We start from the raw sequence: 57,671 nt of genomic DNA, 5'->3' as shown, positions 1-57,671 counted from the left end.
TTATAGGGCTGCTGCGCCTTGACGAAGAAGCCGACAGAAACGGGCTTTGCCGGATCAGGCGTAAACTCGCGTCGCATGGATTCCGTGTTCAGCGTCATCTTCAACTGATCGACATGGGGCTGAAACGAGCCGTCATGCATTAGTGAAATCCACTGCGGCGGCGCATAGGTGAAGCGGGCGTTCGTCGCATTCGGATCAGCGGGCGCGATGAAGTCCGCAAAGGCCGCGACCAGATACATGAAGATGATGACGACGAGGCTCACAAGCGCGATCTTGTGCTTCTTGAACTTGAGCCAGAACAGACGCCATTGACCGGCAACGGCAATGTCCCTGTTTTTCAGGTCGAGCGAGGGGCCGGTATCCGGCGGAAGATGGGTAATATCTGTCATTGGAGCCGAATCCGCGGGTCAGTTATGGCAAGCAGGATGTCCGAAATCAGGGTGCCGATGATGGTCAGCACCGAGATGAGCAGAATGAGCGAGCCAGCGAGATACATGTCCTGAGCAAGCAGCGCGCGCAGCAGCAGCGGCCCGGTGGTGGGTAGGCTCATGACGACGGAGACGATGATTTCGCCTGAGATAACCGCTGGCAAAATCCAGCCGAGCGTAGAGATCAGGGGGTTGAGCGCAAGCCGCACCGGATAACGCATCAACAGTTCGAATTCCGACATGCCCTTTGCACGGGCGGTCGTGACGTAAGCTTTCGACAACTCATCCAGAAGGTTGGCGCGCATGATGCGAACGAGGGCGGCTAGCGACCCGACGCCGATAACGATGACCGGCAGCCAGACATGCTGGAAGAAGTCTCCAAGCTTTGTCAGGCCCCAGGGCGCATCGACCATTTCAGGCGAGAACAGCCCACCGACGCTCTGCCCGAACCATGCCGACATGATGTACATGGCGGAGAGAGCCAGCAGAAAATCCGGCACGGCCAGAAAGAAGAAGGCGAGGAACGTCGCGGAATAATCCGAAATGGAATACTGGCGCACGGCAGACAGGATGCCGATCGGGATGGCGATGGCCCACACAAAGCAGAGCGTCAGCATCGATAGCAGAAGCGAAAAGCCGAGGCGGTCCCAGATGAGTTCCGTTACCGGGCGTCCCAGTTCGAATGAGATACCGAAGTCGCCCTGGGTCAGGATGCCCCACATCCACTTATAGTACTGGAAGTACATGGGCTGATCGAGACCGTAGCGCTCGCGCATGGCTTCCACGGTTCCGGCTTCCACCGCGCCGCCCTGGCTGGCCCAGTCCGCCATAAGCGTCGTGAGGTAGTCGCCGGGTGGCAATTGGATGATGATGAACGCGATGATGGATACGGCGAACAGGGTCGGTATCGCAAACACCAGCCGTTTGAGAATAAAACGAAGCATGGATCTCGCCATTCGGCATGAAATGGATCGAAGGGACCGGCAGCGGCATTCGCGCCACCGCCGGCAGGGGAGCCTTATTGAGCAGGCTTTTCGAAGTACCACTGCGTCAGGGTCGGCGCCGGGTGCCAGAGGTTGCCGGTGATCGGAATACCGTTCACCACATTCTTCAGATTCTTCGAGGTCATCATGTATTTCGGCATCGGGCGCGAGATGCCGATATTGAGGAAGTTGTCTGCCGAAAGCTCGAGAAACGCCTTCATCTTGTCGCGACGATCGTCGTCGGTCACGGCTGCGTTGACCTTGTCGTAGGCAGCCATCAGCTCCTTGATGTTTGCCGGAGGCTCTTCGCCGGTTTCGTGGTTCGAGTACCACTCGCTCCACCTCATGGCGAAGAAGATGTCCGCCTTCTGGAAGGGCATGTAGCAACGCGGATCGGTATAGACTTCAGACAGGCCACCGACACAGTTCCAGATATAGGCATCCTGCTCGTTTGCCGCCCACATCGTGTTCAGGCGCGCGCGGTCCGTCGTTCTGATCTGGATGTCGATACCGACGTCCTTGGCATACTGTTGAACCATCTGCATGACGTCCGGATAGGAAAGACCGAAGACATCCGCCACCATGAAGTTGATGGTGAGGCGCTTGCCGGTTTCATCCAGACGGAAGCCCTCTGCGTCCTTCTTCGGCAGGATCTTGTCCAGCATTTCGGCGGAAGCTTTCGGATCATACTCCGTATATTGCGTTGCCTCGCGTTCGTTGAACAACTCATGCTCGGGCTGCACGGCAACCTGCGCAGGCGCGCCCTGTCCGACATAAACCAGATCGATGATTTCCTGACGGTTGATGGCGTGGCTGAGCGCGATACGGAAATCCTTGTTCTGGAAAACCTTTCGCTTGACCGGATCGGTCGAGTTCAGGTTCAGCAGAATGACGGCATCGTTCGCTGGCAGGTCCTTTACGTCCACGAACTTGTAATTGCCGGTTTCCTGACCGTCGAACAGGACGGACTTGAAGGTGGAGTTATTGATGTGGCGAAACGCGAAATCGAACTCGCCCGACGTCATCTTCAGCGCCATCAACTGCGGATCGTCCAGCTTTGCCCAGGTGATGTTATCGATATAGGGAAGCTGATTGCCCGCAGTATCGACCTTCCAGTAATAGGGGTTACGGGTCGCAACGACGCGTTCCTGATCTGCATAGGGCACCGTCAGCACCCACGGGTTCATGGTCGGCAGCTCCAGATTCTGCCAGTAGGCAGGCTGGAACGTCATGGAAACCTTGGAGTTGAACAGCGCAACCCAGTCACCAGCGGCTGGATTCGACTTCAGAAGGGCCGGAATGCCGTCCTTGTTGTACTTTTCATGAAACTGGCTGAGGTAATGCTTGGGGTAGATGACCGGCAGATGGCCCTGCCCGTAGGCGAGCTGTTGCAGGAAGAGGCCGTAGGGCGACTCGAACTTGAATTCGACGGTAAGGTCATCGATCTTCGTCACCTTCACCGGCTTGCCGCCCACCGTAAAGGTCGGGTTTTTCGCGGGCGAAAGCGCCGAATTCATGAAGACGTCTTCATACCAGAACATGATGTCGTCGGCGGTAAACGGCTGGCCGTCGCTCCACTTCAAGCCCTTGCGCAGCTTGAAAATATAGGTCGTCGCGTCGTCCGAGGCTTTGAATTCTTCTGCCAGCGACGGCATCACCTTCTTCCATTGCGGGTCCCAGCGGACAAGCAGTTCGTTGGCAATGGTGCGGGTCAGATTATACTGGTCGCCATTGGCGAGGATCGTCGTGCGCAGCGTGCCGCCATATTTGCCGACGCCATCCACCATGGTTTCGACGAAGGGAGCTTCGGGCAAACGTTCGGCCACGGCTGGCAGCTCGCCACCCTTCACCTGCTCATCGAGCATGGGGGCCTGCTTGTAATCCGCAGCCCAGACATTGGCCGTGCTGCAAGCAAGTGCGGTCGCGAGTAGAGCGCCGTACAAACCAAAGCGACGCGGTGAAAACCGGTAATTCATTTCTTCTCCTCCGATTGCCGGCTCCACCACCGGCATCTTCCCAAAAAGCGGCCTCCACGCCGTCTTGCGCACAAAAACTTCCAGATCGTACATTATTTGTCAATATGAATGTATGAAAATGATGTTTTCCTATTGGCAAAGCCGGGGAAAATACTTTAAATGCAACCTTATGAGCACGATCACACAGCTATCCCCTTACGCGAATGACCCTGAGACAGCGGGCGAAGAGACCGAATTTTCGGTCTATGAGCGCCTGCGCGACGACATTATCAGCGGTCGACTTATGGCAAATGAGCGCCTGAAGGTGTCGGAGCTTGCCAGCAGGATGGGCACATCGACCAACCCGATCCGTGAAGCGCTGCAACAATTGCGCGGTGAAGGCTTCGTGCTCATGACGCCCAATCGCGGAGCTCGCGTGCGTCCGATCGATGAGGATTTTATTCGCGATATCTGCGAGATTGAGGTTTTGATCGAGCCCGCTCTAACCAGATGGTTCGTCGGTATAGCGACCGCCGGAGATATCGTCGACTTGGAGCGTGTCCAGGCCGAGATCGAGGCGCTGAATTACACTGATGAGGAAAAACACTCCGATCTTGACCTTCAGTTCCATCGACTGATGTACGATCGACATTACAATCGGCATGCGGTCGATCTCTGGCTGCGTCATCGGCAAATTCTGGGCGCTATCGGTCATGGCTATCCGACATCGTTAAGCCGTCAGACCAATGTGATTGAGGAACACCGGCAATTGATTGACCGAATCAAAGCGCAAGACGCTGATGGCGCAGCGAGCATGATCGCCCTGCATGTCGAAGGATCCGGCAGGAGTATCATCGAGCGGCTGCGATTGAGAAAACGGCAGGGCTGATGCAATAATTCGAGCGCCTGTCGCGGCACGCCGCGCTCAGAACTTGGGATTTTCCGAGGGGCGGCCCGACTAACGCTTTTTCGATCCGACGGGCTCGCGGTAGCGAAGGACGTCCATCAACAGGGCGAGCGCGGGTGACGAATGGCGCCGGCTCGGACAGTAAAGGTGATGGTCTGGAAAGTATGAGCATCAATCATCCAGCACCCGGATCAGGCGACCCTCCGCGATGTATGGAAGTGCTTCGTCCTCCGGGCTTGGTCGGCGAGCCACTGCGTGTCGTACGCGCGAGCAATCCGAAACTCCACACGTTCCTCGAGCCCGGGGACCGTTAGGCCCAACGTCGAGATTCCGAGCTTTGCGGCGGCGCGAGTGGAGCTGCGTTCACGTGCGACCACAACGAACGCCGCAAGGACAATGTAATACTCATTCGCCATTTATTGCTTCTGGCAACAGGACTAAGCAGATTATACCCACTAATGAAATTAAGGCGAAGGCATATACTGCTTTTCAACGGTTTTAGCTGGTATTTTCGTGACTCCTTGCCGATTGCCCAGCAGTGGTTTCGTCACAGCACGACTGTCGACTTCTATCTGATCGCCAGACAGCCTGTGACCAAACGGAGGTTGCAGGGGTGCCCCATTTATTTGAGCGGGAGTTAGTTTCTCGTCGCTTTGCAAAGGAGAATGCCATGCGGCAAATTCACTCTGACCTTGCGGGCGCCTTTGGATGCTATCTCTTTTTTCTTTTCCATGGGTGGCGCTATCGAATTCCATCAGGGTGGACGGACCCTGGTCGGCACCCGAAATGTAGCTCTTGCGGTAGAAACCATCTCGTCTAGGAGGGTTGATATCTCATCAGGCCACTCCGGATCGTCAATTGTGGTCCACCGCACTTCTGTTATAGAATGGCTTGGAGCTCTGCAAATAGGGTTCAGACGCTTCATCGGGTCGTCTATCGCCGCTTATCAACGCCAGGTTCGGCTTGATCGGGCGCGTGAGAATCTTCTGCGAGATCCAACGCGACCCATCGAAGATGTTGCCCTTCAATGAGGTTTAACAAACGCCGGACGCTTCAGCAAATATTTTACGGCAGCCTTTGTGTATCCTCGCTGGAGATTGCGCGCCGGCGCAAGTGTTATGATAGCAACTGAGTTTTCCGATCCTCGTTGCTCCAGGCGTCCTTCTGCCATCTGTCGCTACAAGAGCTGAATACCTAAAAACCCGCGCTTCGCAGTCAGACTTCCGTTGAGGAATCAATCTTGCCCCCTGCGTCGATCTGCTTAGGTGTCAACGCGCCTAATCATCCCCGATTGAAGCGATGCCCAATCATGCTTCAAGCGCGGCCTCAGTCAATATCATTCCTCGCATAAAATTAAGGGAACAAACCTCTTGACCTCAACTATAGTTCAGGTCGTATGGGTGTCCGGACCTCAATTTCAACGGCCCCGTATCGATACGCAGGGTGTTATCCGAATCATAAAAATGGCAAGTCGACTGCTCCAAATCTCATTTTCTATTCCCATATTGGCCCTCCTCGCCGCACGCGAAGATTCCAGTGGAGGCAATCAGGCCGCCTATGCTATCGCTGCAACGCAGCTTCCTGCCGGGGCAACGACTGAACGGACCGATGCACTGCTTGGAAAAGTAGACGACTTTTTCGTCATTCGTTCCGGTGTCGACAAAGTCGTGACGATCCTCGGATTCGGATTCGATGGCAATGGACAGAACGCTGGGATCTCTTTTGCGACCTTCAAGGACTGGTCAGAGAGAGGTCCCGCGGATTCTTCAGATGCAATTGTCGGATCTGCTCTTGGCGCCTTGGCGGGCCTGCCGGAAGGATCGGTCTTCACGTTGACGCCGCCCCCAATAGCAGCCCTTGGCAATGCCAGTGGTTTCAGCTTCCGCCTCCAGAACCGCGGCAATCTGGGAAATGCTGCTTTGGTTGAGGCGGCCAATGGATTGCTGATGAAGGCATGGCAGAGCCCTGTACTTCAATATCCCTATATCGAAGGCTTGCCACCAGCCGCACAGATTGTGCTCGACATCGACCGTCGAAAAGCGAATGCCTATGGCATCACATTTGATGCGATCAACACCGTTCTATCGACCTCAATCGGATCTCGTTATATTGGCGACTTTCCGAATGCTGGCCGTATGCAGCGCGTCATCGTCCAGGCGGAAGCGGCTTAGCGGATGGACGTGTCGAGCCTGCGCAAACTCAATGCTCGCAATTCGAAGGGCGAAATGGTCCCTCTTGAGGCCTTCGCTACAGCCCGGTGGGCTCTCGGTCCAACCCAGGTTGTCGGCTACAACGGACTTCAAGCTGTCAAGATCAGCGGGAGCGCTGCCCCTGGATTTACCAGCGGCGATGCGATGGTTGAAATGGAACGGCTGGCAGGTGAGCTTCCGCCAGGCTTTGGTTTTGCATGGACCGGGCAGTCCTATCAGGAAAAAGCATCGGGCAATGCAGCACCCTTCTTGCTCGGCTTATCTCTTGTCTTCGTTTTTCTGTGCCTGGCGGCCCTTTATGAGAGTTGGTCAATCCCAATCGCGGTAATGCTTGTTGTGCCACTCGGCGCTATAGGAGCAGTCGTAGCGGTTAATCGCTGAGCCCGCGGGAGTTTCACATCTTTAAAAAGAAAAGGAAACGAGGGTGTATTTCAAGCTTCACGCTGACGTTTCAATCACTTGCGCAACGGGTACAATAAGGACGTTGTTCCCGACGAGGGAGGGCAAAGATCTTGCAAAAAAGGCAATTGCGCTCCAGCGAAGATTTCCGTCGGAAATTGCAATCTACGATCTGGTAACGATGCAGATATTGAGCTGCCTTATTGATCTCGAGGCGCTTCCCGATGGCAAAAGTAGCGCGTCCAGGTCGGCCGTCAAAGATGGCATTCTGATGATGGCCCTGACGATTTTTCTAGGCCGTCCTGATCATGTAGATGAGATTTCAAAGGCTCTCGAGTGCGCAAAGGACTTGGTGATCGTCCTGAACGAAGACTGTGCGTACTTGGCGATCAAAGGCCCTTCGTCGACTGCAAAGATTTCCTTCAAGCTTGCCCGTCATGCCCCAAAAGGCCTCTTACATTGATGCTGTCCCATGCCGGCCCGATATGAACAAGCCGCTTCAAATTTTGTCGAACTGTTGTCTCATCACCCGGATAATGGCTGGCATCTTAGATGATGCCTTTCACGGCGAACTTCGACGCGGGAATGATAGCTGAGTGAGTGGCGCAGTTCGATGTAACGTTCCACCTTCTCGCCGAGGAATCGGGCAAAGGCGGTCATGCAGCGCCTCCCGGAAGGGGAGTGCGACCTCGGCGAGCTGCGAGGCCGCAACCTTCACGTACACGGCCGTTGTGTTGATGCTCCGGTGACCAAGAAAATCGGCGACCTCGTTGATTGGCCTTCGCTGCCCGACAAGCTGGGTGGCGAGGCTGTGGCGCGGGAGATGTGCCCCGGCAACCCGCCCAAGTTCGACCCTGCCATGGACAAGAAGGCGGAACGAATATTTGCCGACGAGACGACCCTGCCTACACTGGCGCCTCGGTCCGGGTCGGCGAAAACCGCATGGCTATGGGCCTATGCCAGGGATGACCGAACGTTCTGAGGTAACGGCCCGCCCATTGTGGCCTATCGCTTCGAAGGCAGTCGGGCGACCGATTGCGTCGCACGGCACCTCAGCGGCTATCGCGGGATTCTGCAGGTTGACGGGTACGGGGCCAACAGCAAGCTTGTCCGCAAGGACGGCGGCAACGACGGCGTTATTCTGGCTGGCTGCTAGTCACATAGCCGCCGCAAGTTCTATGAATTGCGGGTCGCGACAAGCTCCAAGGTTGGCAACAGAGACAGTCGAGCGAATGGCAACGTTCTGGGAAATAGAGGATACCGTCCGTGGTCAAAGCCCTGAGGCGGGTGTCGCTGCCCGACAAGACCGCTCGGCGGGGATAGTCCGTGACCTCTTCACTCTCTGGCAGACGACTTTGCCGCGAGTATCAGGCAAATCCAAACTCGCCGAAGCTCTACGGTACTCGATCAAGCGTCGTGACGTCTTCGAACGCTTCCTCACGGACGGCCGTGTCGAGCTCGACTCCAACATCGTCGAGCGAGCGATCAGACCTTAGACGATCACAAGCAAAAACAGTCTCTTTGCCGGCAGCGACGGCGGCGGCAAGACATGGGCGACAATCGCCACGGTGCTGCAGACTGCAAAGATGAATTCTGTCGATCCCCAGGCTTGGCTGACGCAGACGCTCGAGCGCATTGCAAATGGCTGGCCTAGCAGCGAAATCCAAAACCTTATGCCGTGTAGCTACGAGGCCTGAACGGCCTCAGCTTGCCGCTTACCTTCCTTCCGTCTATAGCAGACTAGGCACCGGCTAGTGGCTCGTCAATTGCTCGTGTGATCAAAGTCGTGAAACAACATCGACGGTGTCGCCGTACGGTGACGCTCGTCGGTATAAGCACCTTCTAGTCGATCGATTTTCGCCGCCCGAATACGACCCGTTGATCGAAGATTGGCGAGCATGGACTCGATGTCGTCGCTTCCACCGATCGGGCGTCCGGCGACGGTAGGTAGACCGGAATGCTTCTGAGCCCAGTAACGGATCTCGCGCTCCGCGGGAGGATACGAAGCACCCAGGCGATACAAGCGACTTTCGGTTCTTGCCCAACGAGGCGGAGATGCGGCGTCGATCGCTACAACGACAGAGGTGTTGCCATGGCTACCCTCTTCGATTTCCGGATGACCAAAAAACTAGCCGTGCATCCAGCCGTGCCCGTTATCCGCCAGTACCCAGCCTTGCAGAAGAGGTGCAGCGGACAGCTCGTCCTCCAGCAGAGGCGGAGTTGCGCTGTCGCCTCTGAACGGTTCGTCACTCACCCAATGTCCTCCTTGTCGTGACGCCTATTTTCGACCTCACTCCGGAAGCGTCGGCCGACGAAAAATAAGTAGCGCAGTCCACCTCATGTCAGCCATGCAGGGCGGAGGTCAGCCACGAACAGGCACGGTCTACAGCTATCGTCCTGCGAGCTTTAAGCGGCACGAGAACATTGTACCTACCCTCCACTTCGATACTCGTGTTGCCTACGGCAACCAAGCTTCCATCGTCAAGAAAGGTCTGCACCAACGCGCCCCAGCCCAGAGCGACCCCCTGCCCCGCACGCGCGGCGGATATCGTTTCGGTGTAGTGATTGAACCGCAGCGAAGGCTTGAGCGGAAAGTCGAGACCGAACCTCGACATGCAGTGGCTCCAGGTGAGCCAGGACCGCTCCTCCGCTTCGGTATCAATGAGTTCGTCGGTGATGCTCAACGAACCAGGCACGCGTCGCTCTAGGTATTCAGGCGAACAGACCGGAGTGATCGTGTCTCCCCGTGAAGCGATTACCGTGCCGTCGTTGAAAGGAGGTATTCCGAACCTGATGGCGACGTCCACCTGTCCTTCGTCGAGGTCGATCTTGCTGTCCTGCGATACGACGCGGATCTGGATTCCGGGGTTCTGCGCTCGGAAATCAGGAAGTCTGGGCAGAAGCCAGAACCACGAAAGCGCGACGGTCGCTCCGATGGTGACGACATCCTCCGAGGAGCATTTGATCGAATGGATCACGTCGGAAATGTTGGCAAAGCTTTGAGCCAGCGTCGTGCCGAGCAGTATACAGGCTGGCGTGGGCTCGATCGCTCGATGCTTTCGCACGAACATCATCTCCCCCAGCTCTTCTTCGAGAAGTCCGATCTGGCGGCTGACTGCTGCCTGCGTGACCCCAAGTTCGCCCGCAGCGGCCGTGAAGCTTTTTCGCCTCAATACGGCTTCCAGCATGATCAGCGACGTGAGCGACGGCAGCCGTTTCCGGAACAACATCCCATGACCTTCACATAAGCCTGCGTTATGCGAGCGTGATTTTTTATGCCGTTGAACACCCCGTTTAGCAAGAGCAAATTCGCTCTACCAAAGAAATGGGGAACACTATGCTGAACAGGTTGCCATCCGATATTTCCGCTCTTCTTGCATCACGCACGCCCGGCCATTCGCTGCCGGCCGGCCTCTACACGCGCGAAGACGTCTTCGAAGCCGATATCGACGTCTTCTTCCACAACCACTGGATCTGCATCGGGGTTGAATGCGACGTTCCGGAACCCGGCGATGCGACCGTCGTCGATATCGGCAAGACAAGTCTCATTCTGCTGCGTGACGACGAAGGCGAGATCCGCGTGCTTCACAACGTCTGTCGCCATCGCGGCTCGCGCCTTCTCGACGCCGGTACGACGATCGTATCGAAGCTGGTCTGTCCGTACCATACTTGGACGTACGAGCTTACAGGCGAGCTTTCGCACGCACCGCACATGGGCAAGGACTTCGACAAGGAGTGCCACAGCCTCAAGGCCGTGAACTTCAAGTCCATAGGGGGCCTGATCTACGCCTGCCTGTCCGACAATCCGCCGGAGGATATCGCCAAGCTTGAGGAGACGATGGCCGAACGTCTGGCGCCCTACGACATCCGGAACGCCAAGATCGCCCACCAGGCCGACGTCGTGGAGGAAGGCAACTGGAAGCTGACGATGGAAAACAACCGCGAATGCTACCACTGCTCCGCGAACCATCCGGAGCTCTGCGTCTCGTTCGTCGATCTCGACTTCGGCTTCGACCCAGAGACGCTGAGCCCGGAAGACAGGGAGCAGGCAGAAGAGCATCTCCGCATGTACGAGGAGCGTACCAAGGCTTGGGAAGCTGACGGGTTCTCCTCTGCGGCCGTTGAGCGGTTGACCGACTGCGCGACGAACTTCCGGAGCCAGCGCCTGATCATTTCCGGAGCGGGGGAATCCCAGACCTACGACGCCACCGCCGCCTCCTCGAAGCTCCTGGGGCACATGACCCGCAAGGACTTGGGCGACATGCATCTGTGGGGTCATAATAGCTGGAACCATTTCATGGGAGATCATGCCGTGGTTGCGATCGTGATACCACTATCGGCGGGGAAGACGCTGGTCAGGACAAAGTGGCTGGTCCACAAGGACGCCGTCGAGGGCAAGGACTACGATCTCGACAAGCTGACGGACGTCTGGATCGCCACCACGGACCAGGACGCCGATCTGGTCGCACGCTCACACGCGGGTGCCCTCGATCCCGCATATAGGCCAGGCCCCTACTCGAAATTCTCCGAGACCAACCTAGACAAGTTCGCGACGTGGTACATCGATAGGATGCGGGCACATGGGTATTGATCTGACCTCTGTTCAGCTTGCTCCGGGCTCGCGTCCGTTCTGGGATCCAGAAACGGACGAGACGCTCATCTGCATCGACGTCGCTCAGGAGACGCACGACGTCAAAAGTTTCACGTTCGCCTCGCCGGAGGGGAAGCGGTTCCAGTTCGAGGCCGGGCAGTATTTCCTTTTCGACTTCCCTACCGGCACTGAGGGAGAGGCGCGCTGCTACAGCATTTCCTCGTCGCCTCAGCGCAGCAACGCGTTCACCGTCACAGTGAAACGCGTTCCCGGCGGCAGAATCTCAAACTGGCTACACGACAACATGGCGCCGGGGATGTCGGTCAAGGGTCAGGGGCCGCTCGGAAACTTCACGCGACCGAAGAACGGTGGCAATAAGTTTCTGCTGCTTTCCGGCGGATCGGGAGTGACGCCGGTCATGTCAATCACGAGAGACCTGGCCGACCGCTACGAGACTGCCGACATCGTTTTCCTTCATGCTGCGCGGACGCCAGGAGATATCATCTTCCGTCACGACCTTTCGGGGCTCGCAACGCGCATGAAGTGCCTGCGTCTGCAGTTCCTCCCCGAAAGCACAGTCGGGGAGAAGTCTTGGCCGGGCGTCACCGGCCGCATCTCGCCGGAATTCTTGAAGCTCGCAGTTCCAGACATATCGGAGCGGGTCGTTATGTGCTGCGGCCCGGCGCCTTTCATGTCCTCGGCGCGCTCGATTTGCGGGCAGCTCGGCGTACCTCCGCAAAACTACATCGAGGAAAGCTTCGACGCCGCGGTCATCGACGAGCCGGTGACGATCGTCGAAAGTGGGCCGGCAGCGAAGATCTACCAGGTCGAGTTCTCCAAGCAGAAGAAGACCCTTGAAATCTCGTCGGAACAGAGCGTTCTGGCTGCGGCGAAGAAGGGCAGCGTCAGGCTGCCGTCCTCCTGCTCGAACGGCGTCTGCGGAACCTGCAAGTCGAAGCTTGTGTCGGGATCTGTCGAGATGAATCACAACGGCGGCATCCGCCAGCGCGAGGTTGATGCGGGTTTCTTCCTGCCGTGCTGCTCCAAGCCGCTTAGCGACCTTGTCATAGATCGATAGATTGGAGTTTCTGATGTTGAAGGAACTGGAACCGGCGCGTTCCGGCGGCGCCGATGTGTTCAAGGACGAACGCAAGAAGGCCTATCTCAATCCCGAGGGCGCCGATCGCCCTTTGGTGAGCGCGATACCCGCCTCGACCCTGGATCGTGCGAGACGATACCGTCTAGACAGACTGCGCAAGCAGATGCGCGAGTGGGACTGTCCCGCCCTGCTCCTCTACGATCCGGTCAACATACGGTATGCGTTCGACTGTTCGAACATGAGCATCTGGACGATGCACAACCCTTCAAGATACGCGCTGATCGTAGCGGACGGCCCGGCGATAATGTTCGAGTTCGACGGATGCGAGCATCTCAACGACGGGCTGCCGGGGATAGACGAAATACGCACCTCGAAGTCGTTCCTCTTCTTCACAGCGGGGAACTTGGTCGAGGACCGAATAAAGTCTTGGGCCGACGAGATAGCGGAGATCCTCTCTTCGCACTCGGGCATCGGGCGAATCGCGGTCGACCGTCTGGAGCCTGCTCCCGCTACGGAGCTTCAGCGGCGGGGCTTCACGCTTCTCGACGGCCAGGAGCTCGCCGAACGGGCGCGCTCCATCAAGAGCGCCGAGGAGGTCGAGCTCATGCGGTGGACCATCCGAGTGTGCGAGGCGGGAATGGCCAGAATGTACGAGATCTCGGAGCCCGGTCGCACCGAACGCGAGATCTGGGCCGAACTCCATTTCGAGAACGCGCGCAGCGGCGGCGAATGGCTCGAGACGAAGTTACTGACGGCGGGTGTCCGAACGAACCCCTGGTATCAGGAATGCTCCGACTACGTCGTGCAGCGTGGCGAGATGATCTCCTTCGATACCGACATGATCGGACCATACGGCTACTGTGCCGACCTTTCCCGATCATGGACATGCGGTCATGTGGCGATGACCGGGAAGCAAAAGAACCTCTACGGCGCGGCGCGCGACCAGATCGAGCATAACCTCTCGATAATCAGGCCGGGCATGAGCTTCCGCGAATTCAACGAGAAGAGCTGGCGGATACCCGAAAGGTATCAGCCCTATCGCTACACGCTGGCGGTTCATGGCACTGGGATGGCGGACGAGTGGCCTGGCATTCTACTGCATCCCGACTTCGATCCCGACTTTGAAGGGGTGATCGAGGAAGGCATGGTGCTGAACGTCGAAAGTCTGATCGCGGAAAGCGGCTCTGAGAGCATAAAGCTCGAGACGCAGGCACTCGTCACGACTGGGGGCGCGGAGCGCCTTGATACCTTTCCGTGGGAGGATGACTGAGATACTCAATCGACGCCGACTGAAAGCGGTCTCATAATCGATCTAGAGTCATGGCTGGCGGTGCGTCTGCATCCGCCAGCCATTCTGTTAACTTACGTGGCAAGCGCTCCGCTCTTCTTTGCAGTCCAGGTCGCAATGTAATCCATCAGCCCCGGCGACAGGCAGTCATAGGGTTCCAGACCCGCCTGCTTCAGCGTCGAACGGACCTCCTCCATCTTCGCGGGATCGAAGCCGCTCTCGATGATCGAGGAGACGAAGGCGGCGAAGCCAGGCTTCGCCCATCCTTTTCCGTCGAAAAGCTCGGGGTGGATGAAGGCCAGTCCCTTGAACGGATGGTCGCGCTCGACCGGGCCGTACATGTGGACGCCGCATTCCTTGCAGGCGTAGCGTTGAATGAGCGCGGACGCGTCTACCACTTCCAGCTTCTCGCCATTGTCGAGCACTTCGATCTTGTCGGTCGGAGCAACGGCTACGATAGAAAACGCCGACCCCTCCGGCTTCCAGCACTTTGTGCACCCGCACGCGTGATTATGGGCGATGTCGCCGGACACCTTTACCTTCACCGGCTTGGTGCTGCATCCGCACACCAGCGTTCCGCCCGAGAAGCTGGCTTCTGTCGCCTGGTACCCTGAATCGACGACTGGATGGATATTCAAACTGGGCATGTCGTAGTTCCTTTCCTCCCGAGCCGGAGCGGAATTGCTTCGGCCAAGCTTCTTTCTTCAGTCGCGAAGCCTTTCGGCGTGCCAGCGAAGGTGATCGTCCATAAATGTGGAGATGAACAGGTAGGAGTGGCCGTAGCCATCATGCATTCTGAGGGTCAGCGGAATGCCCGCTTCTCTGCACGCGTCCTTTAGATCTAACGGCCTGAGCCCCTCCTCGAGAAAAGAGTCGCTGGTGCCCTGATCGACGAGCAGGTCCCGAATTCTCCGACCGTCCTCTATCAAGTTGCAGACGTCGTACTCCCGCCACCTCTCCCGGTCCGCTCCAAGATACTTCTCGAAGGCGGAACGCGACCAGTTCGAAATGCTCGGATGGGAGATCGGTGCGAAAGCGGAGCAGCTCGCATATCGGCCCGGGTTCTTCAGGGCTATCGTGATGGCGCCGTGTCCGCCCATCGAATGCCCGAGGATGCCCTGCCGAGACATGTCGGCGGGAAACTCGCTCTCGATCAGCTTGGGGAGCTCGTCGACGATGTAGGTGTACATCCGATAGTGGGAGGCGAAGGGCGCCTGCGTAGCGTCGAGATAGAAGCCCGCCCCCTTTCCGAAGTGCCAGTTGTCCGGCTCGTCGGGAACGCCCTCACCTCTAGGGCTCGTGTCTGGGCACACTATGATCAGGCCGAGTTCGGCGGCCAGTCGCCGATACTCTCCCTTGTCCATCACGTTGGCATGCGTGCACGTGAGACCGGAAAGGTACCACAAAACGGGAAGTTTTTCTTTCGACGCCTGAGGTGGAACGAAGACCGCGAACGTCATTTCGCATCCGCAGACCTCCGATTGATGCGAGTAGACGCCTTGGGTTCCGCCAAAGGACTTGTCAGTGGAGACGGTCTTCATGGTTCAGTACACCACGACGCCGCGAATGCTTTCGCCCTTGTGCATCAGGTCGAAGCCCTTGTTGATGTCTTCGAGCGGCATGGTGTGGGTAATCATCGGGTCGATCTGGATCTTGCCTTCCATGTACCAGTCGACGATCTTCGGCACATCGGTGCGGCCGCGCGCGCCGCCGAAGGCCGTGCCCATCCAGTTGCGACCGGTGACGAGCTGGAACGGACGCGTGGAGATTTCCTGACCGGCGCCGGCAACGCCGATGATGACCGACTTGCCCCAGCCGCGATGCGAGGCTTCCAGCGCCTGACGCATGACCCTGGTATTGCCGGTGCAATCGAACGTGTAATCCGCGCCGCCGATCAGGTCGCCGTTGCGCTTCGTCATGTTGACGAGATAGGGCACGATATCCTCGCCGACTTCCTTCGGGTTGACGAAGTGGGTCATGCCGAACTTCTCGCCCCAGGCCTTGCGGTCATTGTTGATATCGACACCGATGATCATGTCAGCGCCGGCAAGACGCAGGCCTTGCAGAACGTTGAGGCCAATGCCGCCGAGACCGAAGACGATTGCTGTCGAGCCGATCTCCACCTTGGCGGTGTTGATGACCGCGCCGATACCGGTCGTCACGCCGCAGCCGATGTAGCAGACCTTGTCGAAGGGCGCGTCGGGATTGATCTTGGCGAGCGCGATCTCCGGCAGAACCGTATAGTTCGAGAAGGTCGAGCAACCCATATAATGATGGATCTTGTCCTTGCCGATGGAGAAGCGCGAGGTGCCGTCCGGCATCACGCCCTGTCCTTGTGTGGCGCGGATGGAGGTGCACAGATTGGTCTTGCGCGAGGTGCAGGAATAGCATTCGCGGCATTCCGGCGTGTAGAGCGGAATGACATGGTCGCCCTTCTTGACCGAGGTGACGCCCGGTCCGACATCGACGACGACGCCCGCGCCCTCATGACCGAGAATGGCCGGGAACAGACCTTCCGGATCGGCGCCCGACAGGGTGAAATCGTCTGTATGGCAGATGCCGGTCGCCTTGACCTCAACCAGCACTTCGCCGGCGCGCGGGCCTTCGAGTTGAACGGTCATGACCTCAAGCGGCTTGCCTGCCTGAATGGCAACAGCGGCGCGAACGTCCATTGCATGTTCTCCTTTTTTCGTCGTTGTGTGTGGGCGTCGTGGTCCAGGCGCTTTCAATCCACGCCTTCGATCAAAATGAAGGCCGCGTCGGCCGCGTCGTCCCGGAGCTTCTTGGCAGGAGCATACTCGTCGCTCTCCCAAAAGGCCTTCGCTCGATTGAAGCTATCGAACTCGAAGATCGTCGTGCGAGGCCGAGGAGCGCCCTCGACGACCACGGCACTTGCCGGCCGTACGAGAAGCCTGCCCCTGAAGCGCTCGAGAACCTCCGTCGCAGCGGTTCCGTATTCCGAATACTTCGTCGGGTCCGTCATCGTAAGCTGTGCAATGAGATATCCCTTCGCCATCTCAGCTTTCCCTTGGTTCGATACTACATGTTCGCATAGACCGGCCCCTCGCTACCCTGCGGCGGCACCCAGTTGATGTTCTGATTGGGGTCCTTGATGTCGCAGGTCTTGCAGTGGACGCAGTTCTGCGCGTTGATGACGAAGGTCGGCTCCCCGTCTTTCTCCACCCACTCATAAACCTCGGCGGGACAGTAGCGCGTAGAAGGTCCGGCATAGACGTCATGCTCGGAACGCTTCTGCAACTCCATGTACTTTACCTGAAGATGAACCGGCTGGTCTTCCTCATGGTTGGTGGAGGAGAGATAGACAGAGGACAGGCGGTCGAAGGTGAGCACACCGTCAGGCTTGGGGTAGGCGATTGGTTTGTGCTGCGATGCAGGCTCCAGGCTTTCTGCATCCGTCTTGCCGTGCTTCAGCGTGCCGAAAATCGAGAAGCCGAAAAGTTGGTTGGTCCACATGTCGAGACCGCCGAGACCGACGCCAATCGCCGCGCCGAATTTGGACCAGAGCGGCTTTACGTTGCGAACGCGCTTCAGGTCCTTGCCAATATCGGTATCGCGCCATTCGTTCTCGATCTCGATCACTTCGTCATTGGCGCGACCTGCGGCCAGCGCATCGGCAATCCTGTCTGCCGCCAGCATGCCGGAAAGCACGGCATTATGGCTGCCCTTGATGCGCGGCACGTTGACCAGACCGGCGGAACAGCCGATCAGCGCGCCGCCCGGGAATGTCAGCTTCGGCACCGACTGATAGCCGCCTTCGGTAATGGCACGCGCGCCGTAAGACAGGCGTTTTCCGCCCTCAAAAGTGGGCTCGATGGCCGGATGCGTCTTGAAACGCTGGAATTCCTCGAAAGGATAAAGATAGGGGTTCTTGTAGTTCAGGTGCACCACGAAGCCGACGGCAACGAGATTATCTTCCAGATGGTAGAGGAACGAACCGCCGCCCACCTTCATGCCCAGTGGCCAGCCGAAGGAGTGCTGGACGAGACCCTGCTTGTGGTTCTCCGGCTTGACCTGCCAGAGTTCCTTGATGCCGATGCCGAACTTCTGGACATCGCTGTCCCTGGACAGATCGAACTTCTTGATGAGTTGCTTGGCCAGCGATCCGCGCACACCTTCACCGATCAGCACATATTTGCCCATCAGCGCCATGCCGCGGGTATAGGCCGGACCCGGCTCACCATTGCGCTCGATGCCCATGTCGCCGGTCGCAACACCGATCACCGCACCTTCGTCATTATAAATCATCTCGGTGGCGGCAAAACCGGGATAAATCTCGACGCCGAGACCTTCCGCCTTTCCCGCCAGCCATCGACAGACCAGCCCGAGCGAGACGATGTAGTTGCCGTGGTTGTTCATCAATGGCGGCATGAGGAAATTCGGCAGACGGATGGAGCCCGCTGGTCCCAAAAACAGGAACTGGTCGTCCTTGACCTCGGTCTTGAAGGGATGCCCCTCCTCCTCGCGCCAGCCGGGTAGCAGACGATCGATACCGATGGGATCGACAACCGCGCCAGACAGAATATGCGCACCGACTTCGGCGCCCTTTTCCAGCACGACGACGGAAAGATCAGGGTTTACCTGCTTCAGCCGGATGGCAGCGGAAAGACCCGCAGGCCCCGCGCCGACGATGACAACATCAAATTCCATCGATTCGCGTTCAGGAAGGTTCTGATTGCTCATAAGCGAACCCGCTCACTGTCGCTTTGCATTACGGTTGGAGTGCTGGAGGAACGACCCGGCACACCTTCTTCCAAAGACCGAACCTGGTGATAGACGCGCAAGGTATCCTCCTCGAAGTGCCGAAGTTCCAACAGTCGCCGTTCTTCCGACCATCCTGCGGCCTCGGCAGCGATGACCGAAATTTCTTCGGCACGGCTGCGACCGAGGCTTGGATCAAGTCCGTCTTTCAAGCGTCTCCGGATAAGGTCAACGAGGCGCACGACATGTTCGTTGCGAACGATCGCGGCGATATCCTTGTCGACGCCCCGAGGAAGAATGCCCCTCGGGGGCTCTCCCCGCCTTCCAAGCTTATTCTCGACGCACTGAGCGGCAAGACGGCCGGCATGCCGATGCATCATGATGTAGGATCCGGTGACCGTTATCAGACCGGGTAGTTCGGCATCCTCGAACGCTCGAACAGGAAGGCTTACGGTCTCGCCGTCCAGCGTCGACATGGGTCGAACCCCGCACCATGCGTGGAGCACGTCATTCCTGGTGAGATGAAGATTGGGAAAAAGCAGGTTTGCTTCGTTCAGAATATAGTCGATCTCAGACCCAAGGACACGGACGTCGTCCGGATCGTCCTCGACGACGAGCTCGGTCGGCCCGATGAAGTGGTGGTCGCCCCAAGGGAAAACATAAAACGTCTCCCCCTTGCTGGAAAACGCCTCAAGCCCCTGCCCTTTCCAAGCGTCCGGAAGGCGTACCATCACGTTTACGCCCTTTTTGCCGATCACGCGTTTTGTATCGCCCGACCGCGCGCCCGATACACGGTCGACCCAAGGGCCCGCAGCGTTCACGATCGTCCTTGCCAGGACGCGCACTTCCGCGGAGGATCCCGGCGCCTGGTCCTGCAAAGCAATCTCCCAATTGCCTCCGGTCTCCCGTATCGCCGCAACCTTAGCGTAGGTCAGGATAGTGGCGCCTCGAGCCTCGGCGTCCAGCGCGGTATCGACGCAGATACGCTCGGGCCAGTCGTACATGTACTCTTCGAAGACGCCGACACTCGAAAGCGGTCCACCGAGCGACGCGGCGAGATCGCTCTCGCGACTTGCGGTTGCCGTCGGCAAGCGCCGGAAGGCCAACGGGAACCCGCGGCTGCAAAGCGCTTCCATCATTCGAAAGCCGAACTCGACGAGCCAGTGAGGATATCTGTCGCCCTTACGGAAAGGGTAGTGAAACCTGTGCTTGGTGAGACGGCCAGGCATGTCCTTCAATAGCTCTGCCCGGCAGTGCATGATATTGCGGGCGTAGAGGAAGCACTTGAGGACGGCTATCGGCCTGAAAGGTATCTGCCAGAGTGGAAACGAGGGAGCAAGATATCCCACTCCCGAATAGAGCATGCGGCTGGAGCGCGAGGACGTGCCGGAACCGATGTCGGCCCGGTCGACCAGAAGGGTTTCAAACCCGCGGCCCGCGAGTTCGCGCGCGGTTGCGCACCCCACCGCACCAGCACCGACGACGACCGTATCAAAGACACGGCCCCGTAGCGAGGTGATACGACCCCCATCATTGACGGTTCCGGTTTCCATGTCAGCTCCCTATACCGCCTTCTGCAGTTCCGGCAGGGCTTCGAAAAGGTCCGCGACCAGACCGTAATCCGCAACCTGGAAGATCGGGGCCTCTTCGTCCTTGTTGATGGCGACGATGACCTTCGAGTCCTTCATACCCGCCAGATGCTGGATGGCGCCCGAGATGCCCGCAGCGATATAAAGCTGCGGCGCAACCACCTTGCCGGTCTGGCCAACCTGCCAGTCATTCGGCGCGTAACCCGCATCGACGGCAGCGCGCGATGCGCCAACCGCGGCGCCGAGTTTGTCGGCAACCGGCAGAATGACTTCCTTGAACTTTTCCGAAGAACCGAGCGCACGACCGCCCGAGATGATGATCTTTGCCGAAGTCAGTTCCGGGCGGTCGGAAGAGGCCAGCGCATCCGAAACGAACGAAGACACGCCGGGATTTTCAGCGGCCGCAACATTTTCGACGGATGCAGAACCGCCACCTTGAGCGGGCGCAAAGGACGCCGTGCGCACGGTAATGACCTTCTTGGCATCAGTTGCCTGAACGGTCTGGATGGCGTTACCGGCATAGATCGGACGCTTGAAGGTGTCGGCGGATACGACTTCGGTGATTTCCGAAACCTGGGCAACGTCGAGAAGAGCCGCCACACGCGGCAGCACGTTCTTGGCCGATGCCGTCGCAGACGCGATGATCACGTCATAGGATGCGGCAAGCGAGACGATCAGAGCAGCCAGCGGCTCGGCCAGCTGGTTGGCATAGGATGCGTCGTCGGCAAGCAGAACCTTGGATACGCCGGAGAGCTTCGCCGCTTCATCGGCTGCCGCCTTGGCACCCGAACCGGCGACCAGCACATGCACGTCACCACCGATTTGCGTTGCCGCCGTCAGCGTCTTTGCCGTCTGGTCGGAAAGGGTTGCATTGTCGTGTTCTGCCAAAAGAAGAATGGCCATGATTTATCTCCCTTTCGCTTTCCTTAGAGGATGCCGTCAGCCTTGAGCTTGGACACCAGCTCGGCAACGGAACCAACCTTGACGCCAGCCTTGCGACCGGCAGGCTCTTCGGTCTTTAGAACCTTGAGACGCGGCGCGATATCGACGCCGAAATCGGCAGGCAACTTCTTGTCGAGCGGCTTCTTCTTTGCCTTCATGATGTTTGGCAGCGAGGCGTAGCGCGGCTCGTTGAGGCGAAGGTCGGTGGTGACAACGGCCGGAAGTTTCAGTTCGACCGTCTGTAGGCCGCCATCCACTTCGCGGGTCACGGCAACCTTGCCATCGGAAGGCTCTACCTTGGAGGCGAAGGTTCCCTGGCCCCAGCCGAGAAGTGCTGCGAGCATCTGGCCGGTCTGGTTGCTATCGTCATCAATGGCCTGCTTGCCGACGATGACGAGGCCGGGCGCTTCTGCCTCGACGACGCCCTTCAGCAGTTTGGTGACGGCAAGAGGCTCGACGGGTTCATCGGTTTCGATGAGGAGGGCGCGGTCGGCACCCATGGCAAGAGCAGTGCGCAACGTTTCTTCTGCCTTCGCCGGGCCGATGGAAACGACGACCACTTCTTCCGCTTTGCCCGCTTCTTTCAGGCGGAGGGCTTCCTCGACCGAAATTTCATCGAACGGGTTCATCGACATTTTCACGTTGGCAAGTTCAACGCCGGAGCCATCCGCCTTGACGCGGATCTTCACGTTGTAGTCCACCACACGCTTTACTGGGACAAGAACTCTCATGCATTTCCCCTATTGTGTCGGCGTCAGACGAGAAGCGCCCAGAAAGCCAGCAGCGGTTTGCCTTGCGACCGCATGGCGTGTTTGATGTTGGGCGGGTTGTAGAAGGACCCGCCCACTCCCGGTGAAAACCATTCCCCATCTCCCTGACGGAACTCGCCCTCCGACAGGACTAGGTATGTTTCCTCCGGAGCGTGGAAATGGTCAGGATACCTGATGTTCGGCGCCATGAGGGTGGTGCCGATCCAAAGATCCTTGCGCTCTTCCAGTCCGCCTGGCCCCAATACCATCGCGTTCGCGTGACCCTCCGCGAAGTTCGGACCGGCGCTCCCGTCGTGCTTCGTCCGGGTCGTCCAGGTCAGCAGAGGTTCAAGAGTCATGAAGCAGTCAAGCATATTGGAAAGCACAGGGTCTGCGCGCGCCCCAGCCGCCGCTTCTGGCAAGTGGCGGCAGACCGGCAGCCGCGCGCCCGGCCTCAGGCCGGCAGGATCGGGCTTCGTCAGCATCGCAAAGATCCGACGCAACGACTCCCTAGCCTTTGCGTCACAGACGTGCCGACTGTACGCAACCGATGCCGCCAATACAAAACGCTCCAGGTCTTCGTTTCTGACTTCCATGCCAGCCTCCCAAGGATTCAACAGCGGCGTGCTGAAGGATCGGCTTCAAAGATCCTTCGCAAGACGAAGGGCGTCGTAGATCGCAGCATGAGTGTTTCTTGCTGCCACAGCGTCCCCGATGCGGAAGAGCTGGAAACTTCCCCCCTCGTTGCGGACGACGCTTTGGGGCTTTCCACCGAGAAGCTCGCCATGCGAAATCTCCCCGTGGTTCTTCGACATGGGCTTCAGCTCGAAATAGAGTTCGTCCAAGGGCACGGTACCGTGGTTGACCACGATCTGGTCCACGATACGTTCCTTCTGGACGCCGCCATAGTCGCTTCCCACCCGTGCAACGATCTGGTTTCCATTCTTCATGGCCGATTCCAATCTGAACGTGACCGTGAAGGTCACGTCGAGCTTCTGAAGCGATCGCATGTACGGAACGAGGTTCATCGCCATCACTTCAGGCGCGAAAGACCGATCAGGCGTCATCACCTCGACCTTGGCGCCAGTCTTCGCAATGATTTCCGCCGCCTGCAGCCCAGCGTGGTCGCCGGCGTCGTCGAAGATGAGAACGTTGGTGCCGGGCTTCACGTCTCCCGAGATAATATCCCAGGAAGACACCACGAGCTCGTTGCCTTGGGTCAGCACCTCCGTATGTGGGAGTCCGCCAGTGGCGATGATAACGACGTCCGGGTTTTCCGCGGCGATGGTGTCTGCCTCCGCCCAGGTGTTGAAATGGAAGGTAACGCCCAGCTTCTCGCACTGTGACATGCGCCACTCGATGATGCTGATCATCTCCCGGCGCCGCTCGCTCTGAGCAGTCAGACGGATTTGGCCGCCTGCGTCGCTCGCAGCTTCGAAGACCACCACGTCGTGGCCGCGCTCGGCGGAGACTCGGGCTGCCTCGAGCCCGGACGGCCCCGCTCCGACAATCACGATCTTTCTGCGTACGTCCGCCTTTGGGATGGCGTGAGGCATGGTTTCCTCGCGACCCGTCGCCGCGTTGTGGATACAGAACGCCATGCCACCCTGGTAGATGCGGTCGAGACAGTAGTTGGCCCCCACGCAGGGCCGAATGTCTTCTTCGCGTCTTTCCATGATCTTGCGAACGACATGCGGGTCGGCCATGTGCGCACGGGTCATTCCGACCATGTCGACCTTCCCGGAGGCTATGGCATGTCTCGCGGTCGCCACGTCTGGAATCTTCGCGGCATGGAAGGTCGGGAACTTCGTCGCAGCGCGCACTTCTCCTGCGAAATCGAGATGCGGAGAGTTCGCCATGCCCTGGATCGGGATCAGATCAGTGAGACCTGGGTCCGTGTCGATGTGGCCGCGAACGACGTTGAGGTAGTCGACAAGGCCGCTGTCACGAAGGCGCTTCGAAATCTCGATCCCTTCCTCGCCGTCGGTACCGCCGGGGAGACATTCGTCGGCGGTGTAGCGAATGCCGAGAATAAACTCGTCGCCCACTCTTTCACGCATGGCTTTGAACACGTCGAACGTGAACCGCATGCGGTTTTCAAGCGAGCCGCCATAGGGACCGTCGAGTTCGTTCGTCAGAGGCGAGACGAACTGGTCCACCAGGTGGCCGTAGGACATGAGCTCGACGCCATCCATGCCGCCGGCCTTCATGCGTTCCGCGGCGTCGGCGAAGTCCTTGATGATCCGCTCGATATCCCAGTCTTCCATCTTCTTCGGGAATGCACGGTGAGAAGGTTCACGCTTGTGAGACGGCGATACGACAGGTAGCCAGTCGCCCTTGTCCCAGCGCGTGCGTCGCCCGAGATGGGTAAGCTGGATCATTATGGCGGAGCCCTGTTCATGCACCGCGTCCGTCATCTCCTTCACCCACGGAACGATCTCGTCCTTGTAGGCCAGAAGGTTGTTGAACACAGGAGGACTGTCCTTCGATACGGCCGCCGATCCGGCAGTCATCGTCAGCGCTATGCCGCCTTTGGCACGCTCGACGGTGTAGGCACGATACCGCTCCTTGGGTAGGCCGTCTTCCGGATATGCCGGCTCGTGGGACGTGACCATGATGCGATTGCGCAGGGTGAGGTGCTTGAGCTGAAAAGGCTGAAGAAGAGGATCGTTCGACATACGTCGTGCTCCGGTTTAGAAAGAACGGGAGGACGCTAGTCGAGAATGTACATATGTGTCAATCTAGAAAACATGATCGTCTTAAATTTTGACATTCTTGTACATTTCGCTTGTTTGCCAGCATTTGATTTGTTAGGAGATTGGTCATGGACCAGACTGTGATGGAAAACGACAGCGGATGGCGCGGATCCCCGGAAGGGTGGCTTGAGGCAGCCTACTCCTCTCTGATCGAATCCGGCGTCGATTCCGTGAAAATCTTGCCGCTGGCCAAGAAACTGAAGCTTTCCAGAACGAGTTTCTACTGGTTTTTCAAGGACCGGGAGGAGCTGCTTGATGCTTTGGTTCAGAAGTGGAGAGACAAGAATACCGGGAACTTGGTGAAGCAGACGGAGGCCTATGCCGAGTCTCTTGCCGAAGCGATGCTCAACGTCTTCGACTGCTGGCTCAACCGAGATCTTTTCGATTCACAGTTCGAGTTCGCCGTTCGGAGCTGGGCCCTGCAGTCGTCGGAAATACTCGACGAGGTCAGACAGGCCGATCAGGCACGTGTGGAAGCATTGTCGAGAATGTTCATGCGGTTTGGATTGGAACCCGTTCCAGCCGACGTCCGCGCCAGAACCACCTACCTCGTCCAGATCGGCTACATCTCGATGCAGTCCCAGGAAGACATTTCCGTCAGAATGAAGCGAATACCTGAATACATTGCAATCTACACCGGGCAGGTCCCGGAGCAACGCGAACTTGACCGCTTCTTCGCGCGTCACAATTTTAAACCGGGCTGACACTCTATGGCAAGCGGGTCGTACAAGATTGGTATCATTGGAGGCGCCGGATGGCTCGGAAGCGCCATCGCCAAATCCTTGATTTACTCCGGCGTGATCGGGGCGTCCGAAATTGTCATATCCTCCCGTAGCCACAGACCGGCCTCTCCTGATGACATCCGACATACTCCCGACAACCGCGAGCTGGCGCGACTTGCCGAGGTTGTGCTTCTTTCCGTCCGTCCAGAAGATTCCCACCTCGTGGATGTGGACGTAGAAGGGAAGCTTCTGATTTCCGTTATGGCGGGCGTGTCCTCCGAACTTCTATCGGGACGGCATCGCACACAGCGGGTGGTCCGCGCGTTGCCGAACGCGGCCGCCGCGGTCGGGCTCTCCTACACCCCATGGTTTGCGTCGTCCTCCACGTCCGAGGATGACCGCGATCTTGTCAGGGCGATATTCGATGCGTGCGGCACCCAGGACGTGCTCACACGCGAGGCGGACATCGATTTTCTCACCGGCCTCACCGGAACAGGTCCGGCCTATCCCGCTCTTCTTGCTGTCGCGATGTACAGGAGCGCACTGTCGCACGGCCTCAACGAAAACGTCGCGATGCGCGCCGTGAACGGCATGCTGGTGGGCGCTGGAGGACTGCTGCGGGAGAAGCCTGTCCACCCGGAGCTCACGGTCCGTGACTTCGTGGACTACAAAGGCGTGACTGCCGCCGGACTTGAGGCGATGCAGTCCGGCGGTTTCGTAGAGGCCGTTGACCAGGGAATTAAGGCTGCCTTGCAAAAGACGCAGGCGATCGCTCGAACTATCGAACAATGCAGGTGGTCAACCACCGCGACAATGAAGAAACGGGAACGCGACTATGAAAAAGAGGACCTGCCCGCAGAGCGGTGAGCAAAGGCCGGAGATGGCCGGAGAGGACTCTTGTAGTCGTCGCGCCTTCAAGGACTGAAATTCGCCAGCCTGCTGGCATATATGAGCCGAGGCGCTCCGGGCGTCACGCTATAAAAATAAGAAACTATGCGACGGCTTCTTTTAACTAAGGGGATCCGAATGGACTGGTTTTACAAATTTCCGCATATGAACGACGATACGTTGCGCGCCCTGAAGAAGACGATCGACGAGAACTTCAGAGCATTTACTCGGCTCTATGGCGAGGGTATCGAAAGTCTCTTCAAGCCTCTTCAGACATTCCTCATCGCGGCCGAGCGGTTCATGACGCAGACGCCCTGGCCGATCATTATCGCTCTGATACTGATCATCGCCTGGTACGCGAGCAAAAGTATCAAGATTGTCCTGGGCTGTCTTGTGACGCTGATCCTTATCGGCTACTTCGACATGTGGCAGGACACGATGCGGACGATCTCCATGATCTTCGTCTGTACCGTGCTGTCGATAGCAATCGGTCTACCCATCGGAATCCTGATGTCCCGATCGGATCGGCTTCAAAGGATCGTCAGCCCCATGCTCGACGTCATGCAGACCATGCCGAGCTTCGTCTATCTCATCCCGGTCGTCATGCTTCTTGGTATCGGACGTGTTCCTGGTCTGATCGCCGTGGTCATCTATGCCGTTCCGCCCATGATCAGGCTGACCGATCTCGGCATTCGGCTGGTCGACAAGGACGTCCTCGAAGCGGCTGACGCATTTGGTACCAGCGCCAGACAAAAGCTGTTCAAGGTTCAGCTCCCGCTGGCGCTTCCGACCATCATGGCTGGCATCAACCAGACCATCATGATGGCGCTGGCCATGGTCGTCATCGCATCCATGATCGGCGTGCAGGGTCTGGGGCAACCAGTTCTTCAGGCGATCGCCAACCAATATTTCACGCTTGGAATCTTCAACGGACTGGCGATCGTGGGCATCGCCATCATGTTCGACCGCGTCAGCCAGGCTTACGGCAAGAGACTTCAGACCTACCGGGAGACCGTCCATGGCTAACGTTCATTTCGGCGGCATCAAGATCCGCAACCTCTACAAGATTTTCGGCGCGAACGGGTCCAACTATATCGACGCCGTTCAAAAAGGCATGAGCAAGACGGACCTCAACAACCAGCACGGCCATGTCCTTGGTTTGCGCGACATCAATATCGAGATTCCGTCGGGTTGCATCCAGGTGATCATGGGTCTGTCGGGCTCGGGCAAGTCCACGCTGATCCGGCATATCAACAGGCTCATCGACCCGACGGCGGGAGAAGTCCTCGTCGACGGCGTCGACGTGGTCAAGATGAACCAGGACGAGCTCCGCCAATTCCGCCGCCATCAGACCGCGATGGTCTTTCAGAAGTTCGCGCTTCTCCCTCACCGCAAGGTGCTGGACAACACGATGTTCGGGCTCGAGGTTCAGGGCGTGGACCGATCGAGGGCCGTTGAAACAGCGATGAGGTGGATCGAGAGAGTGGGCCTCAAGGGCTTCGAGGACAAGTATCCCAACCAGTTGTCCGGCGGGATGCAGCAGCGCGTGGGACTTGCCAGAGCGCTGTCCAACGACGCGCCGGTCCTTCTCATGGACGAGGCCTACTCCGCGCTTGATCCGCTGATCCGCACCGACATGCAGACCGTCCTCCTGGACATCCAGAAGGAGATCAAGAAGACGATCGTATTCATCACGCACGACCTCGACGAGGCCCTGCGCCTTGGAGACCAGATCGCCATCCTGAGGGACGGCGAAGTCATCCAGCAGGGTACAAGCCAGGATATCGTCCTGCGTCCTGCGGACGACTACGTGTCGAACTTTGTCAAGGAGGTCAATCGAGGCAGGGTCGTACAGGTCTCAGCGGTCATGGGCCCGCTGAAGGCGGGCTCCGTCGCGAGCGGTATCACCATCCCGGCGGACACCACCATCGAGGAAGGATTGAGAACCCTGGCCTCGCTGCCGGACGGCGATGTCACGGTCGTCGGCGCCGCTTCCCAGCCCGTCGGAACCGTGAGCTTTCGGCAACTCGCCAACGCGATGGTGAACTCCCACCACAACGAAAGTCGCGAGAACGCCATCAAGCTGGTACGGCAGTAGGGTGCGGCATGTCTATTGGGATAGAGCATCCGGCGCGAAGAGCTCTTCACAGGGAGCTGCATGCTCGACCGCCGCTGTACTTCGACGGAAAGACCAACGTGTGGCATGCTGCCATCATGCCTGACCTCGATACTCCGTCGTCCGTGACCGATCTTTTCGACATGGACGACGCGTCGCTCGATGGCGATGAAAGAAACGGAACGCCCGATTTGGGGCCGGGTCGGCTGAAATGGGAGCGGCACGCCGAGTTCGTGTCCCTCACCTACGCCGAACCAATCACTCCTGAGGCAGGCCTGAGCGTTCCTCCGCGGTTTCGTCAAGTGTTGGATCGTGTTCCCGGTCGACTTGTCGCGGTGGTGGTCGTGACCGCGCGCGATGGAGCAGCGCCACCATCTTTTGTAAGCGAGGCTGACTTCGTAGCGTCCCTGGTTGGCGGCGGGGATGCCGAAGTGCACTCCACCTTTCGATTAAACGAGGATGGTTTCGTTGGACTCTATTTGTTCAATCGTAACCTCAATGCCTACCGGGCGGGACGTATGGTGAGACGTCTGCTCGAAATAGAAACCTCCAGGATGATGGCCCTTCTCGCGCTACCTGTCGCGCAGTAGACTGTGACGGCACTGCCCGAATACGACCGGCGCCTGGCAAGCCTGAACCAGCATCTGCAGCAAGCCGGCAGCGTGGAGAAGCGACTCTTGTCGGAAGTGACGCATCTCGCCTCGGATATTCTGTCTCGCTCTGTCGCGGCTCGCCAGCGAAGCGGAGCTAGGAGGGCTTATGCGGAGATCCTAGCGAGCAGGCTGCAGGAGTTGCGGGAGGGTCGTGTGGAGCACCGCCAACGGATCTCCACCTTCATCGAGCGGCGCTTCCAGCCATCCGTCCGCTTTATCCAGACGTCCGAACGTCGATTGAAAGAAGTTACGCAAAGGGTGGCGATGGCAAGCGACCTTCTCCGCACCACAGTCCAGGTACAGGTGGAGGAGCAGAACGCCGAGCTATTGCGGTCGATGGAGCGGCGGGCTCGCGTGCAGGTCCACATCCAGCAGGCAGTCGAAGGTTTCTCGGTCATAGCGATCAGTTACTACGCGGTCAGTCTCGCGAAGATCGCACTCGAAAGCCTGACCGAGGTCGGCGTCGAGATGCACGCCGCGAAGCTGCTGCTGGCCATATGCATTCCTGCCCTAGTCGCGTGCGTCTGGCTTGCCGTCCGCCACGCCCGGAGAGGTATCGTGAGCGCCTACCCTGTGCATTGACCCCACCTCGGAGCCTTCGACCCAACGGGAGTTCGTCATGGCGACTATCGCGACAACCGAGCGGGTGTTCGACGTCCAACAAATATTGAGGATTCAAACGGGAGATGATAATGACTGAAGAAGTGGAATTGCCTCTGGCGGAAGCGAGACAACTGGCGACCGACGCGTGCCTGGGCGCTGGTGCCGACGCCGTGTCCGCCCGTTCTCTTGTCGACGCTACCTTGTCGGCTGCTCTCTTTGGCCCGCCGACGTTGGGCTTTCCACACCTTGTGGACTATCTGAACGCGTTCATCGAAGGCCGGATCAACGGACGTCCGGAACCGCGGCTGACACGCGCTCTCCCCTCGTCTCTTGTTTCCGACGCCGACCGCGGAATTGCGCAGCTCGGGTTCGATCTTGCGGTGAATGACCTCGTAGAGGCCGCAGATACCAACGGAATTGCCATCTTCACCCAGACGAACAGCTACACTGCTGGTGAGCTGGGCTACTATGTCCGAATTCTCGCGTTTCGCAATCTCGTCGGGCTTGCCGTGACGAATGCGAATGCAATGGTGGTCTCGAAGCCCGGAGATCCGGCTGTCTATAGCACAAACCCTCTGGCATTCGGATTTCCTCTCGGCCCCGACAGCCCCCCTATGATCATCGACCAGGCATCGAGCGCCACAGCGTTCGTGAACGTCGTCAGAGCCGCGGAGGAAGGACAGCCCATTCCGGAGGGCTGGGCCGTGGACGCCGATGGCAACGCCACTACGGACGCCACGAAGGCTCTCTCCGGAGCGCTTCTACCGTTCGGCGGACGAAAGGGAGGCAATGTAGCACTCCTTGTGGAGATGCTTTCGGCGGGCCTTTCGGGAGGAAACTGGTCACTGGACGTTCCCGACTTTCGCTCCGGATCGACTTCGCCGGCGGTAGGACTGACCGTCATCGCCATCAGGCCGGGGCAGCCTAGCGAAGAACGCATCCGCAGGGCGCACGAGCAGTCCAGGCGTCTTGCGGGGCACGGCGTTTTCGTTCCAGGAGTTACCGGGATCACTCATCTGATGTCCAAGGAGACGCTGAAAATTCCGAAGATCGTTTTCGATCGAATTTCTGCGGTCGCTTCCAAGAAGCCAGCCGTCACAGCCTAGACCTTAAACAATAACGGGAGCATTCAAGTGGCATTCAAGAGAACGATACAAGCGGTAGACACTCAACCTCCGCCACGGCTCCACAATCCTTCCCAATGCGCATCCTCTGCTTTCATTAGCATGAAAGCACACGTCCGCAAGTTTCTAACCTGCCTAGGCGCTGTAGTTTCCGACCGAGGAAGTATATTTTGGCCACTCCCGAACCTCTATTTCGTCGAACGGGAGAGCTGCAAAGTGATGAACTTGGGCTATTGGACCTCAACGCTAGTGAACTGCGGTTCACTAGCGTTGAGGGTTCCGAGAGCAACAGGGCAGACGACAACCAGTCCATTTAGAATTCAATATGTTGTCGCTACTGCTCTTGGTTCTTGTGGTCGAGCGGGTGTTTTCGAGCAATATGGGCCTGAAGATGTGAGCGCGCGAAGAGATCGCGCGCTCGAAGAACTTACAGTGCTGCTTCAACCTTCTTTGCGACGTCGGGCGACACCCACTTCGTCCAAAGATCCTTGTTGTCATTCAGGAACTTCTTCGAACCTTCTTCACCCGCTGCCTGGTTTTCGGTCTGCCAAGCCATGAGCTTACCGACGGTGTCGTTGCTCCATCCGCGAGTGCTGAAATAGGTCTTGACCTCTGCTGGAGCCCGCTCGTCGAACTTCTTCGTCAGAACAGTGAAGACGTTGTCGACTGGCCACGCCGCTGGCTTGGGATCGTTGCACTGCAGATTGGTTAAGCAGCGTTTCCATTCCGCGGGATCTTGTGGCACTTCGAACTTGAGAAGAACCATCTCGTACTTGCCGAGCAAAGCCGTGGGAGCCCAGTAGTAAGTGATGAAGCCCTGCTTACGCTCGTAGGCCTTGGCGATCGCGCCGTCCAAGCCAGCAGCGGAACCCGGATCCAGCAGTGTGAAGCCCTTTTCTTCTGCCTTGTACGCCTTGAAGAGCTGCGCGGTCACGACCGTAGCGCCCCAACCCGCGGCGCCGTTGAAGATCACGCCCTTGCTCGAGTCTTCCGGAGCCGGGAAGAGCTCTGGATGCTTCAGAGCGTCGTCGATCGACTTGATGTCGGGATGCGCGTCGGCAACATATTTGGGTATCCACCAGCCTTGGACGCCGCCATCGGGCAGAGCCCTCGCTGCTTCTACGATTTTGTTTTCCTTGAGGCCGCGTGGAACGATCTCCGGCAGCAAGTCCACCCAGGTTTCCGGCGACACGTCGGGCTGGCCCTTTTCGACCATCGACGTCGTCGAAGGAACCGTATCGCCCGGTATCATCTCCACCGTGCAGCCGAAGCCATTTTCGAGAATGAACTTGTCCACGTAGGCAAGGACTTCAGCACTTTGGACATTGTGGAGTGCGAGGCTGACGGTACCGCATTCGGCGGCGCTTGCGGAATGCGACAGCGCCATGAACCCGGCTACCAGACATGTGGATGCGAGAAGATTCCTCATTTTTGTTCCCTTGTTTTATAGCGGCTGTTTCTGAAGCAGGTCGCCGCGATCCCGGTTTCAGTGAATGCTGAATGACCCGCCGCGGTCTGCGGCATATGCGCATGCTTTTAGAAACGGATTTAATGAACCCGTCCGGGAGGCGCTCTTAAAGACACATTGAAGTCGAATGTGTCCTCTCGTTCATTCCTTCCTCTTTCGTAACAAACCGAAGACCTTCTGCCAAGCGAAATGTACAACTGTGTCATTAAATTATTCTCAGGTGAAAAGTAAAATGACCACTGTGTACATTTTCCTTACGGAGTATTTCGGAGTCCATTGGAAGTACTGCTCAGGCAAGACTTCAGCCCTCGCGGCCAGCTCGTAATTCCTGCAGACGGATCAGGGAGTTTGCGCCGAGCCAGGCAAATGGCTCTGGCGGCAAGCGCGTGGGATCCGGGTGATCCATGTATTCGTCGAGTTGCCTTGACTTCGTGCCGGTCGCCAGCTCAGCGGCCATCATTCCCGCCAAGGTGCTCTTGACGGTTCCTAGGCCGTTTTCGCAGCAGGCGGAGTACAGACCTTCCTCGAGCTCGCCGAAGGCGGGCGCGTGATTGCGGCTTAGGCAGAGGCGTCCAGCCCAGGTGTAGTCGAAATCGAGCCTGTTGAGCTGAGGAAACCGGGCGTCGAATGACCGCCTGTGTTCCCTCGCCATAGCGCTCATGCGCCTGCTGGAAAGTTCTAACTTGGTATCGTAGGTGTAGCGGGTGCGCAGGACGATGCGCGATTGGCCATTCGAAGTGATCTTGCGCACCGTTGCACCCATTGCATCCGCTGGAAGCAGCGCCCATCTGTCCTTGCCCGAATAGTCCGTAAATGGCTTCTCCGCGGGGAAAGCCGCCGTCATTGATGCATAGGCGAAGATATGGATGAGCCGCCTATCGAAGTGTCCGAAGTCGGTGATATGGCCGTTGACACCCAGAATTACCTTTGGTGCGGTTACGCTTCCTTTGTTGGACTGCGCCTTCCAGTTTCCGCCTTCTCGGGCGAGGGACAGAACCGGGGACTTCTCATAGATGTCGATTTTCGTCGAAAGTCCTGCTGCCAAACCACGAACGTAATCGGCAGGCTGGATCAGCACGGCCCCCGGCGTGTAGAGGCCGCCCTTGTAGTAATCCGAACCGCAAATCTTGCGCATCTCGGCGGCGTCGAGAAACACGTGCGGCACACCGGCGCTGCGCAGCGACTGGGCAAAGCTGGCATTGTTGCGCATGCCATGCTCGGTCGCAGCCGCGTTAATCTTGCCCGCTGGATCGAAGGTCTCCGCAGACATGGCGAATTCCTCGGCGATAGCCTTCGAGAATGCAATGGCCTTTCTGTTCTGCGCCATCTCCAGCCGGGTGGCGTCCGCCTCTCCGCTCGAATATTCGCTTGAAGAGAGGTTGTGCGGAACGTCGATCATGAAGCCGGAATTTCGTCCGGCAGGTCCTTTCGCCACTTCGCTGGCGTCGAGAAGAACGATGCGATCCTCTGGTCGAAGTTGCTGAAGGCGACGCGCCGCCGACAATCCGGCAAAACCGGCTCCAACGATGAGCCAGTCCGCCGTTGCATCGGCTTCGAGAACGCGAAGCGGAAAGGTGCGATGGCTGATCGCCTCCCACCCGGAGACGCCATTTTCAAAAGGGAGACGTCTGACGGGCGTGGTGATCATCCGATAGCCTCATCGACCGATCGGTCAGAGACATCGATCCAGATCGTCTTCAGTTCGCAGTAGTTGTCATGCGCGAAGATCGACTTGTCCCGCCCGCCGAAGCCGGATTCCTTGTATCCGCCGAACGGGGTAGATGCGTCCCCCTCACCGAAGCAATTCACGGTCACGATGCCCGCGCGGATTTCACGCGACAGCTTGATCGCGCTGCGCAGACTTCCAGTATAGACGGAGGCTGCGAGGCCATAATTCGTGTCGTTGGCAAGCGCTATGGCTTCCGAAATCGTCTTGAAGGTGGTGACGGACAGGATCGGTCCGAAGATTTCCTCGTTAAACAGCCTGCTGTCTTTGCCGACGCCATCGAAAACGGTCGGCTCGAGATAGCGCCCTTCGAGTTCCTTGCCGCCATGGGAAAGAGCGAGACCTTCCTTCTTTGCGTCGGCGAGGAAGGACGTTACCTTCTCGAAGTGCGTCTTGCTCACCAGCGAGCCGATACGGTTTTCCGGGTCGAGCGGATCTCCGGTCTTCCACTCCTTAAGGTAGTGGCCGATGCGCTTGAGGAGTTCGTCCTTCACGTCGGCGTGGACGATGAGCCTGGACGTGGCGGAGCAGTTCTCGCCCATATTCCAAAACGCGCCGTTGACGACCTGTTCGGCGACAAGGTCAAGGTTCTCGGCGTCGTCCAGAACGACTGCGGGGTTCTTCCCGCCGCATTCGAGAACGACCTTCTTCAGGTTCGAATCCGCAGAATATCGCAAGAAGCGACGTCCGGTCAGCGTAGAACCGGTGAACGCAACCATGTCGACGTCCATGTGCAGACCAAGAGGCTCTCCGACAGCTTTGCCCGTGCCGGTGACGACGTTGAAGACGCCAGTTGGCACTCCGGCTTCGACAGCGAGCTCGGCAACGCGAAGCGTCGTAAGTGTCGTGTCCTCAGCCGGCTTGACGATCACCGAACATCCCGATGCAAGAGCGGGACCGATCTTCCATGCGAGCATCAGCAGCGGAAAATTCCAAGGTAGAACGCAGCCGACGACGCCGATGGGCTCGCGCACGACGAAGGAGAGCGCGTCGGGCCTGACAGGCGCCGTATGATCGTAGAGCTTGTCGACCAGTTCGGCATGCCATCTGATCGTGTGAATCGTATCCGGAATGTCGACCGTCTGGCATTCCCGGATCGGCTTTCCACTGTCCAGGCTTTCGAGAACAGCGAGTTCATGCCGGTTTTCTTCGATGAGCTTGGCAAGTTTCAGCAGTACTTCTTTACGCTCTCCAGGAGCGCGCAGGCGCCAGCGTCCATCGTTGAACGCTTCGCGTGCCTTGCTGACGGCGAAATCGACATCGTCTGCATCGCAGGCTGCGATTTCCGCTAGGACTTCTCCTGTGGCAGGGTTCGTGGAGGTGAAGGTCTTGCCTGAGCGCGCAGGAAGAAAGGCGCCGTCGATGAAGGCGCTTGCGGCAAATGTCAGCCCGTCGGCTATGGCCTTATATTCGGCTGCGGTCAAAGGTTCATGCATGGTTTGCTCCCGATACAATCTGGCCAACGGTGCGCTTGAGGGTCCTCACGACGGTTTCGAGGCCACGCTTTTCTTCACTATTCAGAGGCCGCAGCGGCGCCCTGACCGGGCCGGCCTTAAGACCGACGATCTCGCACCCGTACTTGATGGATTGAACGAATTTTCCAAGTTCGAGGAAGTCCATAAAGGGAAGCATCGCCGTCATGATCGCGCGTCCCTTGTCGAAGTTCTTCTCAATGACGCAGGCCTCGTAGAGCGCGACATGTTCCCGTGGCAGGAAATTGGACCCCGCACAAACCCAGCTTTTGGCGCCCCAGGCAAAGAATTCGAGTGCTTGATCATCCCAGCCGCAGGACAACTCGATATGCGGGAATTTCCGCGCGAGCAGATGAAGGTTTGCCATGTCGCCGGTGCTCTCCTTGATCGCGACGACATTCTTGGACCTGCCGACGCGGGAGAAATACTCCTCACCCATCGCAACGCCCATTCGACCCGGATAATTGTAGAGCATGATCGGCAGATTGGCCGCCCGATCGACCGTGAGCGCATGGATCGCATTCTCTTTTTCGGTCGGAAGCGCATAAGGCGGCGTCGAAACGAGGATTGCATCTGCGCCGATTTCCTTGGCGGCTTTCGCATACTCGACCGAGTCCTCCGTCCGCGTCGCACCCGTTCCGACGATCAGCGGCATACGGGTGCCGAGAACCTCTTTGGCGAAGGCCGCCAGCTCGAAGCGTTCTTGCGCTGACTGCGCATAGTATTCCCCCGTCGACCCGCCGACGATGACGCCATGGACGCGGGACTCGATCAGGTATTCAAGAACGTCGGCGTAGGCTTTGCGGTCGATGTTTCCTTCACGGTCGAGCGGAGTGACGGCCGGTGTATAGATACCCTCGAATTTCACAGTGATTTCTCCAGTGTTTGGCCGGGAGCCCCGAGCTGCGCGTCCGCCTTGATCCCTTGAGGGGCGATGAACATTTCCATGTTTTCGCGCGACAGCTCCCAATGCTCAAAAACCAGATCGACGACCGCGTCCTCGTCATGCACGGCAAGCGCTGCGATGAAGCCATCGTGATGCTCGACGGAAAGCTGAAGCCTGCGGCGCATGTCCTCGGAACGGGGATGAAAGAACGTGTGGCCGATCCGCGCGTGATCGATGAGCAAGCGGTTTAGGCTCGGCTGCAGGTACACATTGGCCGACATCTCGCCGAAGATTTCATGGAAGCGATTGTTCTCCAGCACCATTCCCAGAGTGTCGACTTCCTGGCTCGCTCGGCGAAAGCGCTCCTGGGTATCCTTGAGATCGGCAAGCTGGCTTGGCTTAAAGTTCTGGACAGCTAGACGGCCTATCGCTGCATAGACCATAGGCGCGACGAGAAAGAAGTTTCTCAACGTGCTGTGGTTCATGGGTATAACACGAGCGCCGCGATTTTCACGGATATCGATATATCCCTCGCCAGCAAGCCTCCTGAAGATATCGCGCACCGGCGTTCGCGAGACGCCATATTTCTCGCTGAGCATCACCTCATCCAGATCGGCGTCCGGATCCAACTCCATCGTGAGGATTTGACGCTTTAGATCGTCATATAAGTTGTTCTTGCTGCTCTTGGCCAATGGGCATCTCCGTCAGCGTCGATCGCGATGACCAGAGATTAGCGCAACTTCACCTGTCGTCAATCAAATTGTGTACGCAGAGTACACAATACTTCGAGGAGAACGTTTCGTCAGGAGGATGTCCTTATGCAATTTTAGCGGTCGTGACTGAGGACCTAGACGAGCTGGATGCTCACTCTTCAGTACGAACGGCGGTTTCAATGCTGATTATCCCTCCCTGAGACGCGACGAATTCCTCTCCAGCAGTTGTAGATTTTTACCCGTCGAGTACACTCAGGCGATAACAAGAAAGAATAGCCTCTTTGCCGGAAGTGACGGCGGTGGCCGGACATGGGCAACTATCGCGACACTTTTGCACACTGCAAAAATGAATTCTGTCGATCCGCAAGCCTGGTTGACGCAGACACTTGAGCGTCTGGCCAATGGCTGGCCCAGTAGCGAAATCGGCGATCTCATGCCGTAGAACTACAAGGCCTGAAAGGCCTCAACTTGTCGCGTTCGATTTTTTGAAGCAGTCCAAGTTTTTATCAGCACCCCCACCGGCTCATGTATGGATGCCCCCGTTCATGCAAGCTTTTCTTTGAGCGGCTTGAACGTGTGATTGGATGCGGTTATGTATCAGGCCTTCGATGCACAGCTATATTACTGCTGGCCGGTATGGAGCTAAGCGGGGCTGGCGCAAATCAGTTCTACGAGCTCGAGGCTCACTGAGCCGGCGGCATTCCCCCCCTCTTTCGAATCTCTTGTCCTTACCGTTCGCTTATCTCCTCACACGCCGACGATCCGATCTCACTATATCGTCAGCTTTGCTTACGCGTTTGCGAGACTGTTATCTTTGTAATTCTCATTCTTCGTCATCGTCGCCCAGACGGATCGAGCCATCTTATTAGCAAGCGCAATAGCAACGAGCATACGCGGCTTGCGCATCAACATACGCCCGAGCCATGAGTTTTCGGAGGGGGGCTTTCGGCATGCCCATCGGATCACCGTCGTTGCACCGATAATCAAAAGCCGCCGAATATCGCGCTGTCCCATCTTTGACGTCCGGCCGAGCACCTGCTTTCCTCCGCTCGAATGTTGTTTAGGTACAAGCCCGAGCCAAGCTGCAAAATCACGTCCCTTATGAAACGTCGTCATAATTGGAGCAAACGCCTCTATCGCCATGGCCGTGATTGGCCCGCGCCGGGCATTGACATCTGTCGCGCGGTGTTAATCGTTTGCTGGGCTTTAGCTTTGAGAACCTTCTCCAAGCTGGAGATACGGGAGGTCAGCAGATCAATCTGCTCCAAATAAATCCGCGCAGTTTCAACGACCAGGAGCTCAAGACCGCTATCGTCTTCTACGATCCCCCTCAACGCGTCCGGGCTTGCAATGCCCTGCGGCGCAATGAACCCCTGTTCCGCAAGGTGAGCTCGCAAGGCGTTTATCAGTTGCGTTCGTTGACGCACGAATAGATCGCGCGTCCGAAAGATCATGGCGGTGGCTTGCTGCTTCTCGGTTTTTAGTACGACGAACCTCATCGAGGGGCGGATGGCGGCTTTTGGGGTGGTCGACGAGGTCGGTGACGGCGTCTTCGGTGCGGTAGTCGGAGACGCGGTCGTTGGCATTGGTAGAAACACGGTGGCCCAACGCGCGGTTCCGACGAAATGGGCTAAAAAGCCGAATGACAAGTCGTTCGAGGATGCGGGCGGTCTCACCGTGATCGCCGAAACGGCATCGCGCATCCTGGATCAGGCGGTGTGAAACAGGGTGATACGTTTCTGGTTGCGAACGTCGCCGGCGGGGTCGCCCAGCTGCCACCCAGTTGACGCACCAACGCGGGCTGACAGTCATCGGAACGGCAAGCCCCTAGAAGCATGACTACCTGCTAAAACCTGGCGTCCTTCGAACGATTTACGACCGGGGCTTCCTCTGGCTGTACATCCCGTCGTAGCCAAAGGCTCGGAAAAGCACGATATGGGCATCTTCTTCTTGAGTATAAAAAAGCCCCATCCAGTTCTCTTTGGAGCGAGTATGGGGCCGATATCAACCGATCAAGGTTGATCTGGACTGAAGTGTTTTGTCAATCGAGCTCCGTAGCTTCCATAGTCTTTTTGGAATGACGGCGTTTCTGCTGCGAATGCGGTCACCTTTTGCGGGAATCGCGTCTCGAACATGAACGCGAGCGTCCCTTCTAGCTTATGCGGCTTCAGCTCGGCGTTGCTAGCCTTTTCGAAAGCATCCATATCGGGGCCGTGCGGCAGCATCGTGTTGTGCAGTGAAATACCACCGGGTACGAAGCCGCCACCTGTCTTGGCATCGTAAACGCCGTAAATGAGGCCCATGAATTCACTCATCACATTCATGTGGTACCATGGTGGTCGGAATGTGTTTTCCGCTACAAGCCAACGCTCCGGGAAGATTACGAAGTCGATGTTTGCCGTTCCAGGGGTTTCCGAAGGCGATGTTAGAACTGTGAATATTGACGGATCTGCATGATCGTACAGGATCGGTCCAACGGGCGAGTATTTCCTGAGATCGTACTTGTACGGCGCGTAGTTACCATGCCACGCGACTACGTCGAGTGGCGAATGCTCGATATCGGTAACCCACAAATTGCCTGACCACTTCACATAAAGCTTTGAAGCTACGTCCCGATCTTCATAGGCGGCAACTGGCGTCAAGAAGTCGCGAGGATTGGCTAGGCAGTTGGCGCCAATCGGACCACGTTCTGGCAAACTGAAAGCACCGCCATAGTTCTCGCAGAAGTATCCACGCGCCGGACCATCGACCAACTCGGCACGGAATTTCACCCCTCGGGGGATGATCGCGATCTCACCGGGCTCGATATCAATTACCCCGAATTCGGTGCAGAGGCGCAGATTGCCCAGTTCAGGGACGATAAGCATCTCGCCATCGGCATTGTAGAAGTACTCATCTTCCATTGAACGTGTTGCCAAATAGACGTGTGCGCCCATTCCGGCCTGGCTTCCCGCGTCACCAGCAGTGGTTATCGTCCGGATACCTTCAATGAAACTTAGCTTCTCCTCCGGAAGCGGGATCGGGTCCCAGCGCATTGGAGCTATGGGAGAGTCGACCTCGTGGACAGGCGCAGTCCGCCAGAAACCAATATCCGCTTTCTCAAATTTGCCCCAGTTCGCAACAGTCGGGCGGATACGATATAGCCACGATCGTTCATTTGTTGTCCGTGGGGCGGTAAATGGCGAACCACTCAGTTGTTCGGCATATAGTCCATATGAACACTTCTGCGGCGAGTTACGACCAATTGGGAGTGCACCAGGGAGCGCCTCCGTTTCGAAGCCATTGCCGAAGCCAGACATGTAGCCAGGTTGGATAGCAGATGCAGCCTGTACGCCTGCGGACATGGTTGCGGGATTTTGTATATTCATCGTCGGTCCTCCAAAAAACAGTTGCAAACGTAACGGTCTATTTTGTAACCATCAACAATGACCAAACTGAATCTCGAAAACTTTCTGCCTTATCGTCTCAATAGGATTGCTTCGCTTGTTTCGAAGGAATTCCGCACTGTTTATGGACCAGACTACGACCTAACTATACCCGAATGGCGCGTTCTCGCGACCTTGGGTCAGTTTGAACATATGAGTGCGCGAGAGATCGGCGCTCACTCGGCGATGCACAAAACCAAGGTTAGCCGCGCGGTCCATGCTCTAGAAGATCGCCGCTGGTTACGCCGGGAGGGCAACGAGCATGATCGGCGGGAAGAAATCTTGAGCCTGACCGTCGCGGGAAGGCGATACTACGACAGTATCATCCCCCGCGCTGTTGCATTCGAACAAAGACTCCTTGACGCACTTGGAAAAGATGCCGAGCAACTCCTCCTAGTACTGAGCCGATTGGAAGGCTCGTTTAGCCTATCAGCGGGAGATAGCTAAGCCGCGTTGTGAGCCACGCCAAGGTACGCCGCACGCACCTTGGGATCGTGAAGCAACTGCTGGCCTGTGCCGGTCATGGTAACCCTCCCCGTCTCCAGGACATAGGCGTGGTCCGCAATCGCTAGAGCCATATTTGCCATCTGCTCGACAAGAAGGATGGTGATTCCCGATTTCCGCAGAGAAACGATAATCGCGAAAATTTCCTGAATGATCTTAGGTGCTAGTCCCAGAGAGGGTTCATCCAGAAGCAATAGCTTGGGCTTGCTCATCAAAGCCCGTGCAATCGCCAGCATTTGCTGCTCGCCGCCAGAGAGGGTCACCGATAGCTGATTGCGACGTTCACGCAGGCGAGGAAATAGAGCAAACTGCTCCTCGATTTCTGCATCAAGCGCATTCTTCGATAGACCTCGGAAATAAGCTCCAAGACTGAGATTGTCATAGACGGATTGGTCAGGAAATACCTGTCGCCCCTCAGGCGATAGTGCAAGCCCCCGCGCAACTCGATGGTGCGGTGGCACTCGCGTGATATCTTCGCTGTCGAAGACTATCTTGCCAGACTGCATAGGAATGAGCCCTGCAATCCCCTTGAGCAGAGTGCTTTTGCCCGCACCGTTGCCGCCGACGATGGCGACGACCTCACCGCTCCTAACCTTTATGGAGGCGTCTCGAACTGCCGAGATCGGACCATAATTGAGGTGAACGTTTTGCAGTTCCAACATTTTGCTGCTCCTCAGGCCGCGTCCACGGCTGCGCCTAAATATGCTTCCATCACGCGGGGGTCAGTTTGAACGATGGTCGGCGCCCCTTCCGCGATCTTCTGGCCGTAGTCGAGCACGACGACGTGGTCAGAAATCGCCATCACCAGGTCCATGTGATGTTCGATGAGAAGGATTGTGATGCCCTGCTCGCGAATTCGTACCAGAAGCTCTCCTAGTTCGGCCGTCTCTTGGGGGTTGAGACCAGCCGCTGGTTCGTCAAGCAGAAGCAGTTGCGGTTCAGAGGCAAGGGCTCTGGCAAGCTCGACTCGCCGCTGAATTCCATAGGCGAGACTACCTGCGGGAAGGTCCGCGACGTTAGTGAGGCCTGTGAATGCCAAAACCTCTGCGACCTTGGCGCGAGCCTTTGCTTCTTCGTTCCATGCCTTCGGGAGCCCGAAGAGAGAAGAAAGGACGCCATTCTTCATACGAGAATGCTGGCCAAGCAGGACATTCTCTCGCACCGATAAGTCTTGGAAGAGACGTAGGTTCTGAAAGGTTCTCGCCACACCGAGCTGACAGATCTCGTGGACCTTCTTCCGTGTGATCTCCTTGCCACCTAGTGTGATCGCGCCCCGGTCGGCACGGATCACACCCGTCAGCATGTTGATGAATGTGCTCTTTCCCGCTCCATTTGGGCCAATTAGCGCATGAATATGAGCTTTGGTAAGCTTCACGGAAATGTCCTTGGCAGGGACGATGCCACCGAACGCTTTGTTAAGGGATTCAGCCGCCATAAGCGGATTGCCTGTATCGGTTCCTCCGGCTGTAAAAGATAGCTTTCCTGCGGTTGATGCCCACGGCCGATTGGATGGGTCTGACTTTCCCCGGCCCGGAAGGATCATCTCCAAGACACCAGCCAGTCCCTTCGGCATCACGAACAGCGCAAACAGAAGAAGTGCACCATTCACAAAATGCTCGACCCAGGTCCAACGAGCGAGAACCGCGCCGATGATAACCAGACTAACGGAGCCTAGGAGTGGTCCGTAGAGCGAGCCACTGCCTCCGAAGAGAACAAGCAGGAGAATGAAGACGGACAGGTTGAAGTTGATGAAGTCAGAATTGATGTACTGGTTTTGCTGTGCAACAAGCGCTCCCGCTAATCCGCAGGTAATCGCCGCGATGACGAAGGCTAGCACCTTGTATCGGTAGACCGGGACTCCGACCGCGCCTGAGGCGATCTCGTCAGACTGTAGCGACAGGAACGCTCTTCCAAATCTACCTACAAGCAAATTCCGCAACAGAAGATGCGTGACCAGGCAAAGCAAGATTCCAAACCATACCCACTGCTGGGCGGTGAATGGTACATCGCCTATGGTCAGGGGTTGGATCGCATAAATGCCCATGGCGCCGCCGAATATATCGCCGCCATCAGAGACAAGTTTCTCAATCACGATGCCGAAAGCGAGCGTCACCATGGCAAGGCTAGGGCCCTTGACGCGAAGCGATGGCAAGGCGATCAGAAGGCCGAAGAATGCGGATACTAAGCAAGACAGTAGCAAAGCAGTCCAAGGACCGAAGCCCCAAACAGTGGTCAGCAGGGCGACGGCATACGCCCCGGCGGCGAACAATCCCGCCTGGCCGAGTGATTTTTGCCCAGCGAACCCCAGGAGAACGTTCATCCCGGATGCGCAAAGAAAGTAGACGCAAATCATAAACAGCGTGCGCAAATAGAACTCGTTCTGGACGAATATAACGCCCACCGCGACAAGCGCTGCAAGGCAGATGGCTCCGATCAGATGACGCATTGGATCAGACCTTATCAATTGCAGCTTGGCCGAACAGACCCTGCGGGCGAACCGCAAGGACGAGAATGATCAGACCGAAGACCACGATCTCTCGCCATTGTGCTTCCCAAAGGCCCACTGTCGATTCCAAAACACCGAGGATGAAGCCGCCATAGATGCAGCCGCGTGGGTTAGTTAATCCTCCAATGATCGCTCCCGAAAAAGCCTTGAGCGCAAAGCCCAACCCCATGAACAGAGATGCAGAGGCAATAGGAGCGATCAGAACGCCAGCGAGTCCTGCCAAGCCACTGGAAAGAGCAAATGCTCCAATCATGATGGCGTTTACGTTGATACCCATGAGGCTTGCGGTCTGCGGTGAATGAGCGACCGCCATCATAGCCTTGCCGATCTTCGTTTTGCGCATGACGATGTCGAGAGCGACCATGATCACAATGGCTGACGCAAGCACGAGTAGCTCTTGTGGACGGACCCCCGCCCCTGCAATGCGAATGATGTCATCGCCGAGTGGTGAAGGGACCATAACCGGAGCTGGCCCCCAGACCGTGAGCCCTATACTCTGAAGAATGACACCGAAGCCGATAGTACTCATTACCCAGTTCATTCCTCGCTTGCCCGCGAAAGGCCGTACAGCGATCAAGAAAATCAAGATCCCGACCACCCCCGCTGCCACCGTGGCGGCGGTAGCTGCAACGGGGTATCGCCAGCTGAGAACGGCATCTCCAGGGATTGCCGTCAAATTACCGTGCAGCCCGGAGAAGAATATCAGGGAGGCAACCCCAATAAACGCGCCAAAAGACAAGAACTCTCCCTGTGCAAAGTTCATGGTCTTCGTGGTCGTGAACGTAATGCTAAAGCTCAGGGCGATGAGGGCGTAAACCCCCCCGATCGCCAAGCCACTGACCAGGGTTTGGATGTATGTCGCCAGCATGTCGGCCCCTAAGCTGCTTATAGTGGAGTGGCTACTCGGCGAAGTCCGCGGGCTTGAGCGCCTTGATGGTGTCGTCGGTGAAGGAAACTAGTTTCCCGTCTCGCCACTGGGTCCACCGGTAATCCGCAGCGGTCAGAGCTTCGCGCTGGTCAACGCTGAACGGCTTGTTATACGTCTTCATGACGCCTTCTACCGGGGCTTGGAGATTGTCCAAGGCATCATGAATTTTCGCACCGTCAGCGCTGTTTGCTTGTCTAATGGCTGCCGCAAGCAACAAGGTGGCGTCGTAGCAATGGGCGGAAAAGCTGAATGAGCTCTTAGATGCCAGCTTTGGCGACAATCGATCGTACAGCTTCTGCTGGGCGGGAGTACGTTCCTCAGTGATGGTGCGAATAAAAATCGGCTTTTCAGCCAATTCCTTTCCTGCGGTATCATAGAAGCTGGCGTTATCGGCGGCCCAAGATGCTAGAGTGACGGGCCAATAGTCGATCTTCTGCATGCTTCGAATGACTTGGGCGATGGGCGTGCCCTGAGCCCAGATAATGACGGTATCGACGCCTGCCGACCTTAGCTTTTCAAGCTGAGAGGTCATGTCGGTGTCATTCACGCCGAATTTCTCGACGGCGGCAGGCTCGATGCCTTTCTTAGAAGCAAAGGATTGGAGGTCCTTTAGTGCCCCCTGCCCGTATCCGGTCGTCTCCACCATAAAGCCCACCTTGTTGGTTTGCGAACGGTTCTTAACGTAGGCGATCAGCCCAGCCACTTGCGAACGGTCGACCATCGAAACGCGGTAAATGTAGTTGTCCGCGCCCGTGGACTTGGTGATGTCACTTCCAGAGCCGATGCACTCCATATTCGGGTTCTTGCGCTGGTTCGGAATATGCTTCCAGGCGAGAGCGTTGCCAGAATTCGTCGTGCCAAATGTTGCGGTTACCTTTTCGTTATCGATAAGGTCACTCATGTTCTGGATCGACTTTGGAGGCTGCGACAGATCATCGCGAACGACGAGCTGAAGCTTTTGGCCCAGTAGCCCACCTGCTGCATTGATGTCGTCGATCGCGGCTTGGATTCCCAGGACACCCGCCCGCCCACTCTGAGCGGACGGCGATGCAGAGAGGTCCCCGTTGAACCCCAATTTGATATCTTCTGCTTCGGCTGAGTATGCAACGCCAAGCACGCTCGCCAAGAGCGCGACTTTCAATGCGGACTTCTTAACTGACATGTTCTCCTCCACTTCAAATCAGACGTCTTCGATAGTTGACGACCGACGCCAGTGGCGATTGAAGGACAAATAGCGGTTTGCCATCCGACGCCTGACCTCCCAAACGGCGGTTTTGTCCTCCATCGCCCGTTCCTCCAGGCTATTGCCTTGATCTCGTTCCCTCGTCGAAAGGCGCAGATATACAATAGTCTACAGCAAATTGATTTACAATAGACGAATAGCGTCAATATGCCAAAAATCCCTTTTAGTGAGGTTTTATCGATTATTGGGGGTTTCTTGGGAGGGCAAAATGCAAGAAAAATCATTGCTATTGCTTTCGTTTTAACAAATAGATTCGACTTTGACGATTTCTTGCAGGAGTGAGCCAATCTGAGAAGTGGATAGTTTGGTGGCTTGGTCAGTCGAGAGCAGGGCCAAACTCAGAACCCGGTTCGCTCGCCCCCAAAAACCAGACGTCGCATCCGCCCGATAAAGAATGGCTATTGTCATTCCCGGCATTGCGAAGCCGTGACCACCCCACGAGGCCGACGTGAATTCGTCGTCTATCTGCAGGTGCGAGCTCCTAGTGAAGGAGTGACTGGTTTAGCTACCTCAGTTTCGTGTCCTTTTTCCACAGCGCCCCGTGTTGCCCTCTTCCTCATTGCTGAGGATCAACCCATTCGCCCCCAAATTCATCCATAACAGTCCCGCATGCCCCTCGCCGCGCAGCAATACACATTGTAATTGAGGTCGTCGTAAATGCGCTGGTGGCCACCGGGACTGTCGAGTAGACGGCTCGCCTTGGCATTACGCCGCCTGCCATATATTTTGTTTCCCAAGGGAAAACTCCGCCAACCGGGCGATTTGATCTGGGTACATTCAGTCCACTGCAGACAGCGTGAGTCCGCTTTTACGCTGGTGCATGTATCTTATGTTCTGCGTTCGGGCCATTTTGTCATGAACTGTTGGTTGTCTGAAATTTTCAACAAATCTTTTCGCTAATGATGAATTTCTTGGACTGGTCCAAACTAGCTGCTATCAAGTCCACTATGGGTACCGAGAGGAGGTAAAGGATCGCTATGTTAAAGAGAATGACCCTGTTAGCGAAGAAGGATAATTTGAGCCTTGATGCCTTCAGGAATCATTGGGCGGGAGACCATGCCCAGCTCGCTTTGTCCCTGCCAGGCGTGTGCAAATACACGCAGAATCGGGCCATCGAGGTTCTCATGACTTATCCCCAAAATCGCGGGTTCACCGCTGACGGAATCGTTGAGCTATTTTTCACGGATGAGGATGCGATGATGTCCGCGCAGGCGTCCGAGATCGGAGCCATTAAAATACCGGAGGACGAGCTGCAATTCCTGAGAGGCTGGTCGCTAAATATCGTAGAGACTTCAGATCCACATGACCACTTCGGCTCAAAAGTAATGGTGCCGATTACGCTTCGAGACAGGGACGCCGCGGAAGCTGCCCGAGCCGCACTTGCAAGCGCAGCTAGCGAGGCATCCGCCACCCAGATTTCCATCAACACCGTTACGAGCAGCCATTCGAGGCCCCGGCTATGGTCTGAACCTGTAGCTCCGCACAATATATTGGTGCTTTGGTTTAACAGTGCGGAGCAAGCACGCGCTGCGTTCGAAACTAACAGCGATCTTTACCATGTCATCACCGAAGTTTCCCGGCAGGCCTCGGCCTATCTCTGTGACCCGCTCGTGGTTCGTTGACGGGGGTTAGGGGAACTGAAATGGCAGCAGGCAGTCCAGTTGTCTGCGCCGCCTGTTGGAAAGCTTGATGGACTCTCCCGGGGTTAAACGACTTTTTTGACAACCAGTTGATCGTCACCAGAGCCCGATTGCGAGAATGATCAGTGACAACAGAAACCATCGCGATTGCCGCCAAGGCTCTAATCGCAGCCGCGATTGGAGGCCTTGTATGTCGCGGTAACGTCGACAAAAATAACCTGCCGGCGATAGCAAGGCAGGCGTCACAAGACGCGAGCTATGGCGCGACTACAGTTCCGTTGTCTGCTGCCGCAATCCAACTTTGCAAGTTACCTGATTTCCGTTCCGATGTGATGAAGTCATTCACGTACTGGAGACGCCGGTCGTTGTCGCTCGGGACGACGATAGCCTGAGGCACTCCCGTGATGCTTCCCGGAATGACCCCTAAGCTTTTGTCCTCCTCGCCAATCCGTTTAAGCCGAACAATATTTGCCGCAAAGCCGTCGACTTCGCCCTCCCGCAAAAGCTCGGCTGCCTCTTTAGCGGATGCACCGTTTATGGCAATCAAGGTGACATTCGAATAATTCCACTCCAGATAATTGGCTATGGAGTCACCTTTGGTTACGCCGATTTTTATCCCAGGCTTCTTTAGATCATCGATCGACGCGATTTTCGATGACGGACTGACGACTAAGCTCTGTGGGTTTCGAAGGTAAATCTCGGACAAGCGAACCTTTCCCTCCCTCGTGGGATCTGGCGCCAGAAAGCTGATGTCGGCCTCGCCGCTGGCCACTGCGTCGATCACATCGGGAATGCCCTGTAATCCTTGTAGGTTCACAGGAACATCCGCCGCCTCGCCCATCGCCCGCGCTATGTCAGCTGCGACCCCCTTGACCTCGCCAGTGGACGGATATTTCACCGCCTGCACCGGGTTGCCATCAAGATAAACGGCCCGCAAGGTCCCGGTGGGCGCGAGTACCATATTCTCAGCCACAGCCGTGGTGGCTACAGCAAAAAAAAGCGAACGAAAGCAGAGATTTGACCTTCATGGGAGTTTTCCTGTTGGTGCTGAAATTACAGGAACCTTCATGCTATCTTCGTGGACGTCAAATCACCGATTTGTCATTTCATTGTTAAGTCGTGGTGCTAGGCGGCAAACGGACAAGGACAGGCGGCGTACGCGACCGCATGTCCTCCGAGCAAACCTCACAGCCGTTTACATTGCCCGGCACTCAAAGTTCTCAGCCTTGGCGCTATCACCAGAAGCAACGTAATGTGGGTGTTGTGGTATTCACATAGCGGGCGGCTATCACCCACCTCGAATGTTTTTCGGGTTCAATTCAACGGCAGTCATTTTACCTGGCTCGCGGCCTTGCACCAGCCAATCCTCTAGCGCCTGCAACGCGTCAAATTTTGTTGGCGTGCCAGTTCCATAATGTGAACCACCTGGCACCCGGCAAGTCCTCAGGTCGATTGTTCGAGCACTAGGCTCTATCCCCCTCCTTCGGCGTCAACCCAGAAAGTACACTTTGTGCGGAACGTATCGCTTCCAGTGCGGCGGGAAATCCGCAATAGACCGCCGAATGAGTAATCGCCTCCCGAATCTCTACCTCCGTCAGGCCGTTACTGATGCCGCCGCGAATGTGGACCATCAACTCAGCCTGCCGATTCAGCGCGATCAATATTCCAATGGTTAGCAATGATCGCGACCGGCGATCAAGATGCTCGTCTCTTCCCCAAACTTGGCCCCAGGCAAAGGATGTCATTAGTTCCTGGAGAGGTTTACTGAACTCGTCGGCCTCCATAAGGGACTTCTGCACTCTGGCCTCCCCCACAACCTCTCGGCGCATTTTCAGACCCAACTCGAAATTTTTGTCAGTCATCAGTTTATCTTTCTCGCGCCCTGTTCGACAAAGATCGCAATAATACAATTTATTTGATATTAGCAAACAATGAATAGATGGCGCAATCTGCGCGCAGTCGTGGAGCCGGTCCGGGAAAGAGAATACATGTGCCAATAAAGTGCCGCTGCTAAGTCGCCCTGCGTTAGCGTCCCGAGGATGTTATTGTGAAGCGCGCCCATTGCTGCACAACCGTACGGCCTCGGGTATCATCTGCGTATGGTTATTCGCGCACCAAGTTCACCCATGGCTGCTTGAGACAAGAAGATTTGAATTCGCAAAGATGATAAGAATTCGCTATTGACTAATAGATTTGCGATTGTAGTATCGACTTGTCAGTCGCCAACCTATGCCAACGGGCGGCTAAAAGCTGGCACTTGGAGGAGATGCAGCATGAATACGACCGCTATCCCGCCTTCCAGCGCGGGGGTGGATACACTTGCTCGCCTGGTGGCGATCGAAGATATCCGTCAGTTGAAATCACGTTATTTCTCTGCCGTGGACACAAAGGACTGGCAGGCAATTGCACGGATTTTTACCGAGGACGCGAAGGTCGATTTCAGTGGAGAGTGCCAATATCACGTCGGCCACCATGGTGTAACCGATGAGAGTATCAATCCAGCCGATTGGGTTGTTATTGGCGGAAAAGCAACTGCCGAAGTTATCGAAGGCGCCGTTGGCGGTATCATTGCCGTCCATCAAGGCCACGACCCGCAAATCCAAATCGATACTGTCGAAACGGCGAGTGGCCGATGGACACTCTATGATCGCCTGGATTACGGGCCGGAGGTGATGCATGGCTATGGTCACTACGACGAAAAGTATCGTCTCGTGGACGGCGAATGGAGGATCGCGGCGCTCACGCTGACTCGAATTTGCGTGGCTTGGGAGACCAGATAATTCCGGGGTGGAGGCCCCGTTTACCGTTAAGTCGGGAGGAGAAAGACTTATGGAAAGAAATCGGAAACGCTCAATCGCATTGCAGCTAGGATTTTTAACAACTTCGATGTTGGGGGTGCTGACGGTCACGGGAACAGCACATGCCGAACTGCCTAAATCAGGCGCTATTGTCATGTTCGGTCAGTCTAGGGAGAACCCTTATTTCGGCCAGAACGCCGTTGCGGTTCAAGATATCGCGAAAAAGCAGGGCTGGACGTTCACCTACGTCGAAGCCTCGTCTCAGGAGCAGCAAGACTCCGCTATCCAACAAATGCTCTCGACGGGCGACAAGCCAATCGGCGTTGTGCTAAACCCGGTATCGGGTGCGGCCGCTGTAGCTTCGGAGATGGCCCTGAAAGACGCGGGCATTCCTGTGGTAATCCTCAACCAAGTTCCGGCCCCCGAGCAAGCTGATCTCTTTGTCGCCTATGGTGGCGTTAACGACTACCTGAGCGGCCAGAACGCCGCCCAGCTTTTGATCGCAGGTGCAAAGAAGGCTGGCGTTGAACTTGGCAACGGCTTGATCGTCAACACCGTCGCAGGCCACACGGCCGCCCAGCAACGAGTAGCTGGTTTTAAGGACGAGATGAAGAAGGCGTTCCCATCTAGTTCAGAAGTGCTTGCTGATGTGCACTCGGGTGGCTACCTCGAAAACGAGGGCTACAGTATCGGCTCTCAAATCATTCCCGCAAATAAAGGCAAGTTCAACTGGGTCTACGGTGTAAACGATGCTCTTGCTTATGGTGCTGTGCGAGCGGCTAAGGAAAGCGGCATTCAACCTGGTAAAGACGTGCTGTTCGTCGGCGGGACTTGCATGAACTCCACTACGAACGCGGCAGTGAAGAAAGGTGAGCTTGTCGGGACATCCGTTCAATCCCCGTACATCGAGGGCGCGGCTGCCATGTATGCCCTCGTAGCGTACCTCAACACGGGCAAGGTGACAGACGGCGAACAGAACCTTTCGCCGGATACCCCGTTGTCGATAGATGCACCGCCACACAAGTGGAACTACATGCCGAACACCATGCTGGACGGCTCGGAGAAGTCTTACGCCGAGACCAAGATCTGGGGCAAGACGGCTCAGGAACTCTGCAACTACAACTAGTTGACTGACAAAGTATGGGGTGGAGCAACCGTTTCAGTGCGGGTGCTTCACCTACACAATCCAGGAAAAGACTATGGTTGCGAACAATGTAGCCGAGGACCATCTCGTTCTCGAACTGACAGGTATTGCCAAATCGTTTGGTGCTGTGAAGGCACTGAACGGCGTCGACTTCCAGCTTCGTCGTGGGGAGGTCATGGCCCTTCTTGGCGAGAATGGCGCCGGCAAAAGCACCCTTGTCAAAGTGCTCGGCGGCTTGCATACGCCGGATGCCGGTTCGATAAAGATTGACGGGAAGAGCTTTCCAATCGGGAGTGCTAAACTCTCGCACGCAGCTGGCATCGCAGTTGCAGAGCAGGAGCTTAGCGTCATCGGTCCACTGAGTGCAGCCGAGAACATCTTCCTTGGGGGTGTAAAGGTCGGCGGCCTATGGACGAAAGCACGTCTTGCCGAGCGTGCCAGAAGCTATCTTGAAGCGGTGGGTCTCGACTATCTGGACCCGTCGATCCCCGTCGAAAGGCTTTCGGTCGCGGAACGACAGCTTATCGAAATCGCAAGGCTTCTCGCAACAGATGCCCGTATCCTCATCCTCGATGAGCCGACAGCCGCTCTCAATGACTCTGATATCGAGCGGATAAAGCAAATGGTCCTTCGGCTCGCCAAGTCAGGCCGCAGCATCATCTACGTTACTCATCGTCTGGGTGAAGTTTTCGAGATCGCCGATCGGATTATCACACTTCGAAGCGGCCAAAGCTTCCCGCCAGTGAATGTATCTGACACGACCCTTGAAAAGGTCATTGAAGGGATCGTCGGCCGACCACTTGAGGAGATGTTTCCGCCCCGATCCGCTGGATTTGGTGAAACACTTCTGAAAATGGAGGGCGTCACATCGACCTCCCTTAAGAAGCCACAGTCGTTGAAGGTTCGAGCTGGCGAGATCGTTGGGATCGCTGGTCAGGTCGGCTCAGGATCGGAAGCACTGCTTAGAGCGATAGTTGGGGCAGACGTCGTCGAGACCGGCAAGATCAGCGTTGGCGAAATAACGCTTCCCCCTGCTCACGGTCTTGCCAAGGCGATAAGCGAAGGCATTGGTTACTGTTCAAGCGACCGAAAGCTTGATGGCATCTTCGCGGAGCTTCCGGTTTCTACCAATCTGGCCTCGTGCTCGATGCGGAAAGTTTCGCCAGGCGGCCTGTTTAGCCGCGGTCGCGTGCGCAACATGGCCAATGCGATCTGCCGTCATATGGCGGTTGATGTCAAACGTGCGGAATACAAGGTCGGTGCGCTCAGCGGCGGCAACCAGCAAAAGATCGCTTTAGGCAAGTGGCTAGGCATTCAACCGCGGGTTCTTCTGGTTTCAGAGCCAACCCGAGGTGTCGACGTCGGGGCCAGAGCCGAGATCTATCGTCATCTACGTAAGCTTGCAGATGGAGGCATGGCCATCGTCTTTGCGTCGTCCGACATCGACGAGGTGCAAGGTCTCGCGGACACAGTCATCCCGATGTATCGGGGTCAACAAGTCCGAACAGTCTCTGCCTCGCAGACGAACAGCCAAGAACTAATCCGCGACATCACGCATCCTTTGGAGGAGTTGGCGCAGTGAACACCTCGATCAGTGAAATAGGCATCACCGGCGAGAGCAACCTCCGCCGATTGTTTCGCTATGCCGGGCTCGGTGCAGCATTTGTTGCGCTGATAGCCGCTGGCGGTTTCTATAACCCCGCTTTCCTTAGCCCCCAAAATGGCCTTGTCATTCTACGTGCGGCTGCGATGTCCGGAATGGTAGCCATGGGGGCTACGTTCATAACCCTGTCAGGTCGTTTTTTCTCGCTGGCTCTGGGCCAGTCGGCGATGTTTTCGGGCGTCTGCCTAGCCGTGATGATGTCGTACGGCATTCCCTTCCCGGTCGCGCTGGTTACCACCCTGACCATTGCTGTACTTTTGGGCTTTCTACAAGGCGGTGTTATCTCCATGGGCGCCAACCCTATCATCACGACCCTTGGGGCCGGGGCCCTAATGGCCGGTCTCGCAGGCCTGATTACAGGTGGCAAAAACATACCGATTGAGAGCGCGGCGGTCGAATGGATTGGCAACGGCCGCATTGTAGGAATCCCAACGCAGACCGTGGCATTCCTCCTTTCCGTAGCGGTTGCTTGGTTCGTCGTCAGCAAGACCAGGTTCGGGCGGGAAACAATCCTTCTGGGTGCCAACCAGGCGACGGCGCATTCGTCGGGTATCTCGGTCCCGCGTGTGACGATCTCGGTCTTTATTATCGCGACGGTCGCGGCAGCGGTCATGGGGATATTCGAGGCGGCCCAATTCAGCAAGGCACGCGTAATGGGCTTCAGTTCAGTCGACTTCGACGTTGTTGCTGCCGTGCTGATCGCAGGTACAGCTATTCAGGGCGGACGCGGATCGCCGCTTCAAACCGCCATCGGAGCGATCTTCATTGCGACACTGCAGAATTACATGTTGCTCCTCGCCTTGCCGTCCGGGGTTCGAATGGGCGTCACCGGGGCGTTTATCCTCTTGATCGTCGTTGGCTTTCACATCGCTAGCCGCAGGAAGGGATAGTCGCAATGAGCAAGTTTTTTGCAATGCCCAGCTTTAAGCGTATCGTGTTGATATGCGCCCTCTTTGCCGCCTTCTCGGTCGCGTCTCCGAACTTCGCGTCTGCTGGTAATGTCTACTCACTGTTAGAGGCGTCTGCGATCCTTGGTATCGTAGCAGCGGGACTAGGCGTGACGATGTTAGCTGGCGAGTTCGACCTCTCTATCGGCTCAATTGCAGCATGTGCGGGTCTCATCGCAATCATGATGTCAAATCATGGCATCGTTACAGCCGTAGTTTGCGCGGTGATACCCGCATTGATCTACGGAATTGCTCAAGGCTTCGCCATTGCCCGGCTGCAGATCTCTTCACTCGTATTTACACTCGGAACCTTCATCGGCATGCGGGGCGTTGCGTACATCGTTTCAAATGAGAAAACACTGACGCTCGCAATGACGAACCTCAAGCTCGCATCGATGTTGCGAGAGCGGATTCTCATCTTTTCACCATTCAGCATTCTGATGATTGCTGTCTTGATAGCGGTTGGGTTGTTCCTGCGTTACACCCGTTACGGGCGAGAAATCTACGCCATTGGTGGTGCTCGCAAAGAGTCGCAAGCCGCTGGTGTCCCGCAGACGAGGCCCCTCGCAATTGCCTTTGCGTGCTCGGCTTCTCTCGCAGCGTTGGCCGGTGCCTTGGCAGCTCTGCGCGGAGGCAGTGCAACGCCTGGCAGTCATGAGACACTACTGCTCTCTGCCGTAGCGGCGGCATTGATTGGCGGCGTAAGCGTCTACGGCGGACGTGGAAACATGTTGGGCGTCTTCCTTGGTGTTCTGACGCTTCAAATCCTCTTGAGTGGCCTCCAGATGCTCGGCACCCCCAACTGGACCGCGAATCTTGCTACAGGGATTGTCCTGCTTGCGTTCCTGACAGTCGATTTGACAAACGGGAAGACCCCTATCGCAACCGGCCTGCACCGCCTGAAGATCCGTCGGAATTCACGCATTTCGCCGGCTGGTTCAGCTGAGGCCTGATCGCAACTCGTTCAAATTTAAACTTAGAATTCAGGAGTAAACAATGACCGAAAAGGGTCAGGATCAGGTCGCCTCATCAGGGAAACTGACAGGACGTACCGCCGTCGTCACTGGAGCGGGCTCGGGTATCGGCCGGGCAACGGCCCACCGTTTTGCCAAAGAAGGCGCGAGGGTAGCTGTTTGGGACGTTATCAAAGAGCGTGTCGAACAGACGGTGTCCGAAATTCGCGGGTTCGGCGGAGACGCCCAGGGTTTCGTCGTCGACGTGTCCAATTCCGAAAGCATAGCAGCTGCAACATCGGCAACGATCGCAGCGCTGGGTCCGGTGCGCGTTCTATCGAACAACGCGGCGATCCTAGACGATTACGCTGATGCTCTGAAAACTGATGTGGCGCTTTGGGACCGGGTCATAGGCGTCAATCTCAAAGGAATGTGGTTGGTATCGAGGGCCCTTCTCCCGTCGATGATTGGAGCGGGGGGCGGCGCGATTGTCAACGTCGCCTCTATATCCGCCTTCATCGCTGGCGGAGGCGGTATTGCCTATACGACGGCCAAGCACGGCGTCGTGGGCTTTACACGACAGCTCGCATACGACTTTGCTCATCAAGGTATCCGGGTCAATGCCGTAGCGCCCGGAGCCGTTGAGACAGGGATGACTGCCAATATCCTTAGTAATGAAGACCTGCCGGTTGTTCAGGCGCTCCGCGCTGCACCGGCTGGTCGCCACGCGCAACCTGACGAACTCGCAAACGTAATTCTTTTCCTCGCAAGCGAAGAAGCGAGCTTCGTCCATGGGGCGGTCTACGTAGCCGACGGGGGGTGGACCATAAAGTGAGACTAAGGGCCTGCGGGCTTCTTTCCTGAGGAAGACAGAAGCACGCACAAGCAAGGACGGAGGAGATATTCGTGGACGTGAATGGGAAGGTGGTTTTGATCAGTGGCGCTGGCCAAGGGATGGGTGCAGACGAAGCTGTTGCCTTTGCATCTGCAGGTGCCAAGGTTGTGTTGGCTGACGTCCTTGACGACAAAGTTCGACAGCTTGCGAGAGAAATAGGCGATAGTAATGCACTTGCCATTCATTTGGATGTCCGCAGCACCCACGAATGGAAAGTCGCGGTAGAGGCCGCGACCGAACGCTTCGGCCGCGTTGATGTGTTGATCAACAACGCAGGAATTCTCCGCTTCACCTCGGTCGAAGAATGCTCCGACGAGGAATGGGAGCTTGTAACTTCGATCAATCTCAGCGGCCCATTCAAGGGAATCCGCGCTGTTGTACCGGCTATGAAAGCATCGGGCGGTGGTTCGATTATCAACATTTCCTCGACTGCAGGCCTAAAAGCCTTTGGCACGGTCCCGGCTTACGTTACATCCAAATTCGGCGTGCGAGGGCTCACCAAGGCGGCCGCCCTTGACCTCGCGAAATTCAACATTCGCGTAAATTCGATTCATCCCGGCAACATCCAGACGCCGATGATCGACGGGCTCTACCAAGAGTACAAGCACGTACCCATGAACCGTTGCGGCCGCCCCAGTGAAATCAGCAAGTTGGCTCTGTTCCTTGCCAGCGACGCAAGCTCTTTCAGCACCGGTGCGGAATTTGTCGCTGACGGTGGCGAAACAGCGGGCCTGCCCGCTCTTTTCTGACTTCTTGGCTGCGGCCTGGGTCGAAGCAAGCCAACTGCTTTCGTCTCCGAACGACGAACGGATGGTCGAATTGATGAGAGTAACGAAACGCACGGTCGTTTTGTCGTCTCATGCAACTGGAGTCGCCTCACAAAAACAAGGCGAGCAACTTGGAGGATAAAATGTACGAGAAGCTACTTTCGCCCGCAAAGTTCGGGAAGTGGGAACTATCCAATCACATCGTGATGCCACCTCTAACTCGCAATCGTGCAGAGGCTGACTGGAGCCCGAATGATCGCGCCCCAGAATATTATGGGCAGCGCAACACCGCAGGTCTCGTGATCTGCGAAGCCACTCAAGTAAGTCCGGACGCGACTGGCTATCCCCGCACACCTGGCATCTGGACTGAGAAGCAGACCGCCAAGTGGAAAGAAGTCGTTGATAACATCCACAATGGTGGCGCGAAGGCTGTTATCCAGCTCTGGCACTGCGGTCGGATCGCCCATCCGGACAACCAGCCGCCCGGCTGCTTCCCCATGGGGCCATCCGCTGTGCAACCGAAGCCGCTCATCTATACGGACACCGCCAAGGGGCTCGTTGAGAACCCGATGCCGCGCGAGATGACAGAGGCAGATATTCTTGGCGTAATCGAATCCTATCGTTCTGCTTGCGTGAATGCGAAGGCAGCAGGTTTCGATGGTGTCGAACTCCATGGCGCAAACGGCTATCTCGTCGATCAATTTGCCTCGACAAACAGCAATCAGCGTAACGACGCTTGGGGTGGTACGCTTGAGAAGCGCCTTCGATTTATGGAGGAAGTTCTCAAGGCAATGATCAGCGTTTACGGTAAGGACTACGTTGGCGTACGGCTCTCGCCTTACAGCACCTTCAACGACATTGACGATGAGAATCCGAATGCAAAATACGAGGGCATGCTTGCGGTGGCTCAAAAGCTAGGGATTGGCTACGTCCACGTTATCCGTCCGGTCGTCAGTGGCAATATTGAACTTGAAGCAAGCTCGCGTGATGCAGAGGTCATCGAGACTGCCCGTCGCATCTACAAAGGGCCGCTCATCGGTGCCGCTGGGTTCACGCCTGAGTCAGCTGAAAAGGCTCTGCAAAGAGGCGATGTAGACCTGGTCGCTTTTGGTCGCCCCTATGTTGGTAACCCGGACCTAGTTCGTCGCGTACGGGAAGGCCTTCCGATCGTCAGTAGCAATGAGGCTTCGTGGTATACGCCGGGCTTGGAAGGATACACGGATTACCCACCGGCAGCCTAACTGTGGTGGAGCTGCGTTGGGAAACCGAAGG

Annotated in this window: 48 protein-coding genes and 7 pseudogenes (1 of these 55 running past the window's edge); 25 read left to right on the top strand and 30 right to left on the bottom strand. The window is 57.0% G+C overall.

The features are described from left to right. The 3 genes from I8E17_RS32370 to I8E17_RS32360 form a co-directional block, all read right to left on the bottom strand. Positions 1-389 carry the 5' end (the start) of an ABC transporter permease gene (locus tag I8E17_RS32370; protein WP_209160380.1) on the bottom strand. It extends 766 nt beyond the left edge of the window, so only the first 389 of its 1,155 coding nucleotides appear in the window; the start codon lies at positions 387-389; its stop codon lies beyond the left edge, outside the window. Then, on the bottom strand, positions 386-1,372 hold the full coding sequence (locus I8E17_RS32365; RefSeq protein WP_209160378.1) for an ABC transporter permease: 987 nt from the start codon (positions 1,370-1,372) through the stop codon (positions 386-388). The genes I8E17_RS32370 and I8E17_RS32365 overlap by 4 nt, the downstream gene beginning before the upstream one ends. 74 nt (positions 1,373-1,446) lie before the next feature. Further along, positions 1,447-3,387 carry an ABC transporter substrate-binding protein gene (locus I8E17_RS32360; protein WP_209160376.1) on the bottom strand — a complete coding sequence of 647 codons (1,941 nt, stop codon included), beginning with the start codon at positions 3,385-3,387 and terminating at the stop codon, positions 1,447-1,449. 169 nt (positions 3,388-3,556) lie between these two features. On the opposite strand from I8E17_RS32360, the gene I8E17_RS32355 reads away from it, so the two are divergent. After that, positions 3,557-4,255 (top strand): GntR family transcriptional regulator, encoded by a 699-nt coding sequence (locus I8E17_RS32355; protein ID WP_209160455.1) that lies wholly within the window; start codon positions 3,557-3,559, stop codon positions 4,253-4,255. Between the two features lie 69 nt (positions 4,256-4,324). Here I8E17_RS32355 and I8E17_RS32350 read toward each other — a convergent pair. Both I8E17_RS32350 and I8E17_RS32345 read right to left on the bottom strand, forming a co-directional pair. Beyond that, positions 4,325-4,507: pseudogene (locus I8E17_RS32350) on the bottom strand (LysR family transcriptional regulator); the annotation flags it as partial. Further along, positions 4,497-4,689, bottom strand: a pseudogene (locus I8E17_RS32345) (LysR family transcriptional regulator); the annotation flags it as partial. The pseudogenes I8E17_RS32350 and I8E17_RS32345, both read right to left, overlap by 11 nt. Positions 4,690-5,736: 1,047 nt before the next feature. Here I8E17_RS32345 and I8E17_RS32340 point away from each other — a divergent pair. Together I8E17_RS32340 and I8E17_RS32335 are read left to right on the top strand one after the other, a co-directional pair. Further along, positions 5,737-6,864 (top strand): annotated as a pseudogene (locus tag I8E17_RS32340) (efflux RND transporter permease subunit). 43 nt (positions 6,865-6,907) lie between these two features. Then, positions 6,908-7,345 carry a hypothetical protein gene (locus tag I8E17_RS32335; RefSeq protein ID WP_209160374.1) on the top strand — a complete coding sequence of 146 codons (438 nt, stop codon included), beginning with the start codon at positions 6,908-6,910 and terminating at the stop codon, positions 7,343-7,345. 99 nt (positions 7,346-7,444) lie between these two features. On the opposite strand, the gene I8E17_RS32330 is transcribed toward I8E17_RS32335, so the two are convergent. Continuing rightward, entirely contained in the window at positions 7,445-7,657 is a 213-nt protein-coding gene (locus I8E17_RS32330) for a hypothetical protein (protein WP_229002327.1), read from the bottom strand. 84 nt (positions 7,658-7,741) lie between these two features. Between I8E17_RS32330 and I8E17_RS32325 the strand changes: the two are divergent. Further along, a pseudogene (locus I8E17_RS32325) lies at positions 7,742-8,579 on the top strand (IS66 family transposase); the annotation flags it as partial. Between the two features lie 645 nt (positions 8,580-9,224). On the opposite strand, the gene I8E17_RS32315 reads toward I8E17_RS32325, so the two are convergent. Then, on the bottom strand, positions 9,225-10,112 hold the full coding sequence (locus I8E17_RS32315) for a LysR substrate-binding domain-containing protein (protein ID WP_209160372.1): 888 nt from the start codon (positions 10,110-10,112) through the stop codon (positions 9,225-9,227). A gap of 107 nt (positions 10,113-10,219) precedes the next feature. Between I8E17_RS32315 and I8E17_RS32310 the strand changes: the two genes are divergently transcribed. From I8E17_RS32310 to I8E17_RS32300, 3 genes are read left to right on the top strand one after another with little or no spacing between them, the layout of a single operon-like run. After that, positions 10,220-11,473 (top strand): aromatic ring-hydroxylating dioxygenase subunit alpha, encoded by a 1,254-nt coding sequence (locus I8E17_RS32310; RefSeq protein ID WP_209160370.1) that lies wholly within the window; start codon positions 10,220-10,222, stop codon positions 11,471-11,473. Continuing rightward, the gene (locus I8E17_RS32305; protein WP_209160367.1) at positions 11,463-12,551 is read left to right on the top strand and encodes a hybrid-cluster NAD(P)-dependent oxidoreductase; all 1,089 of its coding nucleotides are present in this window, start codon (positions 11,463-11,465) and stop codon (positions 12,549-12,551) included. Before I8E17_RS32310 ends, I8E17_RS32305 begins: the two co-directional genes overlap by 11 nt. Before the next feature lie 10 nt (positions 12,552-12,561). Continuing rightward, positions 12,562-13,842, top strand: a complete 1,281-nt coding sequence (locus I8E17_RS32300) for a Xaa-Pro peptidase family protein (protein ID WP_209160453.1) — start codon at positions 12,562-12,564, stop codon at positions 13,840-13,842. Between the two features lie 92 nt (positions 13,843-13,934). Here the strand turns inward: I8E17_RS32300 and gfa are convergent, their stop codons facing one another. Genes gfa through I8E17_RS32250 form a run of 10 tightly spaced genes read right to left on the bottom strand, consistent with a single transcriptional unit; the run spans position 13,935 to position 24,537 of the window. Continuing rightward, positions 13,935-14,507 (bottom strand): S-(hydroxymethyl)glutathione synthase, encoded by a 573-nt coding sequence (gfa, locus tag I8E17_RS32295; protein ID WP_209160365.1) that lies wholly within the window; start codon positions 14,505-14,507, stop codon positions 13,935-13,937. A gap of 57 nt (positions 14,508-14,564) precedes the next feature. Further along, a complete protein-coding gene (fghA, locus tag I8E17_RS32290; protein ID WP_209160363.1) occupies positions 14,565-15,401 on the bottom strand; it encodes an S-formylglutathione hydrolase in 837 nt (278 codons plus the stop codon). Between the two features lie 3 nt (positions 15,402-15,404). After that, complete coding sequence (locus I8E17_RS32285; protein WP_209160361.1) at positions 15,405-16,532, bottom strand: S-(hydroxymethyl)glutathione dehydrogenase/class III alcohol dehydrogenase; 1,128 nt, start codon at positions 16,530-16,532, stop codon at positions 15,405-15,407. 53 nt (positions 16,533-16,585) lie between these two features. Then, positions 16,586-16,876 (bottom strand): DUF1330 domain-containing protein, encoded by a 291-nt coding sequence (locus tag I8E17_RS32280; RefSeq protein ID WP_209160359.1) that lies wholly within the window; start codon positions 16,874-16,876, stop codon positions 16,586-16,588. Positions 16,877-16,899: 23 nt separating this feature from the next. Next, a complete protein-coding gene (locus I8E17_RS32275; RefSeq protein WP_209160357.1) occupies positions 16,900-18,561 on the bottom strand; it encodes an electron transfer flavoprotein-ubiquinone oxidoreductase in 1,662 nt (553 codons plus the stop codon). Then, the gene (locus I8E17_RS32270) at positions 18,558-20,132 is read right to left on the bottom strand and encodes an FAD-dependent oxidoreductase (RefSeq protein ID WP_209160355.1); all 1,575 of its coding nucleotides are present in this window, start codon (positions 20,130-20,132) and stop codon (positions 18,558-18,560) included. Before I8E17_RS32270 ends, I8E17_RS32275 begins: the two co-directional genes overlap by 4 nt. A 9-nt stretch (positions 20,133-20,141) precedes the next feature. Further along, entirely contained in the window at positions 20,142-21,071 is a 930-nt protein-coding gene (locus I8E17_RS32265) for an electron transfer flavoprotein subunit alpha/FixB family protein (protein ID WP_209160353.1), read from the bottom strand. Between the two features lie 23 nt (positions 21,072-21,094). Beyond that, positions 21,095-21,841, bottom strand: coding sequence for an electron transfer flavoprotein subunit beta/FixA family protein (locus I8E17_RS32260; protein ID WP_209160351.1), 747 nt, complete (start codon positions 21,839-21,841; stop codon positions 21,095-21,097). Between the two features lie 23 nt (positions 21,842-21,864). Continuing rightward, positions 21,865-22,455 (bottom strand): dimethylsulfoniopropionate lyase, encoded by a 591-nt coding sequence (locus I8E17_RS32255; RefSeq protein WP_209160349.1) that lies wholly within the window; start codon positions 22,453-22,455, stop codon positions 21,865-21,867. A gap of 45 nt (positions 22,456-22,500) precedes the next feature. Then, positions 22,501-24,537: an NADH:flavin oxidoreductase gene (locus I8E17_RS32250; RefSeq protein ID WP_209160347.1), complete on the bottom strand. Its 2,037-nt coding sequence runs from the start codon at positions 24,535-24,537 to the stop codon at positions 22,501-22,503. A gap of 146 nt (positions 24,538-24,683) precedes the next feature. Between I8E17_RS32250 and I8E17_RS32245 the strand changes: the two genes are divergently transcribed. From I8E17_RS32245 to I8E17_RS32220, 6 genes and pseudogenes are all read left to right on the top strand, one after another. After that, on the top strand, positions 24,684-25,319 hold the full coding sequence (locus tag I8E17_RS32245) for a TetR/AcrR family transcriptional regulator (RefSeq protein ID WP_209160345.1): 636 nt from the start codon (positions 24,684-24,686) through the stop codon (positions 25,317-25,319). Positions 25,320-25,325: 6 nt separating this feature from the next. Further along, positions 25,326-26,204, top strand: coding sequence for a pyrroline-5-carboxylate reductase dimerization domain-containing protein (locus tag I8E17_RS32240; RefSeq protein WP_209160343.1), 879 nt, complete (start codon positions 25,326-25,328; stop codon positions 26,202-26,204). Positions 26,205-26,363: 159 nt separating this feature from the next. Next, positions 26,364-27,251, top strand: coding sequence for a proline/glycine betaine ABC transporter permease (locus tag I8E17_RS32235; RefSeq protein WP_209160341.1), 888 nt, complete (start codon positions 26,364-26,366; stop codon positions 27,249-27,251). Then, positions 27,244-28,323: a glycine betaine/L-proline ABC transporter ATP-binding protein gene (locus I8E17_RS32230; protein ID WP_209160339.1), complete on the top strand. Its 1,080-nt coding sequence runs from the start codon at positions 27,244-27,246 to the stop codon at positions 28,321-28,323. The genes I8E17_RS32235 and I8E17_RS32230 overlap by 8 nt, the downstream gene beginning before the upstream one ends. An 8-nt stretch (positions 28,324-28,331) precedes the next feature. Beyond that, a pseudogene (locus tag I8E17_RS32225) lies at positions 28,332-29,576 on the top strand (DUF3422 domain-containing protein). Positions 29,577-29,686: 110 nt separating this feature from the next. Further along, entirely contained in the window at positions 29,687-30,703 is a 1,017-nt protein-coding gene (locus I8E17_RS32220) for an Ldh family oxidoreductase (protein ID WP_209160337.1), read from the top strand. Positions 30,704-31,148: 445 nt separating this feature from the next. Here the strand turns inward: I8E17_RS32220 and I8E17_RS32215 are convergent, their stop codons facing one another. From I8E17_RS32215 to I8E17_RS32195, 5 genes are all read right to left on the bottom strand, one after another. Next, the gene (locus I8E17_RS32215) at positions 31,149-32,150 is read right to left on the bottom strand and encodes a glycine betaine ABC transporter substrate-binding protein (protein ID WP_209160335.1); all 1,002 of its coding nucleotides are present in this window, start codon (positions 32,148-32,150) and stop codon (positions 31,149-31,151) included. 340 nt (positions 32,151-32,490) lie between these two features. Continuing rightward, positions 32,491-33,837 (bottom strand): FAD-binding oxidoreductase, encoded by a 1,347-nt coding sequence (locus I8E17_RS32210; protein WP_209160333.1) that lies wholly within the window; start codon positions 33,835-33,837, stop codon positions 32,491-32,493. Beyond that, a complete protein-coding gene (locus I8E17_RS32205; RefSeq protein WP_209160331.1) occupies positions 33,834-35,351 on the bottom strand; it encodes an aldehyde dehydrogenase in 1,518 nt (505 codons plus the stop codon). The genes I8E17_RS32210 and I8E17_RS32205 overlap by 4 nt, the downstream gene beginning before the upstream one ends. After that, positions 35,344-36,255 carry a dihydrodipicolinate synthase family protein gene (locus tag I8E17_RS32200; RefSeq protein WP_209160329.1) on the bottom strand — a complete coding sequence of 304 codons (912 nt, stop codon included), beginning with the start codon at positions 36,253-36,255 and terminating at the stop codon, positions 35,344-35,346. Before I8E17_RS32200 ends, I8E17_RS32205 begins: the two co-directional genes overlap by 8 nt. After that, a complete protein-coding gene (locus I8E17_RS32195; protein ID WP_209160327.1) occupies positions 36,252-36,965 on the bottom strand; it encodes a GntR family transcriptional regulator in 714 nt (237 codons plus the stop codon). The genes I8E17_RS32200 and I8E17_RS32195 overlap by 4 nt, the downstream gene beginning before the upstream one ends. 274 nt (positions 36,966-37,239) lie before the next feature. On the opposite strand from I8E17_RS32195, the pseudogene I8E17_RS32190 reads away from it, so the two are divergent. After that, positions 37,240-37,428: pseudogene (locus tag I8E17_RS32190) on the top strand (transposase domain-containing protein); the annotation flags it as partial. Between the two features lie 347 nt (positions 37,429-37,775). On the opposite strand, the pseudogene I8E17_RS32185 reads toward I8E17_RS32190, so the two are convergent. Next, a pseudogene (locus tag I8E17_RS32185) lies at positions 37,776-38,506 on the bottom strand (IS110 family transposase); the annotation flags it as partial. On the opposite strand from I8E17_RS32185, the gene I8E17_RS32180 reads away from it, so the two are divergent. After that, complete coding sequence (locus I8E17_RS32180; RefSeq protein ID WP_209160323.1) at positions 38,496-38,708, top strand: hypothetical protein; 213 nt, start codon at positions 38,496-38,498, stop codon at positions 38,706-38,708. The pseudogene I8E17_RS32185 and the gene I8E17_RS32180 sit on opposite strands and share 11 nt — an antisense overlap. Positions 38,709-38,998: 290 nt before the next feature. On the opposite strand, the gene hmgA is transcribed toward I8E17_RS32180, so the two are convergent. Further along, the gene (gene hmgA / locus I8E17_RS32175) at positions 38,999-40,354 is read right to left on the bottom strand and encodes a homogentisate 1,2-dioxygenase (RefSeq protein WP_209160321.1); all 1,356 of its coding nucleotides are present in this window, start codon (positions 40,352-40,354) and stop codon (positions 38,999-39,001) included. A 57-nt stretch (positions 40,355-40,411) separates the two neighbouring features. On the opposite strand from hmgA, the gene I8E17_RS32170 reads away from it, so the two are divergent. Then, complete coding sequence (locus tag I8E17_RS32170; protein WP_209160319.1) at positions 40,412-40,858, top strand: MarR family winged helix-turn-helix transcriptional regulator; 447 nt, start codon at positions 40,412-40,414, stop codon at positions 40,856-40,858. On the opposite strand, the gene I8E17_RS32165 is transcribed toward I8E17_RS32170, so the two are convergent. From I8E17_RS32165 to I8E17_RS32150, 4 genes are read right to left on the bottom strand one after another with little or no spacing between them, the layout of a single operon-like run. Beyond that, positions 40,855-41,577 (bottom strand): ABC transporter ATP-binding protein, encoded by a 723-nt coding sequence (locus I8E17_RS32165; RefSeq protein WP_209160317.1) that lies wholly within the window; start codon positions 41,575-41,577, stop codon positions 40,855-40,857. The genes I8E17_RS32170 and I8E17_RS32165 overlap by 4 nt on opposite strands. A gap of 11 nt (positions 41,578-41,588) precedes the next feature. Next, positions 41,589-43,361, bottom strand: a complete 1,773-nt coding sequence (locus tag I8E17_RS32160) for a branched-chain amino acid ABC transporter ATP-binding protein/permease (RefSeq protein ID WP_209160315.1) — start codon at positions 43,359-43,361, stop codon at positions 41,589-41,591. A 4-nt stretch (positions 43,362-43,365) separates the two neighbouring features. Then, entirely contained in the window at positions 43,366-44,289 is a 924-nt protein-coding gene (locus I8E17_RS32155) for a branched-chain amino acid ABC transporter permease (RefSeq protein WP_209160313.1), read from the bottom strand. A gap of 31 nt (positions 44,290-44,320) precedes the next feature. Beyond that, complete coding sequence (locus tag I8E17_RS32150) at positions 44,321-45,511, bottom strand: ABC transporter substrate-binding protein (RefSeq protein WP_209160311.1); 1,191 nt, start codon at positions 45,509-45,511, stop codon at positions 44,321-44,323. A gap of 1,070 nt (positions 45,512-46,581) precedes the next feature. Here I8E17_RS32150 and I8E17_RS32145 point away from each other — a divergent pair. Beyond that, positions 46,582-47,214: an EthD domain-containing protein gene (locus I8E17_RS32145; protein ID WP_229002316.1), complete on the top strand. Its 633-nt coding sequence runs from the start codon at positions 46,582-46,584 to the stop codon at positions 47,212-47,214. 274 nt (positions 47,215-47,488) lie between these two features. Here I8E17_RS32145 and I8E17_RS32140 read toward each other — a convergent pair whose 3' ends face one another. Then, positions 47,489-48,193 (bottom strand): transporter substrate-binding domain-containing protein, encoded by a 705-nt coding sequence (locus I8E17_RS32140; protein WP_209160307.1) that lies wholly within the window; start codon positions 48,191-48,193, stop codon positions 47,489-47,491. Between the two features lie 502 nt (positions 48,194-48,695). Continuing rightward, positions 48,696-49,094: a carboxymuconolactone decarboxylase family protein gene (locus tag I8E17_RS32135; protein ID WP_209160305.1), complete on the bottom strand. Its 399-nt coding sequence runs from the start codon at positions 49,092-49,094 to the stop codon at positions 48,696-48,698. A 411-nt stretch (positions 49,095-49,505) separates the two neighbouring features. On the opposite strand from I8E17_RS32135, the gene I8E17_RS32130 reads away from it, so the two are divergent. The 8 genes from I8E17_RS32130 (at position 49,506) to I8E17_RS32095 (ending at position 57,640) form a co-directional block, all read left to right on the top strand. Further along, on the top strand, positions 49,506-50,012 hold the full coding sequence (locus I8E17_RS32130; protein ID WP_209160303.1) for a nuclear transport factor 2 family protein: 507 nt from the start codon (positions 49,506-49,508) through the stop codon (positions 50,010-50,012). Positions 50,013-50,061: 49 nt separating this feature from the next. After that, positions 50,062-51,156 (top strand): sugar ABC transporter substrate-binding protein, encoded by a 1,095-nt coding sequence (locus I8E17_RS32125; RefSeq protein WP_209160302.1) that lies wholly within the window; start codon positions 50,062-50,064, stop codon positions 51,154-51,156. Positions 51,157-51,229: 73 nt separating this feature from the next. Beyond that, positions 51,230-52,756 (top strand): sugar ABC transporter ATP-binding protein, encoded by a 1,527-nt coding sequence (locus I8E17_RS32120; RefSeq protein WP_209160300.1) that lies wholly within the window; start codon positions 51,230-51,232, stop codon positions 52,754-52,756. Then, the gene (locus tag I8E17_RS32115) at positions 52,753-53,727 is read left to right on the top strand and encodes an ABC transporter permease (RefSeq protein WP_209160297.1); all 975 of its coding nucleotides are present in this window, start codon (positions 52,753-52,755) and stop codon (positions 53,725-53,727) included. Before I8E17_RS32120 ends, I8E17_RS32115 begins: the two co-directional genes overlap by 4 nt. 5 nt (positions 53,728-53,732) lie before the next feature. Next, positions 53,733-54,737 carry an ABC transporter permease gene (locus tag I8E17_RS32110; RefSeq protein WP_209160295.1) on the top strand — a complete coding sequence of 335 codons (1,005 nt, stop codon included), beginning with the start codon at positions 53,733-53,735 and terminating at the stop codon, positions 54,735-54,737. Positions 54,738-54,780: 43 nt separating this feature from the next. Continuing rightward, on the top strand, positions 54,781-55,572 hold the full coding sequence (locus I8E17_RS32105; RefSeq protein ID WP_209160294.1) for an SDR family oxidoreductase: 792 nt from the start codon (positions 54,781-54,783) through the stop codon (positions 55,570-55,572). A 71-nt stretch (positions 55,573-55,643) separates the two neighbouring features. Continuing rightward, the gene (locus I8E17_RS32100) at positions 55,644-56,381 is read left to right on the top strand and encodes a glucose 1-dehydrogenase (protein ID WP_209160292.1); all 738 of its coding nucleotides are present in this window, start codon (positions 55,644-55,646) and stop codon (positions 56,379-56,381) included. 161 nt (positions 56,382-56,542) lie between these two features. Further along, complete coding sequence (locus tag I8E17_RS32095) at positions 56,543-57,640, top strand: alkene reductase (RefSeq protein WP_209160290.1); 1,098 nt, start codon at positions 56,543-56,545, stop codon at positions 57,638-57,640. The last annotated feature ends 31 nt before the right edge of the window (positions 57,641-57,671 follow it).

The sequence above is a fragment of the Rhizobium sp. AB2/73 genome (assembly GCF_020871915.1).
In the GTDB taxonomy this organism is placed as follows: Bacteria; Pseudomonadota; Alphaproteobacteria; order Rhizobiales; family Rhizobiaceae; genus Rhizobium; species Rhizobium dioscoreae.
This window is presented reverse-complemented; position numbering and strand designations above follow the sequence as displayed.

Bases quoted from the DNA above. Each gene is read 5' to 3' on its own strand.
- I8E17_RS32365 (WP_209160378.1), bottom strand. From the start codon at position 1,372: ATGCTTCGTTTTATTCTCAAACGGCTGGTGTTTGCGATACCGACCCTG.
- I8E17_RS32360 (WP_209160376.1), bottom strand. From the start codon at position 3,387: ATGAATTACCGGTTTTCACCGCGTCGCTTTGGTTTGTACGGCGCTCTA.
- I8E17_RS32355 (WP_209160455.1), top strand. From the start codon at position 3,557: ATGAGCACGATCACACAGCTATCCCCTTACGCGAATGACCCTGAGACA.
- I8E17_RS32315 (WP_209160372.1), bottom strand. From the start codon at position 10,112: ATGTTGTTCCGGAAACGGCTGCCGTCGCTCACGTCGCTGATCATGCTG.
- I8E17_RS32310 (WP_209160370.1), top strand. From the start codon at position 10,220: ATGCTGAACAGGTTGCCATCCGATATTTCCGCTCTTCTTGCATCACGC.
- I8E17_RS32305 (WP_209160367.1), top strand. From the start codon at position 11,463: ATGGGTATTGATCTGACCTCTGTTCAGCTTGCTCCGGGCTCGCGTCCG.
- gfa (WP_209160365.1), bottom strand. From the start codon at position 14,507: ATGCCCAGTTTGAATATCCATCCAGTCGTCGATTCAGGGTACCAGGCG.
- fghA (WP_209160363.1), bottom strand. From the start codon at position 15,401: ATGAAGACCGTCTCCACTGACAAGTCCTTTGGCGGAACCCAAGGCGTC.
- I8E17_RS32285 (WP_209160361.1), bottom strand. From the start codon at position 16,532: ATGGACGTTCGCGCCGCTGTTGCCATTCAGGCAGGCAAGCCGCTTGAG.
- I8E17_RS32280 (WP_209160359.1), bottom strand. From the start codon at position 16,876: ATGGCGAAGGGATATCTCATTGCACAGCTTACGATGACGGACCCGACG.
- I8E17_RS32275 (WP_209160357.1), bottom strand. From the start codon at position 18,561: ATGAGCAATCAGAACCTTCCTGAACGCGAATCGATGGAATTTGATGTT.
- I8E17_RS32270 (WP_209160355.1), bottom strand. From the start codon at position 20,132: ATGGAAACCGGAACCGTCAATGATGGGGGTCGTATCACCTCGCTACGG.
- I8E17_RS32265 (WP_209160353.1), bottom strand. From the start codon at position 21,071: ATGGCCATTCTTCTTTTGGCAGAACACGACAATGCAACCCTTTCCGAC.
- I8E17_RS32260 (WP_209160351.1), bottom strand. From the start codon at position 21,841: ATGAGAGTTCTTGTCCCAGTAAAGCGTGTGGTGGACTACAACGTGAAG.
- I8E17_RS32255 (WP_209160349.1), bottom strand. From the start codon at position 22,455: ATGGAAGTCAGAAACGAAGACCTGGAGCGTTTTGTATTGGCGGCATCG.
- I8E17_RS32250 (WP_209160347.1), bottom strand. From the start codon at position 24,537: ATGTCGAACGATCCTCTTCTTCAGCCTTTTCAGCTCAAGCACCTCACC.
- I8E17_RS32245 (WP_209160345.1), top strand. From the start codon at position 24,684: ATGGACCAGACTGTGATGGAAAACGACAGCGGATGGCGCGGATCCCCG.
- I8E17_RS32240 (WP_209160343.1), top strand. From the start codon at position 25,326: ATGGCAAGCGGGTCGTACAAGATTGGTATCATTGGAGGCGCCGGATGG.
- I8E17_RS32235 (WP_209160341.1), top strand. From the start codon at position 26,364: ATGGACTGGTTTTACAAATTTCCGCATATGAACGACGATACGTTGCGC.
- I8E17_RS32230 (WP_209160339.1), top strand. From the start codon at position 27,244: ATGGCTAACGTTCATTTCGGCGGCATCAAGATCCGCAACCTCTACAAG.
- I8E17_RS32220 (WP_209160337.1), top strand. From the start codon at position 29,687: ATGACTGAAGAAGTGGAATTGCCTCTGGCGGAAGCGAGACAACTGGCG.
- I8E17_RS32215 (WP_209160335.1), bottom strand. From the start codon at position 32,150: ATGAGGAATCTTCTCGCATCCACATGTCTGGTAGCCGGGTTCATGGCG.
- I8E17_RS32210 (WP_209160333.1), bottom strand. From the start codon at position 33,837: ATGATCACCACGCCCGTCAGACGTCTCCCTTTTGAAAATGGCGTCTCC.
- I8E17_RS32205 (WP_209160331.1), bottom strand. From the start codon at position 35,351: ATGCATGAACCTTTGACCGCAGCCGAATATAAGGCCATAGCCGACGGG.
- I8E17_RS32180 (WP_209160323.1), top strand. From the start codon at position 38,496: ATGGCGGCTTTTGGGGTGGTCGACGAGGTCGGTGACGGCGTCTTCGGT.
- hmgA (WP_209160321.1), bottom strand. From the start codon at position 40,354: ATGAATATACAAAATCCCGCAACCATGTCCGCAGGCGTACAGGCTGCA.
- I8E17_RS32170 (WP_209160319.1), top strand. From the start codon at position 40,412: ATGACCAAACTGAATCTCGAAAACTTTCTGCCTTATCGTCTCAATAGG.
- I8E17_RS32165 (WP_209160317.1), bottom strand. From the start codon at position 41,577: ATGTTGGAACTGCAAAACGTTCACCTCAATTATGGTCCGATCTCGGCA.
- I8E17_RS32160 (WP_209160315.1), bottom strand. From the start codon at position 43,361: ATGCGTCATCTGATCGGAGCCATCTGCCTTGCAGCGCTTGTCGCGGTG.
- I8E17_RS32155 (WP_209160313.1), bottom strand. From the start codon at position 44,289: ATGCTGGCGACATACATCCAAACCCTGGTCAGTGGCTTGGCGATCGGG.
- I8E17_RS32150 (WP_209160311.1), bottom strand. From the start codon at position 45,511: ATGTCAGTTAAGAAGTCCGCATTGAAAGTCGCGCTCTTGGCGAGCGTG.
- I8E17_RS32145 (WP_229002316.1), top strand. From the start codon at position 46,582: ATGACCCTGTTAGCGAAGAAGGATAATTTGAGCCTTGATGCCTTCAGG.
- I8E17_RS32140 (WP_209160307.1), bottom strand. From the start codon at position 48,193: ATGGTACTCGCGCCCACCGGGACCTTGCGGGCCGTTTATCTTGATGGC.
- I8E17_RS32135 (WP_209160305.1), bottom strand. From the start codon at position 49,094: ATGACTGACAAAAATTTCGAGTTGGGTCTGAAAATGCGCCGAGAGGTT.
- I8E17_RS32130 (WP_209160303.1), top strand. From the start codon at position 49,506: ATGAATACGACCGCTATCCCGCCTTCCAGCGCGGGGGTGGATACACTT.
- I8E17_RS32125 (WP_209160302.1), top strand. From the start codon at position 50,062: ATGGAAAGAAATCGGAAACGCTCAATCGCATTGCAGCTAGGATTTTTA.
- I8E17_RS32120 (WP_209160300.1), top strand. From the start codon at position 51,230: ATGGTTGCGAACAATGTAGCCGAGGACCATCTCGTTCTCGAACTGACA.
- I8E17_RS32110 (WP_209160295.1), top strand. From the start codon at position 53,733: ATGAGCAAGTTTTTTGCAATGCCCAGCTTTAAGCGTATCGTGTTGATA.
- I8E17_RS32105 (WP_209160294.1), top strand. From the start codon at position 54,781: ATGACCGAAAAGGGTCAGGATCAGGTCGCCTCATCAGGGAAACTGACA.
- I8E17_RS32095 (WP_209160290.1), top strand. From the start codon at position 56,543: ATGTACGAGAAGCTACTTTCGCCCGCAAAGTTCGGGAAGTGGGAACTA.